Here is a 54,097-nt window from a genome sequence, read left to right as displayed (position 1 = left end):
AATAAAGTTTTGATGCTTTATTTTAGAGCGATTAGCTCATTTCGTACTGACGAGAAATTAATTCTCTTTTAATACTCACTCGTTGTTCAGTTTTCAAAGATCAACTTCGTTTCTTTTTGTTACCGTTTTTTCGGCGGCAACTCTTATACTATATCATGTCCGGCGCTATTTTGCAAGCATTATTTTTTCTGAAGTTTTAAGCTGTCTGATCAATAACGCCTCCGAATAACGACCGGATTTATAATATATCATCTTTTCTCCCCCTGCGCAACCCATTTAGCTTAATTTGCTCAAACCAATTTTACCCATACCCTACAACACCCCTTATACAAGCAAAACAAAAGCAAGCTCAACCTAAAGCCAAGCTTGCTTCATTATATCTTTTAGCGCATATGAGGGAACAGTAATACGTCACGGATTGAAGCTGCATCGGTAAGCAGCATAACCAAACGGTCTACACCAATGCCAAGTCCACCTGTTGGCGGCATTCCGTATTCTAGTGCGTGAATGAAGTCCTCATCCATTTCCTGAGCCTCATCGTTACCTTGCTCGCGTTCCAACAGCTGAGCCTCGAAACGTTGACGTTGATCGATCGGGTCGTTGAGCTCCGAGAAGGCATTTGCATGCTCGCGAGCTACAATGAATAATTCAAACCGGTCCGTGAAGCGCGGATCCTCTTCATTCTTCTTGGCAAGCGGCGAGATTTCCACCGGATGGCCGTAAACAAACGTAGGCTGGATCAGGGTCTCCTCTACAAACTGCTCGAAGAACGCGTTCAAAATGTGCCCAAACGTCATGTGTGGCTCTACAGGAACTTTATGTTCCTTAGCCAGGCGATGTGCTTCTTCGTTGCTCATTTGTACGCCGAAGTCGACACCAGTTACTTCTTTAACCGCATCGACCATCGAGACACGACGCCAATGTGGAGTCAAGTCGATTTCCTGTCCTTGATACTGAATGACCTGCGTTCCGAGTACGTCTTGTGCAATATGAGCAATCAGGTTTTCCGTCAAGTTCATGATATCCTTGTAATCCGCATAGGCCTCATACAATTCAATCAAAGTGAATTCCGGGTTGTGACGTGTTGAAACACCTTCGTTCCGGTACACACGACCGATCTCGTATACCTTTTCCAGCCCACCTACAATAAGCCGTTTCAAGTGAAGTTCAATAGCAATACGCAAATACAGCTGCATATCTAGAGCATTGTGATGCGTAATAAACGGACGGGCAGCAGCACCGCCAGCAATATTGTGCAGCGTAGGAGTTTCCACTTCCAAATAACCGAGGCCATCCAGGTACCGCCGCATAGATTGAATGATTCGGGAACGATTAATAAACGTCTGCTGAACTTCCGGATTGACGATCAGGTCAACGTAGCGTTGACGATAGCGAAGCTCCACGTCTTTCAGACCATGGTACTTGTCCGGCAGCGGATAAAGCGATTTGGACAAAATCTCGAGATCTTTGACTTTAATGGTCGTTTCACCCGTTTTTGTTTTGAAAACCTCGCCCGTGACGCCCACGATATCGCCAAGGTCCAGCATAGTAAACGCGTCATATTTGACTTCAGGCACGGTATCCTTCCGAACATAAATCTGGATTTTGCCGGAGAGGTCCTGAAGATGAGCAAAACTTGCCTTGCCCATACCGCGTTTGGCCATAATGCGCCCTGCGATCGACACTTCTACATGCTTCTCTTCCAATTCTTCTTTCGTCAGCCCGTCATAGTCCCGAACAATATCTCCCGCCATATGGGTACGCACATACTTGTGACCAAAAGGGTCAATCCCGAGTCCACGCAGCTCGTCCAATTTGTCTCGGCGAATCTGCAGCAGCTCGCTTATTTCAACGGCTTCCTGGTTGTTTTGTTCCTCGCTCATTATGTGTTCCACTCCTTACAAGCTTATATTTGATGGCCCCCTTCTTCGCGAAAGCCGTTTAACCTAAACCGAGAAAAAACAGTGAAAGAAGAAGCTCCCGCGGGGGAAGCTTCTTCAGTCGCTAATTCCGGCTTACTTTTTGATATCTACAATTTTATATTGAATTACGCCCGCTGGAACGTTCACATCAACGGTGGCGCCTTTTTTCTTCCCTAAAATAGCTTTGCCCACAGGGCTCTCATTTGATATTTTATTCTGCATCGGATCGGATTCCGCAGTCCCTACAATCGCATATTCCATCGTGTCACCGAACTCCAGATCCTCTACCGTTACGATCGAGCCGATGCTTACGGTATCAGTATCAATCTCGTCGTTATTGATGATCCGAGCATTCCGCAGCATTTTCTCAAGAGTAATAATGCGCCCTTCAATAAAAGCCTGTTCATTCTTGGCATCCTCATACTCTGAGTTTTCGCTGATATCCCCGTACCCGATTGCAACCTTGATCCGCTCAGCAACCTCACGACGTTTAACGGATTTAAGGTTCTCTAATTCTTCCTCCAGTCTTTTTAGACCGTCCTGTGTAAGAATAACTTCTTTATCACTCATCTCAACCGATTCTCCTGTCATGGAAATAATTTTCGCACGGTACGTGCTAATCACCCGAAACCGCTTCTGGGAAATGAACTTCCTAGTCAGGAAACGTCCATTTGCCTTTCCATTGCCACAAAGGCGCTTTGAATCCCCCACTCTGGCAACATCATGTAAAATCACGTTTCATTGAGAAGATCATATGCAATCTTATGGTATGGTCAGACCAACCCATATTTTTTGGAAGTTAACTCCTGAGGCGAATTTATACTGTGAAATTATAGGTGAACCATTCCCAAATGTCAATGACACCCGATTTTACAAATGTAAACGTTTCATGAAGAACACAGGTTCTATTAAAGAAGAACCGCTCAGAAAGCGGTCCATTAGGCAGAAACCACATCTTGAGATGATTCCGCCGCTAATTCAGCAACAAAATTATCGAGGATTCTCACCATTTCATCGCGTTTCGTTTCTTCCATAATGAGATCCTTTACGCGAGCGGCTCCTTTAAGACCTTTCAAATACCAGGCCAAATGCTTGCGCATTTCGCGAACGGCCACATGCTCTCCCTTAATTGCCGCAAGGCGGTCCATGTGCAAGATAGCAATCCGGATTTTTTCGCTCGCCTCAGGTTCAGGCAACAAAATCCCCGTCTTCAGATATTCAACAGTCCGGTACAGCATCCACGGGTTGCCTAAAGCTCCCCGACCGATCATGACACCATCGCAGCCGGTTTGTTCCAGCATCCGCTTCGCATCCTCCGGCGTAGCTACATCTCCATTGCCAATCACGGGTATCGATACCGCTTCTTTGACCTGTCTGATGTAATCCCAGTCCGCTTTTCCTGCGTAAAGCTGCTCCCGCGTACGCCCGTGAACACTAACGGCTTTGCCACCCGCCGCCTCGACGGCTTTCGCATTGTCAATCACGTAAATGTGTTCGGCATCCCAGCCAATCCGCATTTTTACGGTAACCGGCTTGCTGACAGCATCCACTACAGCTGATACCATCTCAAAAATTTTATTCGGTTCAAGCAGCCAACGTGCACCTGCATCGCATTTTGTCACTTTTGGCACAGGGCAGCCCATATTAATATCGATAATATCGGCATTTGTCTCCTGATCGACAACCTTCGCCGCTTCGACAAGCGATTCCCGGTCCCCGCCAAAAATTTGCAAGCTGAGCGGCTTCTCCCGCTCATCGACAAACAACATCTCCTGAGTCCGTTTGTTGCCGTGAAGGATCGCCTTGTCGCTAACCATCTCGGCGCAGACAAGCCCGGTCCCGAATTCTTTGGCAATCAGCCGAAAGGCCGGATTGCAGACGCCCGCCATCGGCGCGAGCACAACCTGATTTTTCATTTCAATATCGCCGATTTTCAGCATGATGGTTTCCTCCTTTTATTTTATACGCAAAACTTTATTTCTCGGGCTTTAGCTCCGCGAGTGTAATTTCGAGATTATTTGCAATTTTATTTAAAATTTGATCATCCGCACGTCGATTTCCCCTCTCCAACGCTCCGAGGACTGCAAGGGAAACGCCTGATTTCTCCGCAAGCTGCTGCTGCGTATAACCCTTCAGTTTTCGGAAAGCGCGGATTCGCTGTGCCAGGTGCATGTTTTCCAAAACCGGACGCCTTCCTTTCCATCGATAACATGTAAGGCACCCTGAATGCGCTCATACAACCCCGAGGGCTCCTCCTTCGGAACGATGTCGGCCAGAGGGATAAGCACAAATGCTCGTTCCATCATCCGCGGATGAGGCAGCGTTAGTATTGGTGTATGGAGTTCCTTGCCACAGGCCCATAACAAATCCAGGTCTACCGTCCGAGGTCCATAGCGTATAATTCGCTCCCGCCCTAGCCCGTTTTCGATATCCAGCATCACCGACAGAAGGGATTCCGGGTCAAGGGTGGTTTGCAGCGCAAGTGCCATATTTACAAAACAAGGCTGGTCGAGATAACCGACCGGATCGGTCTCATACAGGTTTGAGCAACGCAACACTTTGATGGCTGGATGCGCATCAAGCCGGGTGATCGCCTCGATTAAGGTGGCTTCCCGGTCCCCAAGATTAGCCCCTAAAGCAATATAAGCCTCTGAAGCTTCAGAGGTGGAAGATGTGTTCATCAATGGCCATCACGCTTTCTGGTACGGCGGATTTCCACCGTCACGCCTTCAAAATGAATATCGAACGGAGGGTGCGGCTTCGTCACCTTCACCGTTAGGGCATCTACCCTAGTATAAGTGCCTAAAACGGAGGATGCAATATACTCAGCAAGCGCCTCGATTAATTTGAAGCTTTTTCGCTCGACAATTTGTTTGATAAGTTCATGGATTTCGGCATAATTTACCGTTTTATTCAGATCGTCAGTTGTTCCGGCTTCCTGCAAATCGAGCTCCAGCTCCAGATCGACGTAGAAACGCTGACCCAGCTTCCGCTCCTCATCAAAAACGCCGTGATATCCGTAATATTCCATGCGCCTCAGTACCATTTTGTCCATCATGTCATCTCCTTTTCCAGACAAAGTCTATACATACATAATCGCATCGCACATTTGAGCCGTCTGCTTGATCTCCTTCACATCATGCACCCGGACAATTTGGCAGCCCTGCGCAATCCCTAGCGCTACTGTGGCGGCTGTACCCATGACCACCTCATCTACAGGCAGATCCAAAGCGGTACGGATAAATCTTTTGCGTGACGTGCCAAGCAGAAGCGGATAACCCAGCTCGGCCAGTCGATCCAGCTCCTGCATGACACGGAGATTCTCATGATAATCTTTGGCGAAGCCGATGCCCGGATCGAGGATGATCATTTCTTCTGAAACCCCGGCTTTTTTGGCCAATTGGACACTTTCCATTAAATCGACGCTAACATCTTTCACCAAATCCGTATAATTACGGTCGTGCCGGTTGTGCATTAAAATAACAGGGCAGCCGAATTCGGCGGCTACCTGGGCCATTTTCGCATCCGCTTTAAATCCCCAAACGTCGTTGATGATGTGCGCGCCGGCCCGTAGTGACGCTTCAGCTACCTTCGCCTTGTATGTATCCACCGAAATGGGGACATGCGGCAATTCCCGATGCAATGCCTCTACGACCGGAATGACGCGTTCCAGCTCCTCCTGCTCTCCTACCGGTTCGTGCCCCGGACGAGTAGATTCACCGCCAACATCTATGATATCGGCCCCGTCCTTTATCATCTCCTCAGCATGGCGTAGTGCACGGTCCACACTGTTGAACTGACCTCCATCCGAAAAAGAGTCCGGGGTAACGTTTAGAATCCCCATAACCAGCGTCCGTTCCCCTAAAGTTAATGTCATATCTTTGAACGGATAGCTTCGTTTATATATCGTTGGTTTCATTTCATTTCATCCCTTTTGCCCTATACTTATCCAGCAGCTTTTGCGTAACCGGACCAATCCGTCCATCTGAAACGATGTAATGTCCTCTCCCCGGCTCCACAAGCATCGTCACTGGAACAATTTCCTGTATCGAATTAGTCAGAAATACTTCATCCGCCAGGACCAGCTCGTCCCAGATGTACAATCCTTCCTCCCGCTCCAAACCTGCTTCGCCCGCAAGTTCAAGAGCGACAGCGCGGGTAATTCCCGGCAGAATGCCTGTTCCGATCTCGGGTGTATATAGTTTGCCATTTGCCACAAAAAATAAATTGCTGACAATGCCCTCCGCCAGCCAACCCTCCGTGGTGAGTTGCAGCCCTTCGCGAGGAGCGCCGCCCAGGAGCGAGGCGTTTCCGACCTCCCGTTCAAGCATCGCCAGCTCACGTTTTGCGAGTATATTGTTCATATAATGCAGCGACTTGAAACGCACCTCGCCCTCCGGTGTATTCCGGCAGGTATTCAATCTCCACAGCTGTTTGCCCTTAGTATAAAGGTCAGCTGGAGGTTCAGGAAGTGGCTTTACGTAAATGATAACCGTCGGCTTCATATAATCGGAGTCCGTGAGCCCTAAAGGCCCCTCGCCGGCGGAGACAGTATAACGAATATATCCCTCATCCAGTCCATTTAAACGAAGCAATTCGGTTATTTCAGAGGAGATCCGGGTTAGGTCTGCGTCAAAGCGAATCCCAAGTAGAGCGCAGCTGTTTTGCAGGCGATCGATGTGGCGTTCCAATAAAAAAGTCTTCCCACCGTATGTCCGAAACGTCTCAAATAACCCCATACCGTACATGAAGCCGTGATCCATTACGGAAATCACGGCTTCGGCAGAAGGGGTCGGAACTCCGTTGACCCCAATGTAATTCATGCTTTCGCTTCCGCCTTTCGGCTCAGGAAATTGCGGAGCATTTGATGTCCGTGCTCGGTAATAATCGATTCCGGATGGAATTGAACACCTTCTACGGCATATTCTTTATGACGCAGCCCCATAATTTCGCCTTCCTCCGTCTCCGCGGTAATCTCCAGGCAATCCGGAAGACTTTCCCGCTCGACAATAAGGGAATGATAGCGTGTTGCAGTAAAGGGCGAAGGCAAACCGGCGAACACCGATAGTCCCTGATGGTGAATCGGTGATGTCTTGCCGTGCATGAGCCGTTCGGCCCGAATCACTTTGCCACCGAAGGCTTGGCCAATCGCCTGATGACCCAAGCATACGCCGAAGATCGGAATAACGCCTTTGAAGCGGTCGATCAAATCCAGAGTAATCCCTGCCTCATTCGGCGTGCAAGGCCCCGGCGAAATTAAAATATAGTCTGGGCGCAAAGCCTCAATGCCAGCAAGATCGATTTCATCGTTGCGGCGGACAGTTACTTCCTCACCAAGCTCACCTAAATACTGCACCAGGTTATACGTAAAAGAATCATAGTTATCGATAACCAAAATCATGTCTCGTCTCATCTCCTCTGTCCTATCTTTGCTCCTGCGGATTCACGCTTCTTCGAACCGCCAAGGCAATTGCTTTGGCTTTGTTGTGGCATTCCTTATACTCGCGGTAGGGAATCGAATCGATGACGATCCCGGCACCGGCTTGGATATAACCGGTTCCATCCTTCACAACCAGCGTTCGTATAATAATATTTAATTCCATATTACCATTGTAGTCAATCCACCCAATAGAGCCCGTATACGGGCCGCGGGTCACCGGTTCCAATTCTTCAATAATCTCCATCGTTCGCACTTTCGGTGCCCCGGTAATCGTACCGCCTGGAAACACGGCGGCGATGACATCGAACAATGATTTGTCCGGATGAAGGTCAGCTCTGACCTCGGATACCAAATGCATGACATGCGAATAGCGCTCGATCGTAAACAGCTCACTGGCTTGAACGGTACCGTACCTCGCCACACGCCCCAAATCATTGCGCAGCAGATCGACAAGCATAATATGCTCAGCCTGTTCCTTCTCGCTGCTCCGCAGCTCTTCTTCCATCGCGGCATCCTCATCCGGTGTATGACCCCGCCGTCGCGTTCCGGCGATCGGGCGGGTGCTGATTTGTCCCTTCTCCACCTTGACCAGAAGTTCGGGCGATGCCGAGACCAGCTGGAAGTCCGGAAATCGGAGCATACCCATATATGGAGAAGGGTTGAGGGCGCGAAGCTGTTCATAGACCCGTTCTGGCGACGTCTGCATCGGCATCCCCTGGCGCAGCGACAGGTTTACCTGAAACACATCGCCAGCAGTAATGTATCGTTGGACCCGTCTGACAGCTTCCTCAAAATTCTCCTGAGAAATGGACGAGCTGGAGCCACCGAAATCAGGCTCTATTATTGAAGCAGTAGGCAGTTTTTTAGGAATCCAGGGCTCCGTCGAATTCACCGGCCTCCCTTCCCCGTAACGAACAGTCTGTTCCCAGCGTCGGCTCATTTGATGGGCAAGCCGCTCAGCCTCCATATATTTGGTACGCAGGCTGTCGGCAGAGGCTTTTTCCAGGTGACCTTGAGTGGCATCACATTTTTGCCAAGCCTTCTCCTCCCATTGCGCCTCATTCCCTTGTATATTAACCGGACAATGTACGATGAAATAAACGTCCCCTTCCTGATGATCCACGACGTACAGCTCTTCCATGCGCATCCACACGTAGTCGTCTAGTCCAAGGTCATCCTTGGCCAGCCTCGGAAGCCGCTCCAACGAGCGGACAACGTCATAAGCAAGAAAACCAACGGCCCCGCCGCTGAATTTAGGTAGACCCGGTAAACTGGGTGAACGAAAGGGAGCCAGCCACTCCTGCAGCAGTTTTAACGGCTTTCCATGTACCTTGGATAAAGTACCCGTTCGAAGATCATGAATATCCGCAGCGTTCCCCTTGCCGCGAATGACAGATACAGGGTTCAAGCCGAGAAACGTATACCGCCCGCTTTTTCCGCTCTCTAGAACAAAAGAGTACGGGCCTGCTTTTTCCCACGTCTCCTTCCAGTTGTCGGGCAAATGAGCCGCCGTTTTGCTCTTAAGGACATAGGGGAGCATCGTCCAGGAACCTTCTTCAGCCCATCCCCTCCAGTACCCCCATGTCGTGATCGTTTCCATCAGCCGCTAGAACCTCCAAATTTAAAATAACTTTGTTGCTAGCTAGTATACTAAAAGCTTGTCCCTTTGAACATCTTTCAAACAAAAAGACCCCGCGGTGTCCTTGGAGGAACCGTAGGGCCTTTCATCATCCTGTCGGAATCATTAGTCTGACTTCATTTGTAAGAAATTAAGCCTCAAAATTGTAAAGTGGAGTGCTAAGATAACGTTCCCCGTTACTAGGAATAATGGCAACGACGCGTTTGCCTTTGCCAAGCTGCTTAGCTACTTTGAGTGCAGCAAACACGGCAGCGCCGGATGAAATACCCGACAGGATGCCTTCCTGCTTAGCGACTGTACGCGCTTGTTCAAACGCTTCATCATTCTCCACATGGATAATTTCATCGTAAATTTCCCGGTTCAATATTTCCGGAATAAAGTTAGCGCCGAGGCCTTGAATCTTGTGCGGACCTGGTTTACCACCTGACAAAATCGGTGAAGCCGCCGGCTCTACTGCGTAGATTTTCAACTCAGGGAAACGTTTCTTCAGTACTTCACCAGCGCCGCTGATCGTACCGCCCGTACCGATCCCCGCTATGAAGGCATCCAGCTTGCCATCCAGCGACTCAATCGCTTCAACGATTTCCGGACCTGTAGTTTCACGGTGAATCTTTACGTTTGCGGCACTTCTGAACTGGTCGGCCAAGAAATAATCCGGATTTGCAGCAAGCAGCTCTTCCGCTTTCTTCACCGCGCCGTTCATGCCTTCCGCCCCTGGGGTAAGCACAAGTTCGGCACCATAAGCACGCAGCAGGTTGCGACGTTCAAGGCTCATCGTTTCAGGCATAACAATAACCGCTTTATATCCCTTCGCCGCAGCTACCATAGCAAGTCCGATGCCGGTATTGCCGCTCGTTGCTTCAATAATCGTACCGCCTGGCTTAAGCTTGCCCGCTTTCTCCGCTTCCTCGACAATGCTAAAAGCAATGCGGTCCTTCACGCTGGAGCCCGGGTTTTGGTATTCCAATTTCACATAGATTTCCGCGCTGTCCTCCGGGACAATCCGGTTCAAACGAACCAGCGGGGTTCCGCCGATTAGTTCAGTTACGTTGTTTACGACTTTTGCCATATCAAATATCCTCCCTTTGGATAAAAATTAACTCTAAGTAGTGCTTGCCGTCCAAAATGAAAGTCCGAGGTTATAGGATGTGCTGTCGATCATGCTTTCATTTATATCCGAGTAATTAAGTTGGTTTTCTAACTATTATCTTAGCAACCTCAATCCCCATTGTCAAGAAAGTCACAAAAAATACTTTGCTTACTAGGAATTTAGCCCAGTTCGCAAAGTATTTCAATGTAGGGCTAACCGCCCATCACTTATTTTCGATTCTTAAGATGAGGTTGGCAATGTCCTCTTTATTGAATACGTAAGGCTCGTTGCAAAAATCGCAAACGACCTCTACCTCTTCGTCCTCATCGCGAAGGTTCTCAAGCTCATGCTTACCCAAACTGATTAAGGTCCGCTCTACTCTATCCCGATTGCAATGGCAGGAGAATACAATGTCCATCTCCTCCAGCACCTTAACATCCGGCACGATCCAACTCAGCATCTCCTCAGGTTCCAGCCCTTGATCAAGAAGCGCTGTTACCGGCGGAAGTTGCCCGACCGCCTGCTCGATTTTGGTGATCTCCGCATCGCTTAGTCCAGGCAGCAGTTGAATGATAAAACCGCCGGCTACAATGACGGAGCTATCAACATCTACCAGCACCCCAAGGCCTACGGCCGAAGGCGTTTGCTCCGAAATGGCAAAATAATATGTAAAATCTTCGCCAAGCTCGCCGGAAATGAGAGGAACGCTTCCACGATACGGCTCTTTTAGGCCCAAATCCTTCGTCACGTGGATGAAGCCGGTTGTCCCAACCGCGCCCCTGACGTCCAGCTTCCCTTGACTGTTGCTTGGCAGCTGTACATGTGGATTTTTGACGTAGCCGCGAACTTCTCCCTTAGCATTAGCATCAACTACGATTTGTTCGATCGGTCCGTCGCCTTTGACCTGAACCGTTAGTTTCTCGTCGCCCTTAAGCATAGCCCCCATCATCGCAGCGGCGGTTAACGTCCGCCCAAAAGCAGCCGTGGCAGTGGGATACGTATCGTGCCTGCGACGCAGTTCCTCTACAAGGTTGGTTGTCCGTACTGCGAAAGCGCGAACCTTACCGTCCAGCGCAATTCCGCGAACTAAACGATCTTGCTTGGTGTTCTGATCCATAGCGATAGACCTCCTTTTCCATGAAGTATACCCATTGTAATCTTATTGGTTGCGTTCATAAATAATCCGTAAACCCTCCAGCGTCAGCCTTGGGTTCACTTCTTCAATCGTGCGCGTCTCGCTGGCAATGAGCTCGGCCAACCCGCCGGTTGCAATGACCTTCGGCTGTGCTTTCATCTCATGGCGAATCCGCTCCACGATGCCATCAACCTGACCGGCGTACCCAAAAATGATGCCCGCCTGCATCGCATGCACCGTATTGCGGCCGATGACCTTCTTCGGCTTCTCAAGCTCAATGCGCGGCAGCTTGGAGGCACGCTGATACAACGCTTCGGTGGAAATGCCTATCCCTGGCACGATCGCTCCGCCGAGATAGTTCCCCTGCTCGTCGATGCAATCAAACGTGGTGGCTGTGCCAAAATCGACAACGACAAGCGGACGGCCCCCGTACTGATCGATTGCCGCAACGGCATTCACGATCCGGTCCGCCCCAACCTCACGCGGATTTTCGTAACGGAGATTAAGTCCGGTTTTGATCCCCGGACCTACGATTAGCGGTTTCCGCTGCAAATATTTCACGCACAGCTCCTCCAGAACATGCATAAGTGGCGGAACTACCGAGGAAATCACAACTCCCTCGATTTCACTCTCGTGAATGTGCGACATTTGAAACAGGTTGTGAATGAGCACCCCGTATTCATCGACCGTTGCCTGACGGTTGGTGCCAATTCGGAAATGATGGAGCAGCTCCCGCCCCTTGTAAATCCCGAGTACGATATTCGTATTCCCCACATCGACTACAAGGAACATGCCCGTTAGCCCTCCTTTTTTTCATTCAGATCGAGACTGATATCCAGGCTTTCAAAAGAGTACGTCAACCGTCCTACGGAAATGACGTCTACGCCGCACTCCGCGATCCCGCGGATCGTGTTTAGCGAAACGTTGCCTGAAGCCTCGACCGTTACATGCGGCGCTTTTGCCTTGATCCGCTTCACCGCTTCTTTCATCAAATCAGGTGCCATATTATCCAGCATGATGATGTCGACTCCAGCCTTCAGCGCTTCCCCCACTTGCTCCAGGCTTTCCGTTTCCACCTCGATCGTCATCGTATGCGGAATGTTGGCCCGGGCACGGCTAACCGCTTGCGCAATACCGCCGGCCCCTTTAATATGATTATCCTTGATCATCACGGCGTCGTACAGCCCGAAGCGGTGATTGGCACCGCCTCCCGTGCGCACGGCATATTTTTCGAGCATACGGTGACCAGGTGTTGTTTTGCGGGTATCAACGAGCCGGGTAGGCAGTCCCCCCAAAGCATCCACGAACGATCTTGTCCGTGTTGCAATCCCCGATAAGCGTTGCAATAAATTCAAGGCAAGCCGTTCACCAGTCAAAATGCTGTGTGTGCTTCCTTCTACTTCCGCAAGAATCGCCCCTTTGGTGACGGATTGGCCGTCCTTGACGAGCGGCGTAAATGTAAGTGCCGGATCCACTACCTCAAATACGAGCTGCGCAACCGGCATTCCGGCAATAATGCCGTCCTGCTTGGCATGAATAATCCCTTTTGACTCATGGCCGTGCGGAATCGTGACTCCGGTCGTGATGTCGCCCGAGCCCACATCTTCCTTAAGCCAGCCACGAATGGACTCTACCAAAGCTTCGTTATATCCATTAAACATCATCACTAACTTCCTCCAACATTCCTTTTTCACGTTGCCACAAAATGTGCTTACGCCAATTCTCGTCGTTCCGTTTCGGGAAGTCCTCGCGGTAATGACCGCCCCGGCTTTCTTCTCGCGTTAACGCCGATTTGGTCAGCAGCAGGATACAGTTCAGCATATTGGCATATTCAAAATGCTCCCATGTCGTAAGCTCTTGTCCGAAAATAGGCAGCTGCCGCTCCAGCTCCTCAAGCCCCTTTTTCAGCCCTTCGGCGTTCCGGCGAAGTCCCACGCGGCGTACCATCACCTTTTGCAGTTCCAGGCGCCGTTCTATAATTTCAGAAGGCGTACCTGTACGGGCAGCTTGATAGGATATGCCGGTACCGGTTTTTTCGAGAGGCTTAAGCTCCCTGATCCGCTTCACGATGCGACGGCCGAACACCACGGCTTCCGACAAAGAGTTGCTAGCCAGCCGGTTCGCACCGTGCACGCCTGTTGATGAAACTTCACCACAGGCAAACAACCGCTCTACGCTCGTCTCTCCGTGATGACCGACGCGAACGCCTCCCATCATATAATGCGCTGCCGGCGCTACCGGAATCCAATCGGTCGTCATATCGAGCCCATATCCAATGCAAGTCTGGTATATCGTCGGAAAACGGTGCTTCACCGTCTCCGGTTCCTCATGCGTAATATCCAAGTACACATGATTTGCCCCAGTTAGTTCCATCTCGCTGACAATTGCCCGCGCCACGATATCCCGCGGAGCTAGCTCGAGCAGCTCATGGTATTTATTCATGAACCGCTCGCCTTTGATATTGCGCAGAACGGCTCCTTCCCCGCGGACGGCCTCGGAAATGAGGAAGCGCGGAGCTCCTGGGTAGCAGAGGGACGTTGGATGGAATTGGACGAATTCCGTGTCCCGGACTACGGCCCCTGCCCGATAAGCAATGGCTACGCCATCCCCGGTTGCCACCTCGGGATTTGTTGTATAACGGTACAGTTGTCCTGCACCGCCTGAGCAGAGAATCGTGGCATTCCCCCGTAGGAATACCCTTTGCCCATCCGGCCGCTGCAAAAGCGCGCCCAAGCATTCGTTATCCTCGGTAATAAGATCTATCACATAATGGTTATCCCAAACCTCAATATTAGGGTGGGTCGCCACCTGCTCGGAAAGAGCACGTACGATCTCGTACCCCGTTGCGTCGCCGTTCGCATGCAAAATGCGGCGGTGACTGTGCGCCCCTTCTTTGGTTAATGCGAGCTTGCCGTTATCAAGATCGAATGTTGTGCCGAGCTTAATGAGTTCTTTAACCCCGTCCGGTCCTTCGTTGACCAGAATGTCGACCGCAGCCGAGGAGCAAAGCCCTGCTCCCGCCATCAATGTGTCCTGGCGATGGTAGACCGGGGAATCGTCCTTTGAAATCACGGCGGCAATACCGCCCTGCGCATATCTTGTATTGCTTTCCAGCAGCGCTTTTTTGGTTACCATAATCACACGGGCGTGTTCACTTGCCTTTATCGCCGTAAAAAGGCCGGCAATCCCCGATCCAATAACAATGACATCCGTATCGACGACCGGCAGCTTGCTTAAATCAAAATCAACCAAATATTGTGGAATCACAATCCGTCACCTATCTTTAGACAAGAGAGTAGCGCATGCTACTTAACCTGCAGCATGCGCTCTAGGGAGAGTCTGGCTTTATCGGCAACGGCAGGTGGTACGTAAATCTGCGGCTGCATCGTTTCCAGACATTTAACTAATTTCTTCAGGTTGTTGACTTTCATGTTCGGACAAACGAGAAACTTGGTAGCAAAATGGAACGCTTTTTCCGGACTGTCCTTGCGGAGCTGGTATCCAGTTCCGTCCTCCGTACCGACGATGAACTCCTGGCAGGAGGATTGTTTACAGTAATCCAAAATCGCCGTAGTGCTTCCAACAAAATCACCCATTTCCACCACTTCCGGACGGCATTCCGGGTGTACAACAAACTCGGCGTTCGGATATTTCGCCTTCATTTCAACGACATCTTTGACTGTCAGCATATCGTGGGTGTTGCAGTAGCCTTCCCAAATAATGAGCTTCTTGTCGGTATGCTGTTGGACGTAATGGCCCAAGTTTTTATCTGGCACCCAAATAATTTCATCGGCATCTACGGAATTAATAACTTTGACCGCATTTGAGGATGTACAGCAAATATCCGTCTCCGCTTTAATTTCAGCCGAAGAGTTGATGTAGGTAACGACCTTGGCGTTCGGATGCTGAGCCTTCAGCTTACGAAGTCCGTCCACATTCACCATATCCGCCATCGGGCATCCGGCCCGTTCATCGGGGATCAGCACCGTTTTGCTTGGAGCCAAAATCTTAGCGCTTTCCCCCATAAAATGCACCCCGCAGAACACAATCGTTTCCGCATCGGTTGAAGCCGCCTTCTGGGCAAGCAAAAAAGAATCGCCCCTAAAATCGGCAACCTCCTGAATTTCATCACGTTGATAATAATGTGCCAAAATGATTGCGTTGCGTTCCTTTTTTAGCTGGACCAGCTTTTCCCGCAGCTCACGGTTCATTTCCGCTTTTCGCTCCAGTGCTTGAGCCTCCACCAGTAATTCCTCCCCCTTATGCGCTGCTTATTTTTCTTTATTAGCCGCGGTTCCTCGAATCATCGGCCCTGCTCGGGCTGCCCTTTATGCAAATCCTGCGTGAAACGGCAAGAACGTTTTAAATTTCACACGGTGTTTACCAACTAATTTACACAAGCTAGGAGACACTGTCAATCAGCCAAAACGGTAGAACACGCCATTTGCACCTGTTTTTCGCCGGATACGGAACAATCATGGCTTTTCTGCATGAAATGATCTTTTTCGCTCCGTTATTTTTTCGTTTCAACAATGCCGAACTTCTTATTGTGCGGTGCGATCATCGGTAACATTAGTTTGTTCATCACAGCCTTCTCCTATTTGCAGTAAGGGATGTGGAAGAAGCTGACTTTGTTGCATACGCAATTCGATAAACCACAGTACGCGCTCGTGGTCGGGATTTAAGTGGAAAAAGTGCATCTAATTTAGAAAATACTTGGTGTTTTTTAGTATTAGTTGCATTTTATACATTTAAAAGCACTGGTTTTCTCGTTAATCCGACTAGTAAGCTCATTTAAATGTACTTTCTGCAACTAACCTCTCCCATTCCGGAAAAAGGGGCAAAATAGCTGTACAAAGTGCAGTTAGTTTAAAAAGAGGGGCGCCGAAAGGCTCACCGAAAGGTGGGCGTGACTTGTCATAATCTGCACAAAACGAAAAAAATCCGGGAAACCTATTCGTTTCCCGGATGCTTTGTGCCTTGATTGGGTTTTAAACCGTTGGCGTATTACCGCCGTTACTTGGTCCTTTATCAGGATCCTCAGGGTCTGATTGACCAGGGGCAGTGTTGACAGTGCCTTCCGGCGCATCGACCACAGGATCATTCGTTTTGTCGCTAGCTGTTCCTTCCGGAACATCGTTCGGGATATCACCGACAGCTCCAGTAGGAGCCGGATCTTCAGTCTTCCCTTGAATGCGAACGCGAACGTCTCCAATGTTATCAATAGTCGGCTCGCTAGGCTCTGAGGAGCCGCTGCCACCTTTGGCATCGTCATCTCCGTTAAGCTTGCCGGTTTCAATCAGCCGCTTGATTTGATCAAGCTCAAGTGTTTCAACCTCAAGCAGTGTTTCGGCGATGAGATGAACCTCTTTGGAGTGCTCGGTCAACAGCTTTCTGCATCGTTCATACGATTCGTTGATGAAACGCTGCATTTCCTGATCGATTTCGTAAGCGATCTGATCGCTGTAGTTCTGCTCATGGCCAATATCGCGGCCCAAGAATACTTGACCCTGCGAAGTACCAAACTGCATCGGTCCGAGTTTTTCACTCATCCCGTATTCGACGATCATGCTGCGCACGATACTCGTCGCTTGCTGGAAGTCGCTATACGCCCCGGTACCGATCTCGCCGATGAACAGTTCTTCGGAAACCCGGCCCCCTAGCAACCCGGTAACTTTATCAAGCAGCTCGTTCTTCGTTACGAGCATGCGGTCTTCCTTCGGCAGCATGATAACGTAACCGCCAGCACGTCCGCGAGGGATAATCGTTACTTTGTGCACCATATCTGCGTGTTCCAGGAAATAACCTACGATCGTATGACCCGCTTCGTGGAAAGCAACAATCCGTTTCTCGCGTTCACTGATTACGCGGCTGCGTTTCTCAGTACCAACAATGACGCGGTCAATCGCCTCATCCACTTCACGCATCGAAATATCTTTACGGTTCCGCCGCGCCGCAAGGAGTGCAGCCTCGTTCAGCAAGTTCTCCAGATCGGCACCGGTAAACCCGGTCGTGCGTTTTGCGATAACATCCAAACGTACATCTTTCGTTAACGGCTTATTGCGCGCATGTACTCTAAGTACCGCTTCGCGGCCTTTAACATCCGGACGGTCTACCGTAATCTGACGGTCGAAACGTCCCGGACGCAGCAACGCCGGGTCAAGAATATCGGCGCGGTTCGTTGCCGCAACAATGATAATACCTTCGTTTCCGCCGAAACCGTCCATTTCAACGAGCAACTGGTTCAGCGTCTGTTCGCGTTCGTCATGACCGCCGCCCAGACCGGCGCCGCGCTGACGACCAACAGCGTCAATTTCATCGATAAAGATGATACATGGTGCATTCTTCTTCGCATTTTCGAACAAATCACGAACCCGGGATGCACCGACCCCGACGAACATTTCCACGAAATCGGAACCGGAAATGCTGAAGAAAGGAACTCCGGCTTCCCCTGCTACCGCACGGGCGAGCAATGTTTTACCGGTACCCGGAGGGCCTACGAGCAAGACACCTTTCGGAATCCGTGCACCAACCGCGGAGAACTTCCGTGGATCCTTCAAAAATTCAACGACTTCGACAAGCTCTTGCTTCTCTTCGTCGGCACCTGCCACGTCCTCAAAGGTAACCTTCTTCTTCTCTTCATTATAGAGACGAGCCCGGCTTTTCCCAAAGTTCATCACTTTGCCGCCGCCGCCCTGAGCTTGATTAAACAGGAAGAAGAATAGAATGAACATGATCGCGAGTGGTACGATCGATGTCAGGAAGGTAAGCCAAATACTCTCTCCCGGCATTTTCTTCCAAGTAACATCAAAGCCGTTCTTCTCGCTCAAATCCGTAATTTCCTTCAACGCGTTAGGATCATAAGGAATATAGAGAGAGAAGCTCTTCGTCTTGCTGTCCCCGACGATTTCTCTATACTTACCGGTTACCAGATAGGCGTAACCGTCAAATTTACCGGTAACTTCAGCAACGTTGTTATTCTTCAATTGCTGACGCAATTCAGTATAACTAGGGGTGACGGTTGCTTCTTGTCCGCCGTTGAGGAATTGGACAATGCCCACCACGACTAAGAAAAGTATTAAATAAAAACCAGAATTCCGGATGAACCGATTCATCCCCTACCTCCTCTCGAAAACCTTAAGTTATTTTACCATAGCCGCTCACAGCATTTCAAAAAAACAGTCTGCGGGCAGTTACTCGGCCCTTGGCCGACGAAATTAGCTGGTGTAGATTTCAGGCTTTAATACTCCGATGTATGGGAGGTTGCGGTATTTCTCGGCATAGTCCAGCCCATATCCGACGACGAAAGCGTCCGGCAGGATAAATCCCGATAAATCGGCTTCCAATTTAACCGTGCGCCGTGCTGGTTTGTCAAACAGCGTGACGATTTTAATGGATTTTACTTTCCGCCGTTCCAGTACATCAACCAAGTAGCTGAGCGTTAGCCCGCTATCAATAATATCCTCCACGATCAGGATATCGCGTCCCTCGACGGAGGTATCCAAATCCTTGATAATCTTCACTTCACCGGATGAGCGAGTGGAAGCTCCATAGCTGGATACCGCCATAAAATCAAGCTCCATCGGTACAGTAATCTCTTTAACCAAATCTGCCATAAAAATAAAAGCGCCTTTAAGGATGCAGATTACTAACGGATTACGACCTTCGTACTCCTTGCTAAGCTGTTTTCCTAGCTCTGCAACCTTCTCCTGAATTTGTTCCCGAGTGATCAGAATTTCCTGAATATCGTTTTGCAAAATAAATAGACCTCCTACGTTATACTATGAATGCCAGTCTTTCGATAAACCTTTAATGAAGCAATGGCTCGTTTGTTAAACCATAACCATGTGCACAACTGAAGTCGTTTGCGGATTCACTGCCGCAATGGCCGACCGGCGAACACCGGGGATCCATAATATCCGGCCATGAGCATCCGTCACCATCGGGATACAGGAGCGCTCGGATGGAGGTATTTTCGCATCAATGAAAATATCTTTTACCTTTTTGCTGCCGTTTAGTCCCATCACTTTCATCACGTCCCCGGGAAGCCGGGAACGTACTGTAAGCGGATAGATCAGCTCATCCGCATTAAAATATGCCTCTTGATTGCCCTCTGCCTTTACTTTTACGAGCTCTTTACCGGACTCCAAACGAGTCAACCGCAAGCTTCGGCCGGTGCCCGCAATAGACACTTCCGCCGGAAAACGTTCCACTAAATATGTATAGTAAGGAATCTGACTTTCCGCCATGGCCGGGACGAACCGGATCGTATCGTACTCGCGCAAACAGCGTCCTCCGCTGCCAAGATCCAGGCTCCATGTCGTCGGCTGGTCTTGAACCGCACCCTGACGTATCGCTTCTACCTTGACAAAATCGTTTTCTTCCGTACGTAGAGGCAGATAATTTAATATTAGTTTAATCAACCTCCGTTGTAAAGCAACATGTAAAGAGGCGAAAGAGGCCGTTTTAAACGCCGGACTCCCCTTATCCAGGTAGACAACCCTAGCATACGCTTTAGACGCCTCCTGCTGCAAATAATCGTCCTCAGCAGCAATCAGTTCGGCCAATCGATTGAGTGATTCCGGAAGCTGTCTATTATATTGCCCCAAAAAGGGCAATACATCCAGCCGCACCGAATTCCGTGCATATGCGGTCGACTCGTTGCTGCTATCGACCACATAGGCGATGCCGGATTCCTGACATGCCTGCACTAATTCCGCCTTGTATATACGAAGCAGAGGGCGGATAAGTTCCACATTTTTTTCACTACGCTTCATCTTAATGCCGGCAAGCCCGGAAGGACCACTCCCACGCAGCAATCGCATAATGACCGTCTCGGCCTGATCGTCGGCATGATGGGCTAGCGCAATCGAGACAGCCCCGTGCTTACTCGCAACCTGGTGCAGAAATTCGTACCTTTTCTCCCGCGCCGCGAGCTCCATGCCTTTCCCGGTTTCCTTCATATAAGCTGGCACATCAACGTCACCGAGCTCAAAGGGAATGCCTAGCTGCTGCGCCAAATCACGGACAAACTCCGCATCCCTTTCCGATTCGCCGCCGCGCAAACGATGGTTGACATGCGCACATATCAGCTTTAGTCCAAGCTCCCCGTCCGCAGCAATTTCCTTCATTATATGCAAAAGGGCTGTGGAATCGGGCCCTCCGGATACGGCGACGACAATACTGTCCCCAGGGGACCAAAGACGTTGCTCTGCGCCGGTACGACGGACGAGCTCCACCAAACGATGCATGATGAGTTCTCTCATTGGCCTTTTCTTCTCCAAAACATACTTTTTTCAAATCACATATATTGTACTTTCCCTTGGTTCAAAAACGCAAAATCAAATATAGAGCACAAACCAGCAGCGTTATAGACACGGCAAATGCCCCCACCATCCAGCGGGGTGTGGAGGGTCTCGATTTTCGCTTAGGCGTCAGTCGATCCGATACAAGCTCCTTCCAAAGCCTACAGGCCTCCGTCGTATCGTGAAAATCGCCATTAAGCGCTCTAAGCAGCCACTCCCGGTAAGGTCCCAGCTCTGGTACGGTGCGGACAATTCCTATGAGGTCATTCCGGCTGCGCATTTGCGGCAGCTGGGTCGCCGCTCTTCGAAGCGGCTCCTCTGCAAGCAGATGAATGCATACCGCTGCAAAAGAGAACCAATCGTATGCCGGGTCCGCGGTGCGGCTCCCGGCATCCCAGAAGCCCCGGTCATACCATTCCGTAAACTGCTTGACGCTCCTTCCGATTCCACTGACGCCTCCATAATCGATCAACTCTACCTCGCCATAGGAGGATACGATGACATTTTCCGGCTTCAAATCGCCGAACACCCATCCAGATTCGTGCAAACGTTGCAGCTGCTGTAATAGTGGATAGCCAACCACATCAAGCCATCGGCTGCCCCGCCGCACCAAAAAGGCTCTTAGCGGCTCCCCCTGTACATAACGCATCACGTAAAAGGGTATATCCCTGCCATGATACGTGAAATCATCCACCTCGATAAGATATGCGGGGCTCCTTTGCCCCTCGCTGCGACGCCTCCCTTGGCTCTGCAGCGCTTTCAGTACATTGATTTCCGATTGTATATCAAGCGTGTCGAACCCCAGCTTAAGCGCGTACAATTTGCTGTTCTGCTCATGCTTCACCAGGTATACGACCCCGTTAGCTCCTTTACCCAGCAGACGCTGGATGATATAACGCTTACCGTTCCAACGTCCTCTGATCCGAGTTCCATGCGGCAGGCTCAGTTTAGACGACGTAGTCTCCGAGAATCCCATCTCTTCCATCCGTCTCCTCACGCCAAGACTTTCCATGTCCATTCAGTGTACCATATCGCATGAATTCCATCACCCTCAGGATAGCAGGACCCGTAGGCGTAGCTCCGCGCATCACAAGACGTTGAAAGATCGACCGGGCCGTCCCCAAATCGTTCGTCCAATCTACATCCAGGACAGCATCCTCCCCGCTGTGCGCACCTGGAAAATGAAATACAGCAAGCCGGCTCTCGCCTTTTCTGGACCCAAGGCTCAGCATCATGTCACGGATGGCCTCCTCCACGGCACGCAGCTTCGGCTTCATGCTGGCGCTCGCATCGATTAATAGCGCCACCTGCAGCGGACTCGTCTCGGTTAGCTCATCAATAACCTCGACGACCTGGGAACGCGTATCCGGCGGCAGATCGCCTACCGATTGCTCCCCAAGAATTTGTTTAATTTCTTTATGAACCGCCTGCTGGATCGTCTGCACGACCGTCTTTCGGGTCATCATCTGCATCGTCTGCGCTAAATTTTCCGTGCCGGCAATGCGGCTCATGCCGCCTCCGGCCTTGGCGATTTCAGCAATTTCGAGTCCGCCGAGCTCGCCAATCGTACCGTAATCAACGATCCCTATCACATTGACGACTATGCCCTCCTGCCGGGCCAGCGCCGCCGCCATGACCGGACTTTCCCCCATATTCGAGCATCCGTCGGTAATCAGCATAATTTGCTTCATTTTTCGATCCCGCCTTTCACTAGGTATAATTCCGTCATTCTCTCTTCTCTATCATTTCCACTTAAGAGAGACTTCAAACTCACCTAGAAAACAAGGACAGAAAACCAAGAAATGGAGCAAACCCCGGCTATCAAGCCGAGTGCTCCAAATCTAAACTTGTGAACTCTATGGATATGATTATTGCACCACCAGGTGGCAGGCGACAAAATGACCTCCACCCGCATCGCGAAACTCCGGAATCTTTTCCCGGCACTCTGCTGTAGCGAAGGGACATCTCGTATGAAACTTGCAGCCGGAAGGAGGATTGGCCGGACTAGGAATATCGCCCTTTAATATAATCCTCTCCCGCTTCAGGCGGGGAATCGGCACGGGAACGGCAGACAGCAGCGCTTTCGTATAAGGGTGCAGCGGATGAAGAAACAACTCATCCCTCGAGGCCATTTCGACCATACCGCCCAAATACATGACGCCGACCTGAGAGCACAAATGCTCCACCACACTCAGATCGTGGGAAATAAATAAGTACGTCAATCCCTGCGTCTCCTGCAGCTTGCGGAACAGGTTAATGATCTGTGCCTGGATCGATACATCCAGCGCCGAAACAGGCTCGTCGGCAATCATTAGCTCAGGGTTTAAGATGAGCGCGCGAGCGATGCCGATCCTTTGGCGTTGGCCCCCTGAAAACTCGTGCGGATACCGGTCGATATGATAGGAAGACAAGCCGCAGGCCCCTAGCACCTCAAGCACCCGCTCCCGGATTTCTTCTTTGGCGGCCAGCCCGTGATCCAGCAGCGCTTCCCCGATCGCGTCACCTACCCGAATGCGCGGATTCAGGGAACCGTACGGATCCTGAAAAATCATCTGAATGCGCGGACGCAGCTTGCGCAAATCCTCACCCTGCACCTTATACAGATCGGTTCCTTTAAAAAGAACTTCACCCTCCGTCTTGTCGGTCAATCTGACAATCGTACGCCCTACCGTACTCTTGCCGCTTCCCGATTCTCCGACCAGGCCGAACGTATCCCCCGGCATAATTTTAAGATTAATATCGTCAACCGCCTTGATCTGTCCGGTCGTCCGCTGCAGCAGCCCCGACTTGATCGGAAAATACTTTTTCAGGTGGCGCACTTCCAAAAGCGGCTCAGTCATGGGAAACTCCCTCCTCATATAACCAGCAGGCGACCTTTTGGTTGTCCCCGATTTTCTTCAGCACAGGCTCTTTCACCCGGCAAACCCCCATACAATGCTCACAACGGTCATGAAAATAACACGATTCCCGCAGCTCCAGCAAATTCGGAACCTGACCGGGAATGGAATAAAGCTCGTCTTGCCGCTGATTAAGTACCGGCTTCGATTTAAGAAGGCCCTGCGTGTACGGATGCTTGGGGTGCTCAAATAGCTGAGTGACCTCGCCCTCTTCAACGACCTTACCTGCGTACATGACGACGACGTAATCAGCCATCTCGGCGACAACACCCAAATCATGGGTGATCAGCAAAATCGACATGTCCGATTCCGCCTTAATCTGCCGCAGCATATCAAGGATTTGCGCCTGGATCGTTACATCGAGTGCGGTTGTCGGCTCATCGGCGATGAGCAGCTTCGGATTGCAGGAGATCGCCATGGCGATCATCACCCGCTGGAGCATGCCACCGCTCAGCTCGTGCGGATAGCTAGTCATGATCTGCTCAGGCCTGGAAATACCGACCTGCGCAATCAGATCTACCGCGCGCTGCCGGGCCGCTTTTTTACCCAGCTTCAAATGCTCCAGCATCGGTTCAATCATCTGTTCCCCGATCGTAAGCACCGGGTTTAAAGAAGACATCGGCTCCTGAAAAATCATGGCAATCTCATGACCACGTATCGTCCTGAGCTCATGCTTTCCCAGCTTAAGCAGGTCCGAATCGCCAAATTTGATCTGCCCTCCGACTTGAGTGCCGGAAACCCCCTCCAGCAACCCCATGACGGACAGCGCGGTCACGCTTTTCCCGCAGCCGGACTCGCCGACAATACAAACGGTCTCCCCCTGAAGTATTCGTAAACTGACATCATCGACCGCCTTAATAACGCCTTCCTCAGTTTGAAAATAAGTACTCAATTGCTCAATATCAAGCAAAGTGGACATCCGGTTCACCTACCTCTTCGTTTTCGGATCCAGCACATCACGCAGCCCGTCGCCAAATAAATTGATCGCTATGACGGTCGCAAATATCGATATGCCCGGCGGAATCCACAGCCAAGGATGCTGCTGGAAATCGATCATATTGTTGGCTGCGTCGATCATGTTGCCCCAGGTCGGCGTCGGTGGCATAACGCCCAGACCGAAGAAGCTAAGCACCGATTCGCTGAGGATCGCGCCGCCGATGTTTAGTGTGGCGATCACGATAATGAGCGGGGTTAGATTCGGCAGAAGATGGTGAAGCAGCTTACGTCTATCCCGGAGGCCAAGCACGACCGCGGCCTGCATAAACTCTCTCTCACGAAGGCTCAGCATCTGCCCACGGATCATCCTGGCAAGTCCCGGCCAATTCACAAGGCTTAACATCAGCATCACGATGTACATGCGGTACTCCGTCGGTACCTTCCATTCGGACAGCAGCGCCCCGAAAATAAACAGCAGCGGTAAACCCGGAATCGTAAGCAGCAGATCAGCGAGCCGCATAATGACTTGATCGACGATCCCGCGGTAATAGCCAGCGATTGCACCAAGCAAAGTGCCGAGAAACACAGACAGCACCATGGACGCTAGCCCCACAGTCAAAGAGATCCGCCCCGCCTGTAAAACTCGGGTCAGCACATCCCTGCCCAGCTTGTCGGTCCCAAGCCAGTGTTGCAGGCTTGGGGCTCTATTCATCTGAGCCATATTGATTTTGTTATCCGCGTAAGGCGAAAAGATCGGACCGATAAAGCAGGCCACGAACATAAACAGCACGACGATCAGCCCGAACATGGCCAGCTTATTTTTGAGCAGCAGCCGGAAGGATTGCGTCCAAAGCGATGGCTTTGCAGCCGGTTTAGACGTTTTCTTCATCTCCGTCAAGCTCCCAGATATGGATGACATTTCTCTAACCCCCTAATGCAGCCGGACACGTGGATCGGCAAGTGTGTAAAGTAAGTCGGACAACAACGTCCCGATCACGGTCAAAATGGCAATAAGCATCGTAAATCCCATCAAGAGCGGGTAATCTCTCACCGAAAAAGAGGTCATATATAGCTGACCGATGCCCGGCCAGTTAAATATTTTCTCAATGATGAGCGAGCCGCCAAACAAGGCGGGCAGTTCGAATCCCACTAGCGTAATGGCCGGCAACAGCGCATTTCGCAGCGCATGGGAGAACAAAATTTTGCCCTCCTTTAGCCCCTTGGCTTTGGCGGTGCGGATGTAATCCTGTTTAATGACGTCAATCATATTCGTGCGGAAATATCGCGTAAGCGATCCGACCCCAAGAATCGTCATGACGATAACCGGAAGGGTCATATGATGCACAACTTCACGGATATAGGCCCATCCCGTTGCATTGCTGCCCGTGGTAATCATCCCGCCAGGAGGGAGCCACTTTAAGTCCACCGCCAAAATTTTGATCAAGAACAGGCCGATGAAAAAGGACGGCAATGACATCGCCGCAAACACGAAGACCAACACCAGTGTATCGAACCACGAGTACTGCTTATAAGCCGAGATAACCCCGACTATGACCGCAATAAACCACGTCAGAAAGGTGGAGACAGCCGCCAGCAGGAAGGAGTTCCATATGTAATCGTTAAATAGCCCCAAAACAGGCTTCTGTTGAGCTAGCGAGTAGCCGAAATCCCCGTGAAGCGCATGGTTTACCCAAGTGACGTATCGCTCTAGCACTGGCTTGTTCAGCCCATAAATCTCTCTCAGCTCCGCTTTCCGCTCCGGGGACAGCTTGATGTTGCCGCTGATGAAATCGCCCGGCGTCAGCGCGTACAAGCAAAAGATGAGCAGTGAGGCGGCTACCAGAATGGCCGCCATATAAATCAATCTTTTCGTGATATAAGTGCTCATGACCGGCTCCTTATAAAAGCCGTCCCCTGCTCTCAAGGTGAGAGAGAGGAACGGCTATTTTTTACTTCAAAGACCAATTTGGCAGGCTGGAGGATAGCCCTGTAAACGGACTGACAGTAAGGTTCTCGATCCGACCGTTGTAGGCATATACCGTTTTCTTATAGCTCGTGAAAATAACCGGTAGCTCGTCGTTCAGCAACTGGAACAGCTCCTTGTATGCCGTCTTACGCTGCTCAATGTCGGTCGTGGCAAGCGCCTTGTTGTACAGCTCTTTTACTTTGGGGTTGTCATACCCCTTGATTTCTCCGTCAACGAATTGAAGGACGCCGTCAGACGGATCGGTCAACATCGGGGTCGAGAAGGACGCGATATCATAATCTCCGCCTTCTACCTTCGATACCAGCGCATTGAAATCGGCAAACACCTCAGGCTGGAAGTCCACGCCGATCGCACTGAAGTTCTCTTTGGCCACCGCGATAAAGATATCAATCTGGGCATTTTTGGAGCCGAGGAAATGAATCGTCAGCTTTTTACCGTCTTTCTCGCGAATGCCATCAGCGCCTTTAGTCCAGCCGGCTTTGTCCAGCAGCTCATTCGCTTTATCCGGATTATAGTCATAGGAGTTAATGCCATCCTCGGTGTAAGCCCAGGAAATCGGAGACGCCGGTATATTGGCGACCTGCCCGGCCCCTTGGTTGGCATCGACATAAATGCTTTTACGATCCAAACCGTAGGTGAGCGCCTGTCTCACTTGCTTGTCTTTCAATAACTCATGTTCAAGATTCAATTGGAGATAGCCGTACGTGCTAGGGGTGTATGGCAAAATATTGATGAAACCCATACTCTTCAACTTATCGATATTCTCCTGCGTTGCACTGAAGGAAGCATAATCGACCTCACCGGTCTCCAGATACTGCCATGTATCCCCTTCGGAGGTTTTATAAATGAAGTGCTCCGTCTTCGGTTTTCCGGCAAAATAATGCTCGTTCGCAACATACCGCACTTCCTGGCCGGGGATGAATTTCTCCAGCACATACGGACCGTTGCCGACCGGCTTCTCATGAAGCTTCTTAATGTAATCGAGCTGCCCGAACTTGTAATCCTTGCCGTAATAGGCTTTCGACAGCACATCCCCGCCGAGGATGACCAGTGCGGTTGCGTTAGGCTCCTCAAGCTTCACCGATATGGTCTGCGGGTCCTTGATGGTAATGCCCGTAATATGGTCGGCTTTGCCCGCCTTGTAGTCCTCTCCACCCTGAATATGTAACGTAGGAATTTGCGCGTCCCCGTCATAGGCTTTGTCATGCAGCAGCGTCCAGGTGAACGCTACGTCGTCGGCCGTGAGCGGCGAGCCGTCGCTAAACTTCAAATCCTTCCGCAGATGAAACGTATAAGTCAGCTGATCGCTCGAAATTTCCCACTTCTCCGCCAGCCCCGCTACCGGCAAACCCTTGTCGTCCACCGTTACGAGCGGGGTAAACAAGAGGGAGGATACGTTGCCATCGTAGCCACTTTGATGAAAATACGGAGTAAACGCACCGCTCGGATCGGTAAGCCCAACGATGATCGTATCGGTTCTTTTCTTGGCTACGTCCGGCAGTTTGGATAAATCGCTGGCGGTAACCAGCCCCGTAAGGCCCGCAGTTTGCTGGGTACTTCCCTCTGCCGACGTTCCACCGCTATTCGTAGTGACCGCAGCCGGCTTCGTCCCTTGGTTCGCGCTGTTCTTGCCATCATCTGTGCAGGCGGATAGCACCAATGAGCTCAGCAATACAACTGCGGTAAGTATAGTGATTCCTTTCTTCTCCATCTTCTTCACGCCTTTCACTCCTATCGTCTGCTTAGTAGGCTGATGATCGGCTCTGGGTGTGTATACGTGATGATGCCGCGCCGGATATAGTTTGTTTGCACAACCAATTTAATTATCGATAATTCCGATAGGCAAACTATACTATATTTATGTTTTCCCATTATACGGAAGTAGGGGGGATCTGTAAATAGAAACTTTCCCTCAATATTTTATTTTTTGTGAATTCGGGCGAAGTTTGCCTTACTCCTCACACGGTGAAAAAAAAGAACCTGAGGTGCTCCAGCCCACCCCAAGTTCTTTCCCTAACTTACCGTACGCGGCCGTTCCAACCGGCTGATTCCGGGAATGTTCAGCGTAGACCACTGCGGTCGCAGATGGTCAACGTTCGCCACGACCACAGTCATGTCGTCATGGATCACATTTTTCTGATAGCGAATGACCGATTCCAGCAGACAGTCGGCGATTTCCTGCGGATCATCGGCTTGAGTCTCCTGAATCAGCCGCTTGATCCACAGCTCCTTGTTCACGGCCGGGCCTGGCGCATCATATACACCATCGGTCATCATAATCAGCGTGTCGCCAGGGTACAGCTGCACGGTCACCAGATCGACCTCGATATCTTGAATAATTCCGATGGGCAAATTACTGGCCGATACCGGGATTACCTCATTGCCGCGCTTGATAAAGCTTGGGGAGGAACCGATCTTCATGAACGTCGTCCGCGCCGTATATTCATCAATCAGCGCCATATCGACCGTGGCGTACACTTCATCCGGCGAGCGCAGCATCAGAACGGAGTTCACGGATTTGATCGCCAGCGTCTCCTCCATCCCGGATTGCAGCAGCTGCTCCAAAATGTTCAACGCGGTACTGCTCTCAAGCATTGCCCGCTCGCCGTTGCCCATGCCGTCGCTAATCGCTACAGCATATTTTCCATTGCCCAGCTCCTTGGCGCTAAAGCTGTCGCCGGAGGTCAAGTCGCCGCCTTTGGCCGTCCCGGCGACCCCGGTGCTGATTTCATACGTTTTGGCGGAGCCGAACGTCACGGTCGCGAGGCCCTCTTTTCCCCCGTGCATCGTTTCTTGGATCACAGCGATATGCTCGCCGATGATGTCGGACAGGAGCGGAGCGATAATTTTGCGGCACTCGTCGAAGCCCCGGGTGTACGCATGCACGATTTCGATCTCCACGTTGCCATGATCCAGACTGACGATATCAATGCTGTGGATGGACAGACCCATTTTTTCCAGCGCCTCGCGAATTTGTTCCTCCTGCTTGTACATGGCTTGTCCTTCGCGTTGAATCTCCTTCGCCAGATCCTCCATCACCTGCGATACGCCGGACAGCTGCTCCGCCACAAGCTGCCTGCTATCGTATATTTGCCGTTTCCAGTGCATATCATGTTGGTAGAGTTCATATTCACGCTTCATCACTTCGAGCACCTGCTCCGTCTTGTTACAATGCTTGCTCCACCGGGCGGGCAGCTCAGCAGCTGTGATTTCGGGCTTCTCTTCTATCGTGGTCATCATCTCGGTCATCAGCTTATAAGTCTGATAGAATTTGCCTTCCCAACACGTATGGCGGCGGAAGCAGGTGGCACAGGCCCCCTCCGTGACGGCATTCATAAAGTGGTCGATCTCTTCCCCACGCTTAGCCATTTCACCGGAGCTGGACACCTGTCCAAAGCTCTTGGACAGCTGCTTGAAGACTTGGGAGAACTGCGCCACCCGATCTGCCGTAATGTCTCGCACCCGTTTGGCGTATTCATGCTGGGTTTTGGCGTGTTCCTGCGTTCCGGGCACATATTTGGCAATGACGTTTAAGGCACGTTTAGGCGTTAGCAAAAAGAGCAGTACCGCAGCGCAGCTCTCCCAAGTGGAGGACATGACGTCCGCCGGACCGGCGATATAGATCGATAAAATAGAGGACCCGAGCAGCATCCCGAACCCGACGGCCCATTTTCGGCCTTCCTTTAGCATCCCGGCAAGCATGCCCGAGAAAGCCAGCAGACTCATCTGATACAACGCAGCCGTGTCGGCCAAGCTGAGGATGAGACCGGTAATGACACCGACCGAAGCTCCGAGCGGCGCCCCACCGACAAGGGCAAATAGGAGAATTAAATATCTGGAGAGCACGTGCTCGGCCGATAATCCGGAAATTTCCCACCCGACCGTACCGGTCATGACCGAAGCAAGCAATATGACGAGGCACAATATCTCTTCACCACGTAGCTGGTGGTGTTTTTTGCGATAAGTAATGATCGGAACCGCCTGAATGAAGACGAGGGTGAGTACGAAGCTGAGCAGCGCGTCCATCACCGACATCGTGAGCGCATACCAAGTGAGGGAAGGGCCGATCACAGCGCCGAACAAACCGACGAAGAAGGTGCTGGTGAATACCATCAGCGGGGCATAGGAGATCTCCGACCGCTCGAATGACTCGAGCCCTTTCAGGAGCAAATAAAAAATAAGCAGTTCCACGGCAATTACAGCCGCATGTGATCCCGCCCCAGGAGTAAACATGGCCCCCGAAATCATCATCGTCCCCGCAATTACCGCCATATCCCGTCGCAAAAACATGATCACTGCAAAGAAAGCGACCGCAAAAGGAGCCAGCTCGTCCAGAATCGTCGCCTTCCCCAGCAAAAAGCTCATTATGAATAAAAGTCCGTTCCATTTGTTCGCAGACAGCAGTCCGCTTACACGTCTAAAAAACGGCAGCTCGGCCATTTGGCTTCGCCAAGTCTCCTTATCCCACAGCTTTGCCTTTTTCAGCCCCGGAAACAGGGTGAGATTCCACTTCTCCAACATTCTGGCACCACCTTTTCCAAATTTGTAAGGTATGTCCCATTATAGGGAGCCTTGTTTGGAAAGTTTGTCAGATGCCGGAGCACGTGCCAAAGAAATTTCCGACAAATTGAGAGGGCTTTACGAAACTCCGCGAATGCAGGCCTGCCATAGCTAAACAAATGCTGATGCGTGCGAATGTTCGCCTTGGCGACGACAGATGTTGTAAATGAATTCCAGCCATTTAGGCCAAGTTTCCGTAAAAACGCGTAATAACCTGTCGGCAAAAGAAAAAGAGGCGACAAAAGCCGCTGTGCTGGAACAAACAAAAAATTTATGCTCGAAACAACACAAAAAACCGTAGGCGAGTAGTTCGCCTACGGTGTTGTTGAATTATTGGTAATGGGAGATTACATTCGTTTGGCTCCGCGTCCGCCGCGTTTGCCCTCCGTATTCTTCTTTAGTGAAGAAATGCGCTCTTCACTATCCTTAAGGAAGCGTGAAACCTTATCCTCAAAGGAAGCTTTGTTGGCTGGGGGCTTGAAGGAACGTCCTCCACGATCCCGGTTAAATCCACCACCTGGACGGTCTCCATCTCTTCCGCCTGGCCGATCCGATCTCGGTGCGCGAGGCGGTCTAGCCTCAACCGGCTTATCGACAGCCTGTTTGATGGAAAGTCCGATCTTTCCGTCCTTATCCACGTTAATTACCTTCACGGTAACCATATCGCCAATCTTCAGATGATCGTTGACATCCTTAACGTAGTTGTCGGCGATCTCCGAGATGTGAACGAGACCCGTGACACCTCCTGACAGATCCACAAATGCTCCGAAATGCGTGATGCCTGTCACTTTACCTTCTAACTTGGTGCCCACTTCAATTGCCATAAAATAAAATGATCCTCCCTTAAAAATATACAGCCAGGCCTCGAAATCTTGACTGCGGTGATTTGATTATACCCAATGACTCAAACAAGGTCAACAGACGTATATCCCGCAAACTTCAGTCATTTCCAGCTTCGGGCTGGGATATCCGCACAGGGATTTCGCCCGGTCTGTATAACCCATATTTTTTCATGGCAATTTGTCCAATATATTCTGGGTCCTTCAGACGGTTCAATTCATATTTCAATTGGCCAACCGCCTGCTCGCTGGTTGCTTTGGCAGCCTGCCGCTCTGCAAGCTGGTGCGATTTCTTGCTGATCTCTCCGGATTGAGAGATAAACGTATAGCTTGCCCAACCTAGAAACAGAATCATAAAGCCCATCCAAATCCGAAGACGTCTGCGTGCCCCGACTGAGCTGTTTGAAGTCTGATTCTTTGGGTTAGGTAGATTCGAATTTGTCTTCACTGCCCGCACCGAGGCACCTCCCATCAATCATTTTTATTTAGTAGACGTTTCCACCACATGATTGCCCACTGTCTAGTCTTGTCCAGTCCTTCTGGAATACGGAGACGTTTCGAGATAGGTCGTAGTACCCACAATAAAGATCTCCACAATGGAGTCAATGTAAGTTTAGCCATAAACATGAGGATAATCCAGATAAACCCAAGCAGGATGCGGAATCCTTTAAGTAGCCAAATCGCCGGAGCGATTACAAACAGCTCAATAATCCGCACAAGGAAGCGATAAAACCGCTTACCTATCCTCATTAACATTAACACAAAACGCTCAGTTATGGCACTGAGGAACAAAAAATAAATCCAAATACCTATAAAAAGACCAAGAAATACATAGAACCTTAGTTCCCCTTGGTTGCTGTGATACAACGCTCGAAATACAAACAAGGAAGCGGCCACCCAATACACCAGGTCGAGCGCATGAACACTCCAGCGGGGAAACCGGAGCTGTCCCGAGACGACACGATAGCTGTCAAAGGTGATCCCCATAATCCCCCCGGATGCCAGCATCCACAAAAGGGTCACCCACTGAACATGTAAATTCATCGGAACAGTTTGCCGAGCAATCCCTTGCCGGAAGTCTGAGAGCCCGGATCCAAATAAGACAGCGAGTTCACCAGACCTTCAATGCTGACTAGCCCTTGCTCCAGGTTTAGGTTTTTAATATGTAAATTTTGACCGCGTATCGTCAAATGCCCCAGCTCGGTCTGCAGCAGGAATTCCTCGCTGTCAAAGCTCTCTACGTTGAGAACTCCCGTGATATCCAGCAGCTTTCGATGCAGCAGATGCAGCTCCTGATGTTTCCCTTTATTTTGTTCGACCATGGCATGTACCCCTCCCTTTACCAATAGCTTATGGACCATTCTTTTTCTTTAGAACTACCGTTATTTATGACTTTCTTTACGGAATAGAAATTTTGCTTTTTTTACCATGGAGGAGAAGGGTGCCAAGGCATTTTTTGGAACTCGAATCGCTGCAAACCATGGGAGAATTTCACATATAGACTCGGGTAAACGATAGAAGATGCCGCATCGCTGGCAAGTGATTATGCCGGGTATTCCAAAACTATTTAGGGAGGAAGAGGCAAATGAGTCTAAACGCCACACCGCGGGGTGAACGGACACACATTACAGTGTTCGGACGAAGCAATGTTGGCAAATCTAGTGTTGTGAATGCGATTACAGGCCAGGAGATTTCCGTGGTTTCCCCCATTCGGGGAACGACGACAGATCCGGTGTATAAGGCGATGGAGATGCTGCCGATAGGACCTGTGGTCCTGATCGATACGGCCGGACTGGATGACGAGGGGATGCTCGGCGAGCTTCGGAAGCAAAAAACGCGGGAACTAATCGACCGAACCGACCTCGCTCTGCTCGTGATTGACGCAACCGCTGGTGTTGATCCGTTTTACGAGGAGCTGCTGGCGGAGCTGTACGATCGGAAAATTCCGGTCGTAGGCGTGCTGAACAAAAGCGATGCCCGGGCGGATGCAGCAGCGGCTCAGGCGGAAGCCGAGGCAAGACTTGGGCTGGATTTCATACCGTTCAGCGCAACACAGCGAACCGGGATCAAGGAGCTGAAGCAAGCGATCATAGACGCCCTCCCTCAGGAAGACGACCGGTTCCGGATCGTAGGCGATTTAATTTCTCCAGGGGATGTCGTCGTTCTCGTCGTTCCGATTGACAGTGCCGCCCCCAAAGGCAGGCTCATCCTGCCGCAGCAGCAGACGCTCCGCGATGTATTGGACAGTAATGCCATCGCTGTCGTTACCCAGGAAGATCAGCTCCAGGCTGCACTGAACCGACTGGCTGTAAAGCCACGCCTTGTCATTACGGACTCGCAGGCTTTCTCCAAGGTCGCCGCCGACACACCGAAAGACGTACCGCTTACGTCGTTTTCCATTTTGTTTGCTCGTCACAAAGGGGATTTAAACGAACTTGTCAGAGGAGCCCGAGCGATCGAGAAGCTGAAAGACGGAGATCGTGTGCTGATTGCTGAAGCCTGTACCCATCACCGCCAGTCCGATGATATCGGTACCGTGAAAATTCCGCGCTGGCTGCGTGAAGTGACCGGAAAGCAGCTCCAATTGGAGCATGTTTCAGGCTACAGCTTCCCACCGGATTTGGACCGCTACGCACTGGTTATTCACTGCGGGGCATGCATGCTGAACCGCCGGGCCATGCTGCATCGTATCGCGGAAACGCAGGCCGCCGGCGTCCCGATTGTCAACTACGGCGTGCTGATCGCCTATATGCATGGGGTATTCCCGCGTGCCATTGAGCTATTCCCCTCCGCCATGAAGGCGTGGGAGGAATCGGACGGTCCCAAAAAATAGAAAGAGCAAAGGGGTGTGCAACTAGGCTTGCACACCCTTTGCTCTCTTATCAGTTCATCGTTTTCTAATTATTCGATTCGTCTATGGAACGTGCAATGATTGCCGCTACCTCTGCTCTTGTGGCAGTCGCTTGCGGATTAAGAGCTCCGTTAGGGCCACCATTGATCAAGCCTGCTCCTACAGCCCATTTCATGGCATCAAGTGCCCAACTGGACACGGTGCGAGCATCTGAGTAGCTTAAAAGGTTTCCAGAAGAAGCTGCAACCTTTCCGCTATTCTTCGCATAGCGGTACATCATGACCACAAGCTGCTCGCGAGTTATGCTGGCAGCTGGGCTAAAACCCTCCCCTATGCCTTTTACAATTCCATTCTCTGTTGCCCACATGACGCCATTGTAATACCAAGCCTTGGATTGAACATCAGCAAAGGTTGGCTTAGATGTTATAGCAGGTGTTCCTGCTAACCGCCACAACACGGTAACAAACATACTGCGTGTCATTTCGGCATTTGGAGAGAATTTATCGGCATCGGTGCCTTTAAATAACCCTTTGCTCACCACTTCATTAATCTCTTTCTGCGCCCAGTGGCTGGAAATATCACTAAAGCTCGCATGAGGAGCGGTGCTCTTTGTATCTTTTGAATCACTTGCCTGATCGTTAGAATTGTCTTTTCCTGCTTCGTTTTTACTCGTATCACTTGGCTTATCGTTCGACATGCCGCCGCTGCTTTCCGAACTGCCTGGGGGTGAATCGATAGGCTTAATAGTGATTTCTGCTGATGCGCTTTTGCCCTGATACGTTGCAGTAACAGTCTCATGCCCCACACTCGTCCCGATGATCGCTCCATCGTCGATTCTCATAAGGCTATTGGAGAAGCTGAATTTAACGTCCCTATTGTTTACGACAAAAACCGCTCCATACGGATCTGTCGCACTGACTGTCGGAATTACTCGTTCTCCGATCCTTGTTTCCTTAGGAATCGACAAGCTGATTTTCGATGCCGTTATTTTAGAAGCATCCACACTTTTAATCGTTATAGTACTGCTCTTTCCGCCCGAGGTGGCTGTAATCTGAGCAGTCCCTTCTTTTTTCAATGTGACTACTCCATTTTCGTCCACCATGGCCATACTCGTATCGGAACTTCTCCATGTTGTATTCACATACTTGAGGTTACTGATCCTGGCTACATAATTTGAAGGATATTCCCGAAAATCCCCATATAGGTCAAGTTGAATCTGAGAAGTGCTGGCACTGGAAATCGTGTCTCCAATTAATGCGGCATTCTTAATATAAACCTTGGAAAGCAGTGGATTGAACCCATAGGACCCCACTCCATTCTTGACCGTGATCATGCCTGAACCGAGAATATTTCCTTGTTCGCTGTTCACATAACCTTTTTGCGCTCCATTGCCGCCTATGATATAGTTGACGCCGCCAACCTCCCAGCTGTGCAGCGTATGAAGGTGTCCAAATACTGCATTGACGTTGGTATTAGGATGATTCTTCTTGTAATCAGATAAAATACCTTCAAACTGCTCTGCTTCAGCAGGCTGCATATTATGCTCGGTGTAGTAGTCGTCACGGGTTATGACATGATTGAACACATACACATTGGGCAGCTTGTTGCTCTTTAATACTTCTTCCAGATAATGATACTGCGTAGGATCGGAAACGTTTATGCTCTGGTTATACGCTGAATTAAGAACGACAATTAACGTGCTTCCATACTTAAAGGAATAAGTCGGGGAGCCAAAATATTTATAGTACAGATCCAGATTATTGTTTCCACCTTCATGATTGCCTGCCAGGACTAAATAGGGTTTGCCTGTTGATTCAATATAATCCTTGCCCTCTTTGAATTCTGTTTCTGTAGCGTTATCTACAATATCGCCTAGATGAACGACTAGCTCACTATCTTCCGTTTTCACCCGTCCGAATATTTTATCACTGAATACATTCCCTTGGGTATCCGGCACTACCGAAATCTTATAGTTTTGAGGGTCAGCAGGCTGTGCAATCGGATCTATCTTCAACACGTCAGTATAAGCCGTCATGGCATTACCGTTCTTATCCTTCGCTTCGACCGTCAAATTGACGCTGCCAGCAGCAAGTTCAAAGTCCGGCTGCGCATAGCCCCATCCCGAAGTGGCGTCATAATAAACGGGGACATTTTTGCCATCCAAGGTAACTTTAATGCTCTTTGCATCCACACCGGATTTGGTATCGGTTAACTTAAAGGTTACCCTTGGGCTTGGTATTCGCACCGTAACCTGGCTTGATGGGGTGACTTGACGGATTACCGGAGCCTCTGTATCCGGGGAGGTATCCACTGTATACGTATTGTCAATGTATGGAACAGATTCGTTGTTTTTGGTATCCAGCGCCTTGACGATGACTCTGTAGCTCTCCCCATTTTTTAGACCAGTAAGCTTGAAACCAAGCTTTCCAGTCTCCTCATTGAAGGTATAATCGGTAAAAGGTGCACTATTCACGGTTACGGTAATACCACCCGGCTTAACCTTACTCATGACATCTTTGATCGTTGTAGAGAAATCCAAGGTATCACTGTAGATTCCCCCCGCTATAGGCGCAGTATCGGTAAATACCGGACCGGCCAGATCCTGCGGTTCATCGGAGTAAATATATTTCAAATCATCGACCATAAGTGTCGTTCTGTAATCCTTGGAAACCGGAGTCGCTTTGTTGATATTAGAAATCATCATGTAATCGAACTTAATCGGCATCGTCCAGTCCTGAGGAACATCAACCTCTACCCATTTCCAGCCAACCCATTCCATATGCTCATTAGGTGTCAGCTTAAGGCTGCCCTTCTTGCCATCCGGCCCATATTTGAAATAGGCTGTTGACATACAGTCATAATTATCGCTGATTCCATCCCCGTTCTCGTCTCCACTGTAATACCAAAGCCCAAATTTTTTCGGCATGGCCTTTGCGGTATATTGATCCTCTAACGCAGCACGTTTCTCCTCTGTCCACCCATACTCCGGACGGGCCACGCTCCAATCGGGATTAATATACATGGTACCGTTTGTGGCGCGCCCAGAACCGTTCATCGGCCAGTCTTTGGTATCATATATCCAATACAAGCTGCCCGTTCCATTCTTGACCTTGGATGGATCAGTTTCTATCCCCACCATGTTGTTCCCCTGGCCAGCACGATAGTCATTGTTATTGTAAATATACTTGCTATTAATATGATATGCGGATTGGTCGCCCTCAAAGCCGTCGATAAGCTGCTCATCAAGGCCGACGGATACCGGAGCGGAGTAAGTTTTATTCAGAAATTTTGCCGAGACGGTCCCTAAACCCGATTCAACGGAGACTGTTAACAGGCCGTCCTTAATATTGCCAATATCTCCAGTAACCTCCCACGTGGCAAGCGCCGGATCAATGATAATCTCCTTTTGAGAACTGTCAGTCGCGTGAAAAGCAAATGAGTAAGTGTCGCCTTTATGAAGTGCTACGGTGCCTGTGGCTGAAAAAGCGATGGAGGCGATCGAAGTCTCGTCAACAACCGCGACTTTTGCGGTTCCTGCGATGCCATCTACGGTTGCCGTGACGATATCATCGCTGGGCTGAGATGGAGCAATGTAGTTTCCGTTCTGATCGATGGTGCCGTACTTTGCCGACCAAGTGATCGTTTTGCCATCAGAGGCCATGGGACTGCCGCTTACATCAGTCAATCTCACGGTAAAAGTGCGGTGTGAGCTTTGATAGATTTTCACACTGCTGTCCACAACGACCTGTCCGACACTTGATGTACGAGGAGCATCGCTGATAAATAAGAGAGAATTGCTCACATTGCGGGAGGTACCGTCACTGGGATAGCTGACCGTCGTAAGTTTATCGCTTCCCGCTCGTCTGGCCGTCATCTCCGTAGAGCCTCCGCCATCCATATTTAAAATATCTACGCAGCCCAGCTCTTCCATCATGTACTCTGCGATATCCCGGAAATTCGTACCTGAGGTAAGCTCCTCCCTGATATTAGCACTGGGCTTGTTCGCGGCGATGACTTCGATTTTACCATCGCGGGTGATCCCGATAACTGTACGAGCATTATCATCCGTGCCTGAGTTATTAACCATGCCTTCGTTGATCACGCCGTCTTTAGCCAGCAAATGATAGCCGTTGACGGCAGCCACCACATCATCGGCCAATTGGCCCCGATCGACCATGATGCCATTTTCGTCCTCGGTATAGGCCCCTGAGTAAAGGTGCACGGTATAATTGACCGAGGCGTTTTCCTGAAGTGCGGCAACGCCTGCTGCATCTGCATTGTAGCCAGCAAGAACGATGCTGTCATCCGGGATGTTAAAGCCTTCATCTTTATAAACTTTAACCACTTGACCTGAATAGGTTATACCGGCTTGGAGAGAACCGTTAAAGCCTTCTAATCGGATAAGGGCATAGGCATGATTTTCTGGAACAGAGCCCCTATAGTGTACAAAGTTATGCTTGCTGGTAATGCTGCTTGTGAACACACGCAAGGTATCAGAAGAGAATTTATTCGGATCTGAATACCAACTGCCAAAAGAATTGCGGTTGATTAACGAAATCTGCTTGGAATATGTACCTAATCCGGCGGATTCAGTCTTAGCGGCCGCGTATACATCGGAAGTGACGGTGCCCCCAAGCGTCGACAAATTCGTTGTTTCGGAAGCTGATGACGACCGGATCTCGATATCACTGCTTGCCCGTAATGCACCGATCTCTGCCTTGCCGCTTTTTCTGACAAAAAATACCGGCGTATCAGTTGTATATCTGTTGTTAGGTTGGCTAATAAGGATCTGGCTGTCTCTGACTTGAATACCGACGTTTACTCCATAATCCATATCATATGGATCGGCATTAATGGACGCCACGACATTATTTCCCTTCAGTATCTCGCGCTGCGCTTGTCCTCCAATAGTCTCCATCGCATTGACGGTATCCTGAGCTTTCGCGGTATCAATGCGAACACCATTAGCCGTTGGATCCACGGTTAAATGATTGAAGCGAACCCGATGCGGCTTTGCTCCATAATTAACCACATCTTCTTCACCATAATGAACTCCCGGCGCCAACTCTTCGCTTGCGAGAAAGTTGACTGCCTGCTGCGGATTTACCGCTGCCGTTACCCGATTCGTTTGAAAGAAAGTACTTATGAGTGCCAACACCAAAAAAACCGAAACAATTCTTTGCTTCTTCATTTCTGTAGTCCTTCCATTAGATATTTGGGCAGATCTACTTCAATAATCTTGCTGCACCCTGTAGTTTGACGTCGGAAACACTAGTGTCCCTATTCATTATAGATACCCTTCAATAACCTGTTGTTCGATTTCTATTAACTGGGTGTTTATTTTATGTAAATGATAGAGTTAAAATAAGCAAAAACCCCATATAGGTTCCTGCATCTCTCACATCCACCACTAAATGTATTTTGTGCATCTATTTCTGGGCAAAATGTGGGTTTTTGGATGTTAGCTGCAAAATGTACATCTAAATTGGTGTAATTTGTATTAATAGGGTTGTTTTGTTTCTTTTAGCTGCACTTTTTACATCTAAATGCTCAATACTTCCAATATGGTGATGTTTAACTGTACTTAATGCATTTAGCAAGTTACGGTAACAGTGAGTTTTACGATAGCAGCAAGTCCTACGATACCCATTACTCCCGGGAATTTAAAAAATTCTAGTAAATAAATAAAACCTTCAATCCCACGTTCCCGTGGTTTTGAAGGTTTATTCACTACCGCTTCCGAGCAAACAACATGCACTAGAACCGCAAATCGCGCTCGCCAGCCTCAATGCGCTTCAGCCTGTTTACGGTTCCCTCCCGGGCGGACGGCTTCGGAATGCGCCGAAGATTGCTTCTGATCAGCGCATCCCCCATTTTCCGTGCCTCATCATCGCCGTAATCCATCAGATATTCCTTGAGCGTAAGCAGGGCATTCGGTCCACATACGTTATGGATCTGGCCCGACTTGGCCAGCCGCATGAAGCGGTCGCCCGTTCGGCCTTCCCGGTAGCAGGCGGTACAGTAGCTCGGGATATATCCGTCCTGACAAAGCGATTTGATCATCTCGAGCGGAGAGCGATGGTCGCCCACCTCAAACTGCGGCTTGTCGCCGCAGCCTTGCCCTTGCCCGCCGTGGGCTTCAATATAACCGCCAACCCCCGTGCAGGAGCCCGCGCTCACTTGGGAGATGCCAAGCTTGATGACCTGATCGCGAAAACCCGCATCCTCCCGGGTAGACAGAATCATACCGGCATATGGAACGGCCAGCCGCAGAACGGCGACGATTTTTTTGAAATCGTGATCGTTCACCAAATACGGAAAGCTGTCCAAATCAACCCCTTCGGCCGCCCGCAGGCGGGGCACGGAAACCGTATGCGGACCGCAGCCGAACATCTCCTCCAAGTGCTCCGCATGCTTCAGCATCGCGATCGTCTCATATTTGTGATCGTATAAACCGTACAGAACTCCAATGCCTACATCGTCGATGCCAGAGCGCATAGCCCGGTCCATTGCGGTTGTATGCCAGTCATAGTCCCGTTTAGGGCCCTGGCCGTGCATTCTGAGATAAGTCGGGCGATGATACGTTTCCTGGAACAAAATATACGTTCCGATTCCTGCGCCGGCAAGCCTGCGATAGTCCTCCTCCGTCGTCGCCGCAATGTTGACGTTGATCCGGCGAATACTGCCATTGTCGACCTTGACGGAATAGATCGTTTCGATGCATTCGACGATGTAATCGATCGAGCAATTTTCGGGGTCCTCCCCAGCTTCCAGTGCCAGCCGCTTGTGCCCCATTTTTTGTAGCACCTCGACCTCCTGGATCAGCTGCGCACGGTCCAAACGCCGCCGGACCATACCACCATTTGAATGTTTGTACCCACAGTATTCGCAGTTGTTAACACAATAGTTGCTTACATACAGAGGCGCAAACAGTACAATTCGATTTCCGTATATACGCTCTTTCACCTCGCGAGCAGTATGGAAAATCTCCTCCAGCATCACATCGTCTTCCACATGAAGCAGAACAGCCGCCTCGGCCGCGCTTAATCCCTTGGACGCCCGTGCCTTCTCAAGAATGCCCATCACCTTTTTCGGTTCATGCGCCATAGACGCCCCATAAGCCAGCGCCGATACAATCTCCTCGTCAGAGATAAAGTGGGCTCGCTCCCACTGTGCCGCCTTACTCATTCCAATCCCCCCTTGTAAGCAGATAAATGGACTAAAGCGTGCAAAAAAAGTGCCGAACCTTCGCCTAGAAACGGGAGCGTACGAAATAATGCGTATGCAGATAAAGGTGGCTCTTCGGGCTGTTCGGTTGATCCAGGAACTCCTCATAAACCTTCTGAATGTACGGATTTTTATGCGACTTTCGAACAAAGGCCGCCTCGTCCTCATCATAGATCGCCTTGGAGCGCTCTGCTTTCACATTAATCCGATCCCGGATAGCGGGATCCACGAACGGCTGACCGCCACCGCATACACAGCCTCCCGGGCAAGCCATGACCTCAATGAACTCATACTGCTTCTCCCCGCTAATCATCATGGACATCAGCTTTCTCGCATTCTCGAGGCCGTGAACCACGGCAGTGCGAATCATTTGCCCGTTCGGCAGCAGGGCCGTGGTTTCCTTAATGCCTTCCAGGCCGCGTACAGCATTGAACTCAACCGTCTCCAGCTCATGCCCGGCAACCAGCTCAAACACCGTCCGCAGCGCCGCCTCGGCTACGCCGCCTGTCGCCCCAAAGATCACCCCGGCGCCTGACGATTCGCCAAACGGGTTGTCGAAGGTCTCTCCGCGCAAAGCAGCAAAATCGATTCCCGTCTCTTTAATCATGCGGGCAAGCTCCCGGGTCGTAAGCACGTAATCGACATCCTTTAGCGTTTCATTCGACAGTTCCTCACGCTGCCCTTCGAATTTCTTTGCTGTACAGGGCATGATGGACACGACAACGATTTGCTGAGGATCGATTCCCATGAGTTTGGCGAAATAACTCTTGATCATGGCCCCTTCCATCTCATGTGGAGACTTGCAGGTCGATAGGTTATCCAGCATTTCCGGGAAAAACTGCTCAACGAATTTGACCCAGCCCGGACAGCAGGAGGTCATTAGCGGCAAGCCTTTCCCCGTTTCGAGCCGATGCAGCAGCTCTGTGCCCTCCTCCATTATTGTAAGGTCGGCGGCAAAGTCGGTATCAAACACCTTGTTGAAACCGAGACGCCGCAGTGCAGCCACCATCTTGCCAGTGACGCGGGTGCCGATCGGCATCCCAAATTCCTCGCCAAGAGCCACCCGCACTGCAGGTGCGGTCTGCACCACAACGAATTTATGCGGATCGGAGAGCGCCTGCCATACGTCACTGATGTTCTCCCGTTCCTGCAACGCCCCGACCGGGCAAGCCATGATGCATTGTCCGCAGTTAATGCAGACGGATTCTCCAATCGGCCTCCCCAGAGCGGGCCCGATCATCGTGTTGAAGCCGCGATTCATAAACCCGATCGCTCCGACCGTTTGCATCTCGCTACATACCTCCACGCAGCGGCCGCACAGGATACACTTGGATGTATCTCTGACGATGGATGGCGAGGAGTAGTCGACTGCGGATTTCGACTTCTCTCCCACATAGCGCACCGTGCGCACACCGACCTGTTTGGCTACCTCCTGCAGCTCGCATGTCCCGCCGCGCAAACAGGAGGTACACTCCCGGTTATGGTCGGACAAAAGCAGCTCGACCGTCGTCTTGCGAGCTTTTCGAACCCGTGGGCTATTCGTTTTGATCCGCATACCATCCTCCGCCACCAGTGTGCAGGAGGCGATCAGTCGCGGACCGGATTCCACGAGACAAACGCGGCAGCTTGACGAATGGTTCACACCCTGCAAATAGCAGAGGGTGGGAATATGAATCCCGAGTTCGCGGGCCGCCTGAAGAACAGTCGTCCCTTTCGGGACTTCCGTCAATATATCGTCAATCCAAAATTTTACGGTATCCATGTTCGGGTCTCCTCACACTTTAGCTTTTATAAATGGCGGCGAACTTGCAGCTATCAAAGCAGAGGCCGCATTTGATGCACACTAGCGGATCAATGGCATGCGGCTCCTTCACTGTGCCCGTTATGGCTCCCGCCGGACATTTCCGGGCACAAAGCGTGCAGCCGCGGCATTTCTCGGGATCGATCGCATACGTGATCAGCGAACGGCATACTCCTGCCGGGCATTTCTTATCGATCACATGCGCAATATATTCGTCACGGAAATACTTGAGCGTCGATAGTACCGGATTCGGCGCCGTCTGTCCGAGACCGCAAAGCGAGGCCGCTTTGATCTGCTCTGACAGCTCCTCCAAGGTATCCAAATCCTCCATCGTACCTTTGCCCTCCGTGATTCTCTCCAAAATCTCGAGCAGCCGTTTAGTCCCGATCCGGCACGGGGCACATTTGCCACACGACTCATCTCGCGTAAAGTCCAGATAGTACCGGGCAACGTCAACCATGCAGGTGCCTTCGTCCATCACCAGCATACCGCCCGAGCCCATCATCGAGCCAAGGCTAAGCAGCGTATCGTAATCTATCGGGCGATCGAGATGCTCGCTCGTCAGACAGCCGCCGGATGGTCCGCCGGTCTGAACCGCTTTAAACGCCTTGCCGTTCGGAATCCCGCCGCCGATTTCATAAATGACCTCGCGCAGCGTAATCCCCATCGGCACCTCTACCAGCCCGGTGTTGACTACCTTGCCGCCAAGCGCAAACACCTTGGTTCCCTTGCTTCGCTCCGTGCCGATTCCGGCATACCAACGGGCCCCTTGCAGCAAAATGATTGGAACGTTCGCCAGCGTCTCTACGTTGTTAATGACGGTCGGCTTCCCCCATAACCCGCTTACCGCCGGGAAAGGCGGTTTGGGATTCGGCATGCCGCGCTTGCCTTCTACAGAGTTCATCAGCGCGGTTTCTTCCCCGCAAACAAAAGCTCCGGCTCCTAAACGAACACTAATGTCAAACGAGAAACCGCTACCAAAAATGTCTTCGCCCAGCAGCCCGTATTCCCGTGCCTGCTTAATCGCCGCTTGCACCCGTTTTACAGCGATCGGATATTCGGCCCGCAAATAGATGAACCCGTGGTTCGCTCCGATGGCGTAACCGGCAATCGCCATTCCCTCCAGCACCGAATGGGGATCCCCCTCCAAAATCGAACGATCCATAAACGCCCCCGGGTCCCCTTCATCGGCGTTGCAGATCATGTACTTGTGCGGATTGTGCTGCTTGGCCGCCGTTTCCCATTTGATCCCGGTAGGAAATCCGCCACCACCCCGGCCACGTAAACCTGCTTCTTTAACCTGGGAAATGACGTCCAAAGGCTCCATCGTCGTCAGCACTTTGTGTAACGCCCGGTATCCGTCCATCCCGATATATTCATCGATTTCCTCCGGATCAATCGTTCCGCAGTTGCGCAGCGCGATCCGTCTTTGCTTGCGGAAGAAATCAACATTGTGAAGCGGTTTGATCCGCCCGTCTTCCATCGCTTGCCGATAAACGAGACGATCAACTATTTTTCCGCCCAACAAGTGCTGCTCAACAATTTCAGCTACATCCTTCACACTTACCCGGCTGTAAAAGACCTCCTCCGGGTAAATGATCACCACCGGCCCCAGCTCACAGAGTCCAAAACAACCGGTGCGTACGATATCGATCTTGTCTTCGATACCCTGACTGAACACTTCCTTGCGAAACGCCTCCACGATTTGCATGGAGTCCGAGGAGGTGCAGCCGGTCCCGCCGCAGATCATGACGGCTCGCTGGGCCACGCCGTTTCCGGGCGCCCCGACCTTTCCGAGCCGCCGCTTCGTTAGCGAGCTCTGGTGAGAAGCGCGAATATGGTCCAGATCTAACAACGTTATCATGGATTTTCCCTCCTAATGCGTTTCAGCAGGCGTCCGTACTTGCTTCAGTATTTTAGGAATTTCGTTTGGCGTGAGCCGCCCATAAACCTTCTCCCCGATTGTCATGACCGGAGCAAGCCCGCAAGCTCCAAGGCAGCGAGTGGCGTCAAGCGTAAACTGCCCGTCCGGGGTAGTGCCTTGAACCGGGACATTCAGCTCCTGGCTGAGCCGATCCAGTATCCCCTGCGCTCCCTTGATATAGCAGGCCGTGCCCATGCAGACGCGAATGACATGCTCTCCTTTCGGCTCCAGTGAGAAAAAGGAGTAAAACGTAGCCACTCCGTAAATTTCCGCCATGGGCATCTTAAGCTCCTCGGACACGATCCGCAGCGCCTCCTCCGGCAAGTAGCCGAAGAGGTCCTGTATTTCATGCAGAACGGGAATGAGCGCACCCGGTAGAAGGCGGAAATGATCGATGATTTCGCGCACCCGATCCAGCCGCTCCTTCTGCAGCCCGCCTTGACAGTGGCAAGTATTTTCCATGGGTCAATCCTCTCCCTTCATCCTCACAGCATCGGATTTTCATGTTTCAATTTCAGGCGCTCCCAGCGTCTTTCTACTTCCTCCTCAAAGGCGCCAAGCAACTCGTCATCAGCCAGCATATGTTTGGTTTTGCCCATCATTTTCAGCCAGTCTTGAACCGGAACCCGCGCGTTTTTCACTTCCGGGTTATACGTAATCGTGGTGGCCCCATGCTCAACTTCATACAACGGGAAGAAGCAGGAGTCTACCGCGGCTTTCAAAATTTTTGTGCCCTGCGGGTCCTCGGAACGCCAGTTCAGCGGGCAGGTGCTCAGTATTTTTCCGTAGACCAGGCCTTCGTGCTGCGCATACCACTGCGCCTTCGCAGCCTTCATGATCAAATCCTGCGGAAAAGATTCGACCCCGGTAAAAACATAAGGAATGTTCGTAGCCGCCATAATTTGCGGCGTATCTTTATGATGGAACGCCTTGCCTTTCTGCTTCTTGCCGACCCCGGACGTGCTCGTCATATGGCCAAGCGGTGTCGAATAAGACAGCTGAGAGCCAGTGTTCATATAGCCTTCATTGTCGTATTCCAGAATGATCATGCGATGATTGCGGAGCGCGGCGCCGATCGCCGGACCCATCCCGATATCAAGCCCCCCGTCACCGGTTACCATCACGAAGGTTACGTCATCAGACACCTCGATTTCACCCCGCCGTTTGCGTTCCCAGAACGCCTCGACCACACCCGAGACAGTAGCTGCTCCGTTTTGGAACAGGTTATGGATGAAGGTTTGCTTGTGGGAGGTAAATGGATATCCAGCGGTAACGACATAAGCGCAGCCGGTTTGGAATAACGTGACCACATCCCCTTCAATTCCTTTATAAAATAGTTCCAGTGCCGTAATGGCGCTGCAGCCCGGGCAAGCTCCATGGCCGGGAGCAAGCCGCTTCGGCTTGGCTGTCAGACTGCGCAGCGGCGGCATCTTCACCTTGAGCTTCCCGGTCGCTTCATCCCGGGTCACATGAATGAGCCCGCTCTTGAATGCATCGCCGTATTTCGGGGACATCACCGGCTTCAGCTGATGCTCATCATCCCCAGGCACGTGGCCGTAATAATCGAACGGCTTCGCTGCTTTTCCTTGTTCCATCGCCTCGATAGCAAGTCGGAAGAAGGCTTCGGCATCCTCCGGGTAAAAATCTTTTCCGCCCAAACCGAACACCCGGGAAAGGACGATTGTCTTGTTCTGCGGATCAAGCTTCAGCGCAGAGCGGATCTCGTGGGTCATATTCCCGCCCTGGCCGCCGTAGGAGTCGGCGCGTTCCCCAACAAGCAGCGCCTTGACGTTGCGCAGCGCAGCCCGCAGTTCCTCTGCCGGGAACGGCCGGATGATATTCGGCCGAACGACTCCGGCCTTGATGCCCTGCCCGCGCAGCTTGTCGACGATGTCCTTCGCATTTTCAGCGGCGGAGTTAATAAGGAACAGCGCAACCTCCGCATCCTCCATTTTGTAGAGGTCCAGAGTAGGATAGCTGCGTCCTGATAAACGTTCATATTCCGCAGCGATTTGTTCAAACACTTTTGCCGCACGATCATGTGCGCAGGAGAGCTGATAGTGGTTGTTCAGCAAATCATCGCCGTTCATATGAGCACCGACCGTAATCGGGTGGGACGGATCAGCCACATCGTCGAACCCGACCGGCGGCTGCTCTCCGATGAAAGCCTGGACGGTCTTGGCATCTTTGAAATAGCTTAGCTTGCGCTTCTGATGCGAGGTGAAAAAGCCGTCATACGCCACGATGACAGGCAGCCGAACATCCGCATGCTCAGACAGCTTCAGCGCCATGATGTTCATATCGTACGCGGCCTGCGGCGTGCTCGCGGTCAGAATGATCCAGCCTGTGTTCAGCGCGTAATACAAATCGGAGTGATCGCCGCGAATATCAAGCGGTCCGCTGATCGCACGGGTTACTAGATTCATAACCATCGGAAACCGTGTGCCGGACTGCACAGGCAGCTGCTCCAGCATGTACATAAACCCGTTGGCGCTCGTTGCATTGATGACCCGTGCCCCGCTCATAGCCGCGCCATAGCAAATCCCGGCCGAGCCATGCTCCCCGTCGGCGGCGATGAGTTTAATGTCATGAAGGCCCTGCGCTTTTTTCTGATCCAAAATTTGTGCGATTTCCGTCGATGGGGTGATCGGGAAATAGCCCATGATATGATAATTGATTTGCGTCGCCGCCATGGCTGCCGCCTCATTACCCGATTCAAAGGCCGTTACCTGCTCGGCCAGCGCTAATTTGTTAGCATTTTCTTCCGCAATAGACATGTTGAAAAATCCTCCTTCCGTTAGTTAAAAACGTGGGCAACACGATGGCTATCAGCGTATCCCGCCTCTTCACGACGCACGGTCAGCGATCCGGTCGGGCAGATTTCCACGCATTTCAGACAGCCTTTGCAATATTGGTAATCGATCCCTCGCAAAAACATCTGCGGCCGGCCCTTCTTGTCCTCCCCGGATTCCCAAACAAAGCATAGATCCGGGCAAACCGCGTCGCAGTTGGCGCAATCAATACAGGTGTCCAGATTCAACTCCGGCAAAAAGCCTTGACGCGAGCCGCTCAAATCCTTGAGCACGCTGTTGCCTTGGGTCCGGATAATCCCGCCAAGCGGCTGGGTTTCATACCCGAGCAGCGGCTGCGGCCGTTCAAAGCGGATGCCGGTCGCCCCCTTTGGAGCCTCAATGGTCTGAAAACGAACCTCTTGATATCCCCGGTCAAACGTGCGTATATTGGGCTCAACCAAGTGCGGGTATTTCTTATGGAACGTATGCCGGATGACTTCACGCATGGAATCCGGGTCCATGAAATCGCAGATCCGGAAAAGAGCGCCAAGCATAGAGGTATTCACCTTGGTATGCTCGTCGATGGCAATCCCCATCGCGTCGATAACGGCTAGCGTTCCATAGGGGAAATTCAAGTCCTTCCGAATCTCCTCGAAGCTGCGGGTCGAATTCACCAGCAAAATGCCATCCGGCTTGAGTCCGCTTAGTACATTTACCGTTTTGTACAGCGCTTCATGGAACAGTCCGATGACATTAGGCTCTTCGATCGGGCTGTGATCACGAATATCTACATCAGGCTCGCAAAATCGGACAAAGCTTTTTACTGGCGAACCCTTCTTTTCGGAACCATAGGAGGAAAAACACGAACCATTTAAACCAAGCCCCAGCACCCCGGACTCCGCCAGCATTTTGCCGGCCAGGTTAGCCCCCATGCCGCCGATCGACTCCAGGCGGATTTCGAAAAAGCCAAGCTCATTCTTTTTGGTCAATATGCTCATTCGTTATGTCTCCTTTGCTATATTACTTGTGAATTTTTTCACTATTTTCGCAATTCAAATGAAGCTGCCAGCAGTTTGCTGTCTCAACGATTTCAGGCTATCCCCCCTCCCCATATCCACGGAAAAGCCGGCGGATTGAATGCGCAGCTCCAAGCAGTGCCTGCACTGCGCGGACTCTTCCCCTAAGCAAATCTTGTTGTTATATAAAGCGTATTTTTTTCGGACACTCACAGGCGATAAATTGGGCATGACCACATTGGCTCCGGCTTGCAATGCCAGTTCCCTCCCTTCGCCATCAAGGCTGCCTATCGCCGTGGTCGCCGGAATCAGCGCATCCGGAACGAACAAGCGGGCGAGTGCGATCATCACTAACGTATCGCCCACCGTACCGGGCTTTGCCGATCTCAGCGGAGTGTGGTCATGCGGAATAAACGGACCGATGCCGATCATATCCGGGTTTAACGCTTTTAAATAAAGTAAATCGTCAGCCAAATCCTCTGCGGTTTGTCCGGGCAAACCTACCATAAAGCCGGCACCTATCTGGTAGCCGATCTCCTTCAACATTCTCAGGCAGGTTCGCCGGTTATCATAGGACATACTCGGGTGCAAGGCCTCGTACAACTCACGGGAAGCGGTTTCATGACGCATTAAAAAACGGTCTGCTCCCGCTGCATAAAGTCTTCTATACGTGTCCTCGCCCCGCTCGCCGATCGACAAGGTCACTGCCGAATGCGGAAACTCCGCTTTAATGGCCTGAACGAGGTGGGTAAGCATATCCTCCGTATACCAGAAGTCCTCACCGCTTTGGAGGACGAACGTGCGAAACCCGAGCCTATACCCTTCGCGGCAACACTCCAGAATCTGCTCGGGGTTTAGCCTGTAGCGCTCAGCATCCCGGTTGCTTGCGCGAAGCCCACAGTACAGGCAATCCTGCCTGCAGAAGCTTGAGAACTCGATCAGACCTCGCAAATAGACCTTGTCCCCGTATTTTTGCAGGCGTCTTTTATGAGAAAACCGAAAAAGCTCGTTTCTTGACTCGGGATCGAGATGCTGCAGAAAATAGACAATCTCATCTTTGGATAACTCTCCCCGGGCATACAGTTTGTGAATAAACTGTTTCATCCGCGATCCGTCCCTTTTTGTCTATATAAGTGAAACTAATGATTGTACAGATACAGGCTGCCAGGTGTAACGTTTTGCTAATTGTGAATATTTTCACTTATAGACTATGTGAAATAACAACGTCTGGTACATAATATCTATGCTAATTACGTGAATTATTTCACTAACTTTCCATTAATGAAAAGATCCTTCGCCATGATTATAGCTATGATGCATAACCACTTAAGAACTGAATGTTTGAATGTTGAAAGCCTGATAAAGATAACTTCGATTTTATTGTGAAAAATTTCACTAAAATATCACTCAAAAGCGCCTTCCTTTAAGTGCCGTTCTGCTGGAAACGTTCAACAATCTTGGAGTAGGGTTTAAAAAAAGATGAGTAAATCAGAGGTGTGATCTTAGAGGCCGAAAAATAACAATATATTATTCGGGTAAAATCATGCTGTCAACACAGGTGACATACGTTGTAACAGCAACGAGGTTATGTACCTCTATATTACCATGATTTATTAATTTGGGTAGGGGGTATTTGGGATATCCTAACTTTTTTCTGAGAAACCTGTTTCTTCATCTCTCATAACTATAACTGTACAGATGAGATATATGAGAGGAAATACGACAAAGATGGGCAGCTGAAGCAGGTCGCATCGCACTGAAAACGTAATCAAAACACTGGTAACCCCGTTGACTTGCACGAACGGCATATATGCAGTAGATGCAAATAGTACATCTATTCTGACGTTTCTCTCTCCTTATTCCGATTTAGTTGCAAAACGTACATTTAAAGCAGGGCTTTGTCCGGTTTCCTGATCATTTCCGCCCATTTAGCTGCACTTTTTGCATCTACTTTCTCTTACTCATCAAAAAGTGAAAAAATAGATGCACCAAATACAATTACTTCCTAGTGCTAAGGTGGCACTACCCGATATCGGCCATATTCACATCGAAAAAAAGGGCACCACTTCATCACAGTTTATATAAAAGCAAAAAGCATGTCCCGACAATCGGGACATGCTCGTAGTCTCTCGCTTCTTAGGACCAATCCAGTCCAGTATCCTTCGCGATCGGCTCTTCCTTCACCAAGGTATACAGGGTACCAGCTTCTTCCTTCCGAGTCGTCTCGGCCAGGCGTTCGACACGGACCGTGACCAGCTTCTGGCCGAATTGTACCGTGATTTCATCGCCTACCTTGACCGTACTGCTCGGTTTGGATTCACGCCCGTTAATCAGGACTCTACCTTGCTCGGAGACATCCTTGGCAACCGTGCGCCGCTTGATCAACCGTGACACCTTCAGGAATTTATCAAGACGCATTATTTTACAGCTTCTTTAAGTTTGTTGCCCGCTTTGAATGCAGGAACATTGGATGCAGGGATTTCGATCGTTTTACCGGTTTGCGGGTTGCGGCCCGTGCGACCGGAACGTTTGCGGGTTTCGAACGTACCGAAGCCGATCAATTGTACTTTGTCTCCACCAGCAAGAGCTTCTGTGATTTCGCCGAGAAAACCGTTCAATACGGATTCAACGTCTTTTTTAGTAAGTCCGCTTTTGCTGGAAATGTTGTTGATCAGATCTGTTTTGTTCATCAATAATGCCTCCCAATAATTAAAGAAATAGGTGATACCTTGGCACTACAGGCGGGGGGCCTGATTAAAGCCTGGATATCTTTGTATCAGTATTCTTGCTTTAGTTTGAAAATCCTGCCCGAGCCGGAACTTTTTTTTGTTTTTTTCGCAAAAAAGCTGGGATTTAGGCCTTTTTTCCCATCATATTTGTTCGTTCTGCTTCGCTTCCTCCCATAATTCATCCATCTCGGCGAGCGTACTTTCCCCCGTTGTTTTTCCTTGCTCGCTTAGGCGCTGTTCAACATAATGGAAACGCCGGACAAATTTGGAGATGGTTCGTGATAGAGCCTGCTCCGGGTCAGCACCAATAAACCGTGCGGCATTCACTACGGAAAAGAGAACATCCCCCAGTTCGAGCTCCTGTACCGAGGCGTCATGCTGCTCTTGGACCGCCTCTTTCAGTTCGGCGATTTCCTCCTGCAGCTTGTCCCATACACCTTCGATTCCTTCCCAGTCGAACCCGGCCTTGGCCGCCTTCTTCTGGAGCTTGTAAGCCTTCATCAAGGCCGGCAAATCCCGTGGTACGCCGCTAAGCGCAGACAGCTTCTCGGGCTCGATGCCTTTGCGCCGTTTCTCCTCCGCCTTCATCGCTTCCCAGTTGTTTAGCGCGGCTTCCGCATCCTCGGCGCTTAAGCTGCCAAACACATGCGGATGGCGGTACAGCAGCTTTTCATTCAATTCCCTAATGACGTCGTAAACCGTAAATGTTCCCAGTTCTTCTTCCATTTGCGAATGGAGCATGATTTGCAGCAGCAAATCTCCCAGCTCCTCACGCATATGATCCGGGTCGTCATCATCGATCGTCTCCAGCACCTCATAGGTTTCTTCGATGAGATTTTTGCGGATTGATTCATGCGTCTGCTCCCGGTCCCAAGGACATCCTCCAGGACTACGCAAAATCGTGACAATTTCATGAAGTCGCTGGAAGCTGCGGATACGCAGTGCTTCATTGTCGCTTGCAGGTACATAAACGAGCGATAAGTTGCCATAGCCCTGAACCCGATCCAGCTCGAACAACGGGACACGGTGAATTTCCTCCTGCCCTTCAACGCCAAGGGCGTGACCGACAGTGACCGGATAATCATCCGGGTAGACATCCATCAGCCCGAGCTTCACTTCCGAAGCAGTAAGCTGGTCGTAAACCTGGCCGATCAGCAAATGCTGCTGCGGATCGATTCGCTCACCGGAAATCGCGGAAGAATCGAGCAGCTGAAACCCTTCGATCGGGTCAAAGCCAAGCTGTACAAAGGCTTCATCCAGAAAGCTTTCGCCTCCGATGATGGTTAGGGCTATCCCTTCCTGAGGGCAACGCTCCCGAAGCAGCTTGACTGTGGCCTCAGCGACCATCGGGTGACCCGGAACGGCATAAACGATGCTATTTCCTTCGGTCCCTTCTTTGGCCCGATCTAGGAGCCGCACGGCGATTTCCTCGTACACGGAAGGAAAATCATCCTTCGCCTCGTATACCTCGTCGAACGACTGGAATGCCACGCCCGTCTTCTCAAGCCAGGTTACGACCGGGTGATCCTTCGTCCGGACATAACGTTCTTCCGCTTCTTGAAGACGTTTTAAGCTTCCTAAGGTCAGCCGGTCGGGATCGCCCGAACCTAAACCGACCACTGTAATACTTGCGCTCATGCTAACCTTCCCCTTCCTGCCTGTCTACTGCATGTAAATACTATACCATTGCCTGTACCGATTTACGAAATCGGCGAGTGGCTGCTAGGGCGCGGCGTGACATGGCATGAGGCTTTGCCAGCGCTAGGCCTTAGGCGTGGCGTGAAGCGGCCCGCGAGGCACTTTGCGGGCCCTGTGCCGGCTGTGGCGGCCCGTAGCTCGGCCACGTCATGCCTACGGCAGCAGGCGCAGCTTGCGCAGCCACGCCAGCAGCTTCGGGCCGACGCGCGGCAGCGCCGCAAGCTCGGCCTCGCTGAGCAGCCGCGTGCGCAGCACGGCGGCCGCGAATACGGCTGCGCCGAGCAGCACGCCGAGCAGGCTCTCGGCCGC

General features: G+C 50.9%; 43 protein-coding genes. 1 reads left to right on the top strand and 42 read right to left on the bottom strand.

The features are described 5' to 3' along the window. Nucleotides 1-383: 383 nt before the first annotated feature. From lysS to yabP, 31 genes are all read right to left on the bottom strand, one after another. Nucleotides 384-1,883 carry a lysine--tRNA ligase gene (gene lysS, locus ACFQ3W_RS23930; RefSeq protein ID WP_379321746.1) on the bottom strand — a complete coding sequence of 500 codons (1,500 nt, stop codon included), beginning with the start codon at nt 1,881-1,883 and terminating at the stop codon, nt 384-386. A 132-nt stretch (nt 1,884-2,015) separates the two neighbouring features. Next, the gene (gene greA / locus ACFQ3W_RS23925) at nt 2,016-2,492 is read right to left on the bottom strand and encodes a transcription elongation factor GreA (RefSeq protein ID WP_379321745.1); all 477 of its coding nucleotides are present in this window, start codon (nt 2,490-2,492) and stop codon (nt 2,016-2,018) included. Between the two features lie 368 nt (nt 2,493-2,860). Continuing rightward, complete coding sequence (gene dusB, locus ACFQ3W_RS23920) at nt 2,861-3,862, bottom strand: tRNA dihydrouridine synthase DusB (protein ID WP_379321744.1); 1,002 nt, start codon at nt 3,860-3,862, stop codon at nt 2,861-2,863. Between the two features lie 34 nt (nt 3,863-3,896). After that, nucleotides 3,897-4,103 carry a helix-turn-helix domain-containing protein gene (locus tag ACFQ3W_RS23915; RefSeq protein ID WP_379321743.1) on the bottom strand — a complete coding sequence of 69 codons (207 nt, stop codon included), beginning with the start codon at nt 4,101-4,103 and terminating at the stop codon, nt 3,897-3,899. Then, complete coding sequence (gene folK / locus ACFQ3W_RS23910; RefSeq protein ID WP_379321742.1) at nt 4,055-4,603, bottom strand: 2-amino-4-hydroxy-6-hydroxymethyldihydropteridine diphosphokinase; 549 nt, start codon at nt 4,601-4,603, stop codon at nt 4,055-4,057. The genes ACFQ3W_RS23915 and folK overlap by 49 nt, the downstream gene beginning before the upstream one ends. Next, nucleotides 4,603-4,977 (bottom strand): dihydroneopterin aldolase, encoded by a 375-nt coding sequence (gene folB / locus ACFQ3W_RS23905; RefSeq protein WP_379321751.1) that lies wholly within the window; start codon nt 4,975-4,977, stop codon nt 4,603-4,605. Before folB ends, folK begins: the two co-directional genes overlap by 1 nt. 27 nt (nt 4,978-5,004) lie before the next feature. Then, on the bottom strand, nt 5,005-5,841 hold the full coding sequence (gene folP, locus ACFQ3W_RS23900) for a dihydropteroate synthase (protein ID WP_379321741.1): 837 nt from the start codon (nt 5,839-5,841) through the stop codon (nt 5,005-5,007). Between the two features lies 1 nt (nt 5,842). Beyond that, a complete protein-coding gene (locus tag ACFQ3W_RS23895; protein WP_379321740.1) occupies nt 5,843-6,745 on the bottom strand; it encodes an aminotransferase class IV in 903 nt (300 codons plus the stop codon). After that, complete coding sequence (pabA, locus tag ACFQ3W_RS23890) at nt 6,742-7,323, bottom strand: aminodeoxychorismate/anthranilate synthase component II (RefSeq protein WP_379321739.1); 582 nt, start codon at nt 7,321-7,323, stop codon at nt 6,742-6,744. The genes ACFQ3W_RS23895 and pabA overlap by 4 nt, the downstream gene beginning before the upstream one ends. Before the next feature lie 22 nt (nt 7,324-7,345). Next, entirely contained in the window at nt 7,346-8,962 is a 1,617-nt protein-coding gene (locus ACFQ3W_RS23885) for an anthranilate synthase component I family protein (RefSeq protein ID WP_379321738.1), read from the bottom strand. Between the two features lie 169 nt (nt 8,963-9,131). Then, nucleotides 9,132-10,070, bottom strand: a complete 939-nt coding sequence (gene cysK, locus ACFQ3W_RS23880) for a cysteine synthase A (RefSeq protein ID WP_379321737.1) — start codon at nt 10,068-10,070, stop codon at nt 9,132-9,134. Between the two features lie 244 nt (nt 10,071-10,314). Beyond that, complete coding sequence (hslO, locus tag ACFQ3W_RS23875) at nt 10,315-11,208, bottom strand: Hsp33 family molecular chaperone HslO (protein WP_379321736.1); 894 nt, start codon at nt 11,206-11,208, stop codon at nt 10,315-10,317. A gap of 42 nt (nt 11,209-11,250) precedes the next feature. Continuing rightward, nucleotides 11,251-12,018 carry a type III pantothenate kinase gene (locus ACFQ3W_RS23870; protein ID WP_379321735.1) on the bottom strand — a complete coding sequence of 256 codons (768 nt, stop codon included), beginning with the start codon at nt 12,016-12,018 and terminating at the stop codon, nt 11,251-11,253. 5 nt (nt 12,019-12,023) lie between these two features. Continuing rightward, nucleotides 12,024-12,890, bottom strand: a complete 867-nt coding sequence (gene nadC, locus ACFQ3W_RS23865; protein WP_379321734.1) for a carboxylating nicotinate-nucleotide diphosphorylase — start codon at nt 12,888-12,890, stop codon at nt 12,024-12,026. Continuing rightward, entirely contained in the window at nt 12,880-14,493 is a 1,614-nt protein-coding gene (gene nadB, locus ACFQ3W_RS23860) for an L-aspartate oxidase (RefSeq protein ID WP_379321733.1), read from the bottom strand. The genes nadC and nadB overlap by 11 nt, the downstream gene beginning before the upstream one ends. Nucleotides 14,494-14,531: 38 nt before the next feature. Then, nucleotides 14,532-15,470, bottom strand: coding sequence for a quinolinate synthase NadA (nadA, locus tag ACFQ3W_RS23855; protein WP_379321732.1), 939 nt, complete (start codon nt 15,468-15,470; stop codon nt 14,532-14,534). Nucleotides 15,471-16,217: 747 nt separating this feature from the next. After that, entirely contained in the window at nt 16,218-18,341 is a 2,124-nt protein-coding gene (ftsH, locus tag ACFQ3W_RS23850; RefSeq protein ID WP_379321731.1) for an ATP-dependent zinc metalloprotease FtsH, read from the bottom strand. A 102-nt stretch (nt 18,342-18,443) separates the two neighbouring features. After that, nucleotides 18,444-18,983, bottom strand: coding sequence for a hypoxanthine phosphoribosyltransferase (gene hpt, locus ACFQ3W_RS23845; protein WP_379321730.1), 540 nt, complete (start codon nt 18,981-18,983; stop codon nt 18,444-18,446). A gap of 75 nt (nt 18,984-19,058) precedes the next feature. Continuing rightward, entirely contained in the window at nt 19,059-20,492 is a 1,434-nt protein-coding gene (gene tilS / locus ACFQ3W_RS23840; protein WP_379321729.1) for a tRNA lysidine(34) synthetase TilS, read from the bottom strand. Nucleotides 20,493-20,553: 61 nt separating this feature from the next. Continuing rightward, complete coding sequence (locus ACFQ3W_RS23835; protein ID WP_379321750.1) at nt 20,554-21,507, bottom strand: serine/threonine protein kinase; 954 nt, start codon at nt 21,505-21,507, stop codon at nt 20,554-20,556. Continuing rightward, the gene (locus tag ACFQ3W_RS23830; protein ID WP_379321728.1) at nt 21,479-22,222 is read right to left on the bottom strand and encodes a hypothetical protein; all 744 of its coding nucleotides are present in this window, start codon (nt 22,220-22,222) and stop codon (nt 21,479-21,481) included. The genes ACFQ3W_RS23835 and ACFQ3W_RS23830 overlap by 29 nt, the downstream gene beginning before the upstream one ends. Before the next feature lie 177 nt (nt 22,223-22,399). Next, a complete protein-coding gene (locus ACFQ3W_RS23825; protein ID WP_379321727.1) occupies nt 22,400-23,371 on the bottom strand; it encodes an ABC transporter ATP-binding protein in 972 nt (323 codons plus the stop codon). Continuing rightward, nucleotides 23,364-24,347 carry an ABC transporter ATP-binding protein gene (locus ACFQ3W_RS23820; RefSeq protein ID WP_379321726.1) on the bottom strand — a complete coding sequence of 328 codons (984 nt, stop codon included), beginning with the start codon at nt 24,345-24,347 and terminating at the stop codon, nt 23,364-23,366. The genes ACFQ3W_RS23825 and ACFQ3W_RS23820 overlap by 8 nt, the downstream gene beginning before the upstream one ends. 9 nt (nt 24,348-24,356) lie before the next feature. After that, nucleotides 24,357-25,283, bottom strand: a complete 927-nt coding sequence (opp4C, locus tag ACFQ3W_RS23815; RefSeq protein WP_379321725.1) for an oligopeptide ABC transporter permease — start codon at nt 25,281-25,283, stop codon at nt 24,357-24,359. Nucleotides 25,284-25,295: 12 nt separating this feature from the next. Further along, complete coding sequence (locus ACFQ3W_RS23810; protein ID WP_379321724.1) at nt 25,296-26,252, bottom strand: ABC transporter permease; 957 nt, start codon at nt 26,250-26,252, stop codon at nt 25,296-25,298. 61 nt (nt 26,253-26,313) lie between these two features. Then, entirely contained in the window at nt 26,314-28,062 is a 1,749-nt protein-coding gene (locus tag ACFQ3W_RS23805) for an ABC transporter substrate-binding protein (protein ID WP_379321749.1), read from the bottom strand. A 302-nt stretch (nt 28,063-28,364) separates the two neighbouring features. Continuing rightward, on the bottom strand, nt 28,365-30,791 hold the full coding sequence (spoIIE, locus tag ACFQ3W_RS23800; RefSeq protein ID WP_379321748.1) for a stage II sporulation protein E: 2,427 nt from the start codon (nt 30,789-30,791) through the stop codon (nt 28,365-28,367). 467 nt (nt 30,792-31,258) lie between these two features. Continuing rightward, complete coding sequence (locus tag ACFQ3W_RS23795) at nt 31,259-31,735, bottom strand: S1 domain-containing RNA-binding protein (RefSeq protein ID WP_379321723.1); 477 nt, start codon at nt 31,733-31,735, stop codon at nt 31,259-31,261. Nucleotides 31,736-31,850: 115 nt separating this feature from the next. Continuing rightward, the gene (locus ACFQ3W_RS23790) at nt 31,851-32,207 is read right to left on the bottom strand and encodes an FtsB family cell division protein (RefSeq protein WP_379321722.1); all 357 of its coding nucleotides are present in this window, start codon (nt 32,205-32,207) and stop codon (nt 31,851-31,853) included. A gap of 14 nt (nt 32,208-32,221) precedes the next feature. Next, nucleotides 32,222-32,794, bottom strand: coding sequence for a spore cortex biosynthesis protein YabQ (yabQ, locus tag ACFQ3W_RS23785; RefSeq protein WP_379321721.1), 573 nt, complete (start codon nt 32,792-32,794; stop codon nt 32,222-32,224). Further along, a complete protein-coding gene (gene yabP, locus ACFQ3W_RS23780; RefSeq protein WP_379321720.1) occupies nt 32,791-33,072 on the bottom strand; it encodes a sporulation protein YabP in 282 nt (93 codons plus the stop codon). Before yabP ends, yabQ begins: the two co-directional genes overlap by 4 nt. 263 nt (nt 33,073-33,335) lie before the next feature. Between yabP and hydF the strand changes: the two genes are divergently transcribed. Next, a complete protein-coding gene (hydF, locus tag ACFQ3W_RS23775; protein WP_379321719.1) occupies nt 33,336-34,583 on the top strand; it encodes a [FeFe] hydrogenase H-cluster maturation GTPase HydF in 1,248 nt (415 codons plus the stop codon). Between the two features lie 64 nt (nt 34,584-34,647). Here hydF and ACFQ3W_RS23770 read toward each other — a convergent pair whose 3' ends face one another. From ACFQ3W_RS23770 to ACFQ3W_RS23720, 11 genes are all read right to left on the bottom strand, one after another. After that, nucleotides 34,648-39,792 (bottom strand): S-layer homology domain-containing protein, encoded by a 5,145-nt coding sequence (locus ACFQ3W_RS23770; protein WP_379321718.1) that lies wholly within the window; start codon nt 39,790-39,792, stop codon nt 34,648-34,650. 566 nt (nt 39,793-40,358) lie between these two features. Beyond that, nucleotides 40,359-41,789: a [FeFe] hydrogenase H-cluster radical SAM maturase HydG gene (hydG, locus tag ACFQ3W_RS23765; RefSeq protein WP_379321717.1), complete on the bottom strand. Its 1,431-nt coding sequence runs from the start codon at nt 41,787-41,789 to the stop codon at nt 40,359-40,361. Between the two features lie 64 nt (nt 41,790-41,853). Continuing rightward, nucleotides 41,854-43,590, bottom strand: coding sequence for an NADH-dependent [FeFe] hydrogenase, group A6 (locus ACFQ3W_RS23760; RefSeq protein WP_379321716.1), 1,737 nt, complete (start codon nt 43,588-43,590; stop codon nt 41,854-41,856). A 19-nt stretch (nt 43,591-43,609) separates the two neighbouring features. Beyond that, on the bottom strand, nt 43,610-45,493 hold the full coding sequence (gene nuoF / locus ACFQ3W_RS23755) for an NADH-quinone oxidoreductase subunit NuoF (RefSeq protein ID WP_449290213.1): 1,884 nt from the start codon (nt 45,491-45,493) through the stop codon (nt 43,610-43,612). A 12-nt stretch (nt 45,494-45,505) separates the two neighbouring features. After that, nucleotides 45,506-46,015 carry an NADH-quinone oxidoreductase subunit NuoE gene (gene nuoE / locus ACFQ3W_RS23750; protein WP_379321715.1) on the bottom strand — a complete coding sequence of 170 codons (510 nt, stop codon included), beginning with the start codon at nt 46,013-46,015 and terminating at the stop codon, nt 45,506-45,508. A 23-nt stretch (nt 46,016-46,038) separates the two neighbouring features. Beyond that, nucleotides 46,039-48,330 (bottom strand): thiamine pyrophosphate-dependent enzyme, encoded by a 2,292-nt coding sequence (locus ACFQ3W_RS23745; protein ID WP_379321714.1) that lies wholly within the window; start codon nt 48,328-48,330, stop codon nt 46,039-46,041. Nucleotides 48,331-48,350: 20 nt separating this feature from the next. Beyond that, nucleotides 48,351-49,343, bottom strand: a complete 993-nt coding sequence (locus ACFQ3W_RS23740; RefSeq protein WP_379321713.1) for a 2-oxoacid:acceptor oxidoreductase family protein — start codon at nt 49,341-49,343, stop codon at nt 48,351-48,353. 54 nt (nt 49,344-49,397) lie between these two features. Then, nucleotides 49,398-50,465 (bottom strand): [FeFe] hydrogenase H-cluster radical SAM maturase HydE, encoded by a 1,068-nt coding sequence (gene hydE / locus ACFQ3W_RS23735; protein WP_379321712.1) that lies wholly within the window; start codon nt 50,463-50,465, stop codon nt 49,398-49,400. Between the two features lie 1,032 nt (nt 50,466-51,497). After that, on the bottom strand, nt 51,498-51,779 hold the full coding sequence (locus ACFQ3W_RS23730) for an RNA-binding S4 domain-containing protein (RefSeq protein WP_379321711.1): 282 nt from the start codon (nt 51,777-51,779) through the stop codon (nt 51,498-51,500). Then, nucleotides 51,779-52,051: an HU family DNA-binding protein gene (locus ACFQ3W_RS23725; protein WP_018753532.1), complete on the bottom strand. Its 273-nt coding sequence runs from the start codon at nt 52,049-52,051 to the stop codon at nt 51,779-51,781. The genes ACFQ3W_RS23730 and ACFQ3W_RS23725 overlap by 1 nt, the downstream gene beginning before the upstream one ends. Before the next feature lie 180 nt (nt 52,052-52,231). Next, nucleotides 52,232-53,728 carry a bifunctional methyltransferase/pyrophosphohydrolase YabN gene (locus tag ACFQ3W_RS23720; RefSeq protein WP_379321710.1) on the bottom strand — a complete coding sequence of 499 codons (1,497 nt, stop codon included), beginning with the start codon at nt 53,726-53,728 and terminating at the stop codon, nt 52,232-52,234. Between the last annotated feature and the right edge of the window lie 369 nt (nt 53,729-54,097).

The organism is Paenibacillus puldeungensis (genome assembly GCF_042678945.1).
Classification (GTDB): Bacteria; Bacillota; Bacilli; order Paenibacillales; family Paenibacillaceae; genus Fontibacillus; species Fontibacillus puldeungensis.
Note: the sequence above shows the minus strand (reverse complement) of the source record. Positions and strands in the feature narration are given on the sequence as shown.

Coding starts and splice junctions, on each gene's coding strand:
- cysK (WP_379321737.1), bottom strand. CDS start 10,070: ATGGCAAAAGTCGTAAACAACGTAACTGAACTAATCGGCGGAACCCCG.
- nuoE (WP_379321715.1), bottom strand. CDS start 46,015: ATGGAAAATACTTGCCACTGTCAAGGCGGGCTGCAGAAGGAGCGGCTG.
- lysS (WP_379321746.1), bottom strand. CDS start 1,883: ATGAGCGAGGAACAAAACAACCAGGAAGCCGTTGAAATAAGCGAGCTG.
- nuoF (WP_449290213.1), bottom strand. CDS start 45,493: ATGATAACGTTGTTAGATCTGGACCATATTCGCGCTTCTCACCAGAGC.
- ACFQ3W_RS23835 (WP_379321750.1), bottom strand. CDS start 21,507: ATGGGATTCTCGGAGACTACGTCGTCTAAACTGAGCCTGCCGCATGGA.
- spoIIE (WP_379321748.1), bottom strand. CDS start 30,791: ATGGCCGAGCTGCCGTTTTTTAGACGTGTAAGCGGACTGCTGTCTGCG.
- hydE (WP_379321712.1), bottom strand. CDS start 50,465: ATGAAACAGTTTATTCACAAACTGTATGCCCGGGGAGAGTTATCCAAA.
- pabA (WP_379321739.1), bottom strand. CDS start 7,323: ATGATTTTGGTTATCGATAACTATGATTCTTTTACGTATAACCTGGTG.
- greA (WP_379321745.1), bottom strand. CDS start 2,492: ATGAGTGATAAAGAAGTTATTCTTACACAGGACGGTCTAAAAAGACTG.
- yabP (WP_379321720.1), bottom strand. CDS start 33,072: ATGGTCGAACAAAATAAAGGGAAACATCAGGAGCTGCATCTGCTGCAT.
- folB (WP_379321751.1), bottom strand. CDS start 4,977: ATGGACAAAATGGTACTGAGGCGCATGGAATATTACGGATATCACGGC.
- ACFQ3W_RS23760 (WP_379321716.1), bottom strand. CDS start 43,590: ATGGATACCGTAAAATTTTGGATTGACGATATATTGACGGAAGTCCCG.
- ACFQ3W_RS23740 (WP_379321713.1), bottom strand. CDS start 49,343: ATGAGCATATTGACCAAAAAGAATGAGCTTGGCTTTTTCGAAATCCGC.
- nadC (WP_379321734.1), bottom strand. CDS start 12,890: ATGATGTTTAATGGATATAACGAAGCTTTGGTAGAGTCCATTCGTGGC.
- hydF (WP_379321719.1), top strand. CDS start 33,336: ATGAGTCTAAACGCCACACCGCGGGGTGAACGGACACACATTACAGTG.
- ACFQ3W_RS23830 (WP_379321728.1), bottom strand. CDS start 22,222: ATGAAGCAAATTATGCTGATTACCGACGGATGCTCGAATATGGGGGAA.
- ACFQ3W_RS23795 (WP_379321723.1), bottom strand. CDS start 31,735: ATGGCAATTGAAGTGGGCACCAAGTTAGAAGGTAAAGTGACAGGCATC.
- ACFQ3W_RS23825 (WP_379321727.1), bottom strand. CDS start 23,371: ATGACTGAGCCGCTTTTGGAAGTGCGCCACCTGAAAAAGTATTTTCCG.
- opp4C (WP_379321725.1), bottom strand. CDS start 25,283: ATGTCATCCATATCTGGGAGCTTGACGGAGATGAAGAAAACGTCTAAA.
- ACFQ3W_RS23725 (WP_018753532.1), bottom strand. CDS start 52,051: ATGAACAAAACAGATCTGATCAACAACATTTCCAGCAAAAGCGGACTT.
- dusB (WP_379321744.1), bottom strand. CDS start 3,862: ATGCTGAAAATCGGCGATATTGAAATGAAAAATCAGGTTGTGCTCGCG.
- ACFQ3W_RS23885 (WP_379321738.1), bottom strand. CDS start 8,962: ATGGAAACGATCACGACATGGGGGTACTGGAGGGGATGGGCTGAAGAA.
- yabQ (WP_379321721.1), bottom strand. CDS start 32,794: ATGAATTTACATGTTCAGTGGGTGACCCTTTTGTGGATGCTGGCATCC.
- ACFQ3W_RS23895 (WP_379321740.1), bottom strand. CDS start 6,745: ATGAATTACATTGGGGTCAACGGAGTTCCGACCCCTTCTGCCGAAGCC.
- ACFQ3W_RS23810 (WP_379321724.1), bottom strand. CDS start 26,252: ATGAGCACTTATATCACGAAAAGATTGATTTATATGGCGGCCATTCTG.
- ACFQ3W_RS23770 (WP_379321718.1), bottom strand. CDS start 39,792: ATGAAGAAGCAAAGAATTGTTTCGGTTTTTTTGGTGTTGGCACTCATA.
- folP (WP_379321741.1), bottom strand. CDS start 5,841: ATGAAACCAACGATATATAAACGAAGCTATCCGTTCAAAGATATGACA.
- ACFQ3W_RS23730 (WP_379321711.1), bottom strand. CDS start 51,779: ATGCGTCTTGATAAATTCCTGAAGGTGTCACGGTTGATCAAGCGGCGC.
- ACFQ3W_RS23805 (WP_379321749.1), bottom strand. CDS start 28,062: ATGGAGAAGAAAGGAATCACTATACTTACCGCAGTTGTATTGCTGAGC.
- ACFQ3W_RS23870 (WP_379321735.1), bottom strand. CDS start 12,018: ATGTTCCTTGTAGTCGATGTGGGGAATACGAATATCGTACTCGGGATT.
- hslO (WP_379321736.1), bottom strand. CDS start 11,208: ATGGATCAGAACACCAAGCAAGATCGTTTAGTTCGCGGAATTGCGCTG.
- ACFQ3W_RS23745 (WP_379321714.1), bottom strand. CDS start 48,330: ATGTCTATTGCGGAAGAAAATGCTAACAAATTAGCGCTGGCCGAGCAG.
- ftsH (WP_379321731.1), bottom strand. CDS start 18,341: ATGAATCGGTTCATCCGGAATTCTGGTTTTTATTTAATACTTTTCTTA.
- tilS (WP_379321729.1), bottom strand. CDS start 20,492: ATGAGAGAACTCATCATGCATCGTTTGGTGGAGCTCGTCCGTCGTACC.
- ACFQ3W_RS23720 (WP_379321710.1), bottom strand. CDS start 53,728: ATGAGCGCAAGTATTACAGTGGTCGGTTTAGGTTCGGGCGATCCCGAC.
- folK (WP_379321742.1), bottom strand. CDS start 4,603: ATGAACACATCTTCCACCTCTGAAGCTTCAGAGGCTTATATTGCTTTA.
- hydG (WP_379321717.1), bottom strand. CDS start 41,789: ATGAGTAAGGCGGCACAGTGGGAGCGAGCCCACTTTATCTCTGACGAG.
- ACFQ3W_RS23820 (WP_379321726.1), bottom strand. CDS start 24,347: ATGTCCACTTTGCTTGATATTGAGCAATTGAGTACTTATTTTCAAACT.